This is a genomic window from Microbacterium sp. NPDC090281, assembly GCF_044769635.1.
Lineage (GTDB): Bacteria > Actinomycetota > Actinomycetes > Actinomycetales > Microbacteriaceae > Microbacterium.
Genome location: NZ_JBIVYH010000001.1, coordinates 1 through 54,314, shown reverse-complemented (window position 1 = coordinate 54,314; position 54,314 = coordinate 1). Strand labels below are relative to the sequence as shown.

Annotated in this window: 60 protein-coding genes (1 of these 60 running past the window's edge); 35 read left to right on the top strand and 25 right to left on the bottom strand. The window is 67.3% G+C overall.

Annotated elements, in window-relative coordinates:
* A protein-coding gene (locus ACIQTX_RS00300; RefSeq protein WP_402972927.1) for a zinc-ribbon domain-containing protein crosses the window boundary here: on the bottom strand, nt 1-188 show its 5' end (the start). It extends 628 nt beyond the left edge of the window; 188 of the gene's 816 nt are visible here — the first part of the coding sequence; it begins with the start codon at nt 186-188; its stop codon lies beyond the left edge, outside the window.
* Between the two features lie 118 nt (nt 189-306).
* Between ACIQTX_RS00300 and dinB the strand changes: the two genes are divergently transcribed.
* Nucleotides 307-1,503 (top strand): DNA polymerase IV, encoded by a 1,197-nt coding sequence (gene dinB, locus ACIQTX_RS00295; protein ID WP_402967376.1) that lies wholly within the window; start codon nt 307-309, stop codon nt 1,501-1,503.
* 106 nt (nt 1,504-1,609) lie between these two features.
* On the opposite strand, the gene ACIQTX_RS00290 is transcribed toward dinB, so the two are convergent.
* The gene (locus ACIQTX_RS00290; RefSeq protein WP_402967373.1) at nt 1,610-1,960 is read right to left on the bottom strand and encodes a nuclear transport factor 2 family protein; all 351 of its coding nucleotides are present in this window, start codon (nt 1,958-1,960) and stop codon (nt 1,610-1,612) included.
* Nucleotides 1,953-2,702: an SDR family NAD(P)-dependent oxidoreductase gene (locus ACIQTX_RS00285; RefSeq protein WP_402967370.1), complete on the bottom strand. Its 750-nt coding sequence runs from the start codon at nt 2,700-2,702 to the stop codon at nt 1,953-1,955. The genes ACIQTX_RS00290 and ACIQTX_RS00285 overlap by 8 nt, the downstream gene beginning before the upstream one ends.
* Nucleotides 2,703-2,779: 77 nt before the next feature.
* Between ACIQTX_RS00285 and ACIQTX_RS00280 the strand changes: the two genes are divergently transcribed.
* Together ACIQTX_RS00280 and ACIQTX_RS00275 are read left to right on the top strand one after the other, a co-directional pair.
* Nucleotides 2,780-3,754, top strand: coding sequence for a C-terminal binding protein (locus ACIQTX_RS00280; RefSeq protein WP_402967367.1), 975 nt, complete (start codon nt 2,780-2,782; stop codon nt 3,752-3,754).
* Nucleotides 3,755-3,768: 14 nt separating this feature from the next.
* Nucleotides 3,769-4,623, top strand: a complete 855-nt coding sequence (locus ACIQTX_RS00275) for a fumarylacetoacetate hydrolase family protein (RefSeq protein ID WP_402967364.1) — start codon at nt 3,769-3,771, stop codon at nt 4,621-4,623.
* Between the two features lie 215 nt (nt 4,624-4,838).
* Here the strand turns inward: ACIQTX_RS00275 and ACIQTX_RS00270 are convergent, their stop codons facing one another.
* From ACIQTX_RS00270 to ACIQTX_RS00260, 3 genes are all read right to left on the bottom strand, one after another.
* The gene (locus ACIQTX_RS00270; protein ID WP_402967361.1) at nt 4,839-5,687 is read right to left on the bottom strand and encodes an SMP-30/gluconolactonase/LRE family protein; all 849 of its coding nucleotides are present in this window, start codon (nt 5,685-5,687) and stop codon (nt 4,839-4,841) included.
* A complete protein-coding gene (locus ACIQTX_RS00265) occupies nt 5,684-6,418 on the bottom strand; it encodes a spermidine synthase (protein ID WP_402967358.1) in 735 nt (244 codons plus the stop codon). The genes ACIQTX_RS00270 and ACIQTX_RS00265 overlap by 4 nt, the downstream gene beginning before the upstream one ends.
* A 71-nt stretch (nt 6,419-6,489) precedes the next feature.
* Nucleotides 6,490-7,356, bottom strand: coding sequence for a hypothetical protein (locus ACIQTX_RS00260; protein WP_402967355.1), 867 nt, complete (start codon nt 7,354-7,356; stop codon nt 6,490-6,492).
* Nucleotides 7,357-7,593: 237 nt separating this feature from the next.
* Between ACIQTX_RS00260 and ACIQTX_RS00255 the strand changes: the two genes are divergently transcribed.
* Both ACIQTX_RS00255 and ACIQTX_RS00250 read left to right on the top strand, forming a co-directional pair.
* Nucleotides 7,594-8,469: an alpha/beta fold hydrolase gene (locus ACIQTX_RS00255; protein WP_402967352.1), complete on the top strand. Its 876-nt coding sequence runs from the start codon at nt 7,594-7,596 to the stop codon at nt 8,467-8,469.
* Nucleotides 8,466-9,566, top strand: a complete 1,101-nt coding sequence (locus ACIQTX_RS00250; RefSeq protein ID WP_402967349.1) for a M20 family metallopeptidase — start codon at nt 8,466-8,468, stop codon at nt 9,564-9,566. Before ACIQTX_RS00255 ends, ACIQTX_RS00250 begins: the two co-directional genes overlap by 4 nt.
* A 143-nt stretch (nt 9,567-9,709) precedes the next feature.
* On the opposite strand, the gene ACIQTX_RS00245 is transcribed toward ACIQTX_RS00250, so the two are convergent.
* Nucleotides 9,710-10,429 (bottom strand): TetR/AcrR family transcriptional regulator, encoded by a 720-nt coding sequence (locus ACIQTX_RS00245; RefSeq protein WP_402967346.1) that lies wholly within the window; start codon nt 10,427-10,429, stop codon nt 9,710-9,712.
* Nucleotides 10,430-10,598: 169 nt separating this feature from the next.
* Between ACIQTX_RS00245 and ACIQTX_RS00240 the strand changes: the two genes are divergently transcribed.
* The 7 genes from ACIQTX_RS00240 to ACIQTX_RS00210 all read left to right on the top strand — a co-directional run bounded on the left by ACIQTX_RS00240 (nt 10,599) and on the right by ACIQTX_RS00210 (nt 19,476).
* Nucleotides 10,599-12,458, top strand: a complete 1,860-nt coding sequence (locus ACIQTX_RS00240; RefSeq protein ID WP_402967343.1) for an alpha/beta hydrolase family protein — start codon at nt 10,599-10,601, stop codon at nt 12,456-12,458.
* A gap of 106 nt (nt 12,459-12,564) precedes the next feature.
* Nucleotides 12,565-14,265 (top strand): peptide ABC transporter substrate-binding protein, encoded by a 1,701-nt coding sequence (locus tag ACIQTX_RS00235; RefSeq protein ID WP_402967340.1) that lies wholly within the window; start codon nt 12,565-12,567, stop codon nt 14,263-14,265.
* 43 nt (nt 14,266-14,308) lie between these two features.
* Nucleotides 14,309-15,274 (top strand): ABC transporter permease, encoded by a 966-nt coding sequence (locus ACIQTX_RS00230; RefSeq protein ID WP_402967337.1) that lies wholly within the window; start codon nt 14,309-14,311, stop codon nt 15,272-15,274.
* Nucleotides 15,271-16,173: an ABC transporter permease gene (locus ACIQTX_RS00225; protein WP_105528438.1), complete on the top strand. Its 903-nt coding sequence runs from the start codon at nt 15,271-15,273 to the stop codon at nt 16,171-16,173. Before ACIQTX_RS00230 ends, ACIQTX_RS00225 begins: the two co-directional genes overlap by 4 nt.
* Entirely contained in the window at nt 16,170-17,174 is a 1,005-nt protein-coding gene (locus ACIQTX_RS00220; protein WP_402967333.1) for an ABC transporter ATP-binding protein, read from the top strand. Before ACIQTX_RS00225 ends, ACIQTX_RS00220 begins: the two co-directional genes overlap by 4 nt.
* Nucleotides 17,171-18,199: an ABC transporter ATP-binding protein gene (locus ACIQTX_RS00215; RefSeq protein ID WP_402967330.1), complete on the top strand. Its 1,029-nt coding sequence runs from the start codon at nt 17,171-17,173 to the stop codon at nt 18,197-18,199. The genes ACIQTX_RS00220 and ACIQTX_RS00215 overlap by 4 nt, the downstream gene beginning before the upstream one ends.
* A gap of 191 nt (nt 18,200-18,390) precedes the next feature.
* The gene (locus ACIQTX_RS00210; protein ID WP_402967327.1) at nt 18,391-19,476 is read left to right on the top strand and encodes a tartrate dehydrogenase; all 1,086 of its coding nucleotides are present in this window, start codon (nt 18,391-18,393) and stop codon (nt 19,474-19,476) included.
* A 6-nt stretch (nt 19,477-19,482) separates the two neighbouring features.
* Here ACIQTX_RS00210 and ACIQTX_RS00205 read toward each other — a convergent pair whose 3' ends face one another.
* The gene (locus ACIQTX_RS00205) at nt 19,483-20,106 is read right to left on the bottom strand and encodes a hypothetical protein (RefSeq protein ID WP_402967324.1); all 624 of its coding nucleotides are present in this window, start codon (nt 20,104-20,106) and stop codon (nt 19,483-19,485) included.
* A 150-nt stretch (nt 20,107-20,256) separates the two neighbouring features.
* Between ACIQTX_RS00205 and phnD the strand changes: the two genes are divergently transcribed.
* The 5 genes from phnD to ACIQTX_RS00180 are packed head-to-tail and all read left to right on the top strand — an operon-like array spanning nt 20,257 to nt 24,217.
* The gene (gene phnD, locus ACIQTX_RS00200) at nt 20,257-21,159 is read left to right on the top strand and encodes a phosphate/phosphite/phosphonate ABC transporter substrate-binding protein (protein ID WP_402967321.1); all 903 of its coding nucleotides are present in this window, start codon (nt 20,257-20,259) and stop codon (nt 21,157-21,159) included.
* Between the two features lie 2 nt (nt 21,160-21,161).
* Nucleotides 21,162-21,998: a phosphonate ABC transporter ATP-binding protein gene (gene phnC, locus ACIQTX_RS00195; RefSeq protein WP_402972925.1), complete on the top strand. Its 837-nt coding sequence runs from the start codon at nt 21,162-21,164 to the stop codon at nt 21,996-21,998.
* Nucleotides 21,982-22,824, top strand: coding sequence for a phosphonate ABC transporter, permease protein PhnE (gene phnE, locus ACIQTX_RS00190; RefSeq protein ID WP_028501428.1), 843 nt, complete (start codon nt 21,982-21,984; stop codon nt 22,822-22,824). Before phnC ends, phnE begins: the two co-directional genes overlap by 17 nt.
* Entirely contained in the window at nt 22,821-23,588 is a 768-nt protein-coding gene (locus tag ACIQTX_RS00185; protein WP_402967318.1) for a tyrosine-protein phosphatase, read from the top strand. The genes phnE and ACIQTX_RS00185 overlap by 4 nt, the downstream gene beginning before the upstream one ends.
* Nucleotides 23,585-24,217, top strand: coding sequence for a TetR/AcrR family transcriptional regulator (locus tag ACIQTX_RS00180; protein WP_028501430.1), 633 nt, complete (start codon nt 23,585-23,587; stop codon nt 24,215-24,217). The genes ACIQTX_RS00185 and ACIQTX_RS00180 overlap by 4 nt, the downstream gene beginning before the upstream one ends.
* Here the strand turns inward: ACIQTX_RS00180 and ACIQTX_RS00175 are convergent.
* From ACIQTX_RS00175 to ACIQTX_RS00165, 3 genes are all read right to left on the bottom strand, one after another.
* On the bottom strand, nt 24,204-24,641 hold the full coding sequence (locus tag ACIQTX_RS00175) for a VOC family protein (RefSeq protein WP_402967314.1): 438 nt from the start codon (nt 24,639-24,641) through the stop codon (nt 24,204-24,206). The two genes, ACIQTX_RS00180 and ACIQTX_RS00175, sit on opposite strands and share 14 nt — an antisense overlap.
* 39 nt (nt 24,642-24,680) lie before the next feature.
* Complete coding sequence (locus tag ACIQTX_RS00170) at nt 24,681-25,031, bottom strand: TraR/DksA family transcriptional regulator (RefSeq protein ID WP_402967311.1); 351 nt, start codon at nt 25,029-25,031, stop codon at nt 24,681-24,683.
* A 173-nt stretch (nt 25,032-25,204) separates the two neighbouring features.
* Nucleotides 25,205-27,751 (bottom strand): MMPL family transporter, encoded by a 2,547-nt coding sequence (locus ACIQTX_RS00165; RefSeq protein WP_402967308.1) that lies wholly within the window; start codon nt 27,749-27,751, stop codon nt 25,205-25,207.
* Nucleotides 27,752-27,821: 70 nt separating this feature from the next.
* On the opposite strand from ACIQTX_RS00165, the gene ACIQTX_RS00160 reads away from it, so the two are divergent.
* Nucleotides 27,822-28,394, top strand: a complete 573-nt coding sequence (locus tag ACIQTX_RS00160) for a TetR/AcrR family transcriptional regulator (RefSeq protein ID WP_402967305.1) — start codon at nt 27,822-27,824, stop codon at nt 28,392-28,394.
* 18 nt (nt 28,395-28,412) lie between these two features.
* Here the strand turns inward: ACIQTX_RS00160 and ACIQTX_RS00155 are convergent, their stop codons facing one another.
* The 7 genes from ACIQTX_RS00155 to ACIQTX_RS00125 form a co-directional block, all read right to left on the bottom strand.
* Complete coding sequence (locus tag ACIQTX_RS00155; protein WP_402967302.1) at nt 28,413-28,736, bottom strand: cupin domain-containing protein; 324 nt, start codon at nt 28,734-28,736, stop codon at nt 28,413-28,415.
* A gap of 77 nt (nt 28,737-28,813) precedes the next feature.
* The gene (locus ACIQTX_RS00150) at nt 28,814-28,969 is read right to left on the bottom strand and encodes a hypothetical protein (RefSeq protein ID WP_196802641.1); all 156 of its coding nucleotides are present in this window, start codon (nt 28,967-28,969) and stop codon (nt 28,814-28,816) included.
* Nucleotides 28,966-31,296 carry a phosphoribosylformylglycinamidine synthase subunit PurL gene (gene purL / locus ACIQTX_RS00145; protein ID WP_105528338.1) on the bottom strand — a complete coding sequence of 777 codons (2,331 nt, stop codon included), beginning with the start codon at nt 31,294-31,296 and terminating at the stop codon, nt 28,966-28,968. Before purL ends, ACIQTX_RS00150 begins: the two co-directional genes overlap by 4 nt.
* Before the next feature lie 103 nt (nt 31,297-31,399).
* Entirely contained in the window at nt 31,400-31,780 is a 381-nt protein-coding gene (locus tag ACIQTX_RS00140) for a type II toxin-antitoxin system VapC family toxin (RefSeq protein ID WP_402967298.1), read from the bottom strand.
* The gene (locus ACIQTX_RS00135; RefSeq protein WP_402967295.1) at nt 31,777-32,031 is read right to left on the bottom strand and encodes a type II toxin-antitoxin system Phd/YefM family antitoxin; all 255 of its coding nucleotides are present in this window, start codon (nt 32,029-32,031) and stop codon (nt 31,777-31,779) included. Before ACIQTX_RS00135 ends, ACIQTX_RS00140 begins: the two co-directional genes overlap by 4 nt.
* 41 nt (nt 32,032-32,072) lie before the next feature.
* Nucleotides 32,073-32,219, bottom strand: coding sequence for a hypothetical protein (locus ACIQTX_RS00130; RefSeq protein WP_402967292.1), 147 nt, complete (start codon nt 32,217-32,219; stop codon nt 32,073-32,075).
* Between the two features lie 89 nt (nt 32,220-32,308).
* On the bottom strand, nt 32,309-33,262 hold the full coding sequence (locus ACIQTX_RS00125; protein WP_402967289.1) for a helix-turn-helix transcriptional regulator: 954 nt from the start codon (nt 33,260-33,262) through the stop codon (nt 32,309-32,311).
* A 104-nt stretch (nt 33,263-33,366) separates the two neighbouring features.
* Between ACIQTX_RS00125 and ACIQTX_RS00120 the strand changes: the two genes are divergently transcribed.
* From ACIQTX_RS00120 to ACIQTX_RS00100, 5 genes are all read left to right on the top strand, one after another.
* Nucleotides 33,367-33,822, top strand: a complete 456-nt coding sequence (locus ACIQTX_RS00120; RefSeq protein ID WP_402967286.1) for a VOC family protein — start codon at nt 33,367-33,369, stop codon at nt 33,820-33,822.
* A 367-nt stretch (nt 33,823-34,189) separates the two neighbouring features.
* On the top strand, nt 34,190-35,386 hold the full coding sequence (locus ACIQTX_RS00115) for a MalY/PatB family protein (protein WP_402967283.1): 1,197 nt from the start codon (nt 34,190-34,192) through the stop codon (nt 35,384-35,386).
* Nucleotides 35,387-35,483: 97 nt separating this feature from the next.
* Nucleotides 35,484-35,714 (top strand): hypothetical protein, encoded by a 231-nt coding sequence (locus ACIQTX_RS00110; protein WP_105528349.1) that lies wholly within the window; start codon nt 35,484-35,486, stop codon nt 35,712-35,714.
* Nucleotides 35,715-35,749: 35 nt separating this feature from the next.
* Nucleotides 35,750-36,472, top strand: a complete 723-nt coding sequence (locus ACIQTX_RS00105) for a 3-keto-5-aminohexanoate cleavage protein (RefSeq protein ID WP_402967279.1) — start codon at nt 35,750-35,752, stop codon at nt 36,470-36,472.
* 35 nt (nt 36,473-36,507) lie between these two features.
* Nucleotides 36,508-36,666 (top strand): hypothetical protein, encoded by a 159-nt coding sequence (locus ACIQTX_RS00100; protein WP_181157048.1) that lies wholly within the window; start codon nt 36,508-36,510, stop codon nt 36,664-36,666.
* 100 nt (nt 36,667-36,766) lie between these two features.
* Here ACIQTX_RS00100 and ACIQTX_RS00095 read toward each other — a convergent pair whose 3' ends face one another.
* The gene (locus tag ACIQTX_RS00095; RefSeq protein WP_402967276.1) at nt 36,767-39,160 is read right to left on the bottom strand and encodes a M1 family aminopeptidase; all 2,394 of its coding nucleotides are present in this window, start codon (nt 39,158-39,160) and stop codon (nt 36,767-36,769) included.
* Between the two features lie 313 nt (nt 39,161-39,473).
* Here ACIQTX_RS00095 and ACIQTX_RS00090 point away from each other — a divergent pair, with 313 nt between their 5' ends.
* Together ACIQTX_RS00090 and ACIQTX_RS00085 are read left to right on the top strand one after the other, a co-directional pair.
* Nucleotides 39,474-40,250 carry a hypothetical protein gene (locus ACIQTX_RS00090; protein ID WP_402967273.1) on the top strand — a complete coding sequence of 259 codons (777 nt, stop codon included), beginning with the start codon at nt 39,474-39,476 and terminating at the stop codon, nt 40,248-40,250.
* Nucleotides 40,251-40,289: 39 nt separating this feature from the next.
* Nucleotides 40,290-40,766, top strand: a complete 477-nt coding sequence (locus ACIQTX_RS00085) for a hypothetical protein (protein ID WP_402967270.1) — start codon at nt 40,290-40,292, stop codon at nt 40,764-40,766.
* Between the two features lie 83 nt (nt 40,767-40,849).
* Here the strand turns inward: ACIQTX_RS00085 and ACIQTX_RS00080 are convergent, their stop codons facing one another.
* Complete coding sequence (locus ACIQTX_RS00080; RefSeq protein WP_402967267.1) at nt 40,850-41,851, bottom strand: SDR family NAD(P)-dependent oxidoreductase; 1,002 nt, start codon at nt 41,849-41,851, stop codon at nt 40,850-40,852.
* An 83-nt stretch (nt 41,852-41,934) separates the two neighbouring features.
* Here ACIQTX_RS00080 and ACIQTX_RS00075 point away from each other — a divergent pair, with 83 nt between their 5' ends.
* Nucleotides 41,935-42,504 (top strand): TetR/AcrR family transcriptional regulator, encoded by a 570-nt coding sequence (locus tag ACIQTX_RS00075; protein WP_258131615.1) that lies wholly within the window; start codon nt 41,935-41,937, stop codon nt 42,502-42,504.
* A gap of 156 nt (nt 42,505-42,660) precedes the next feature.
* Here the strand turns inward: ACIQTX_RS00075 and ACIQTX_RS00070 are convergent, their stop codons facing one another.
* Entirely contained in the window at nt 42,661-42,846 is a 186-nt protein-coding gene (locus tag ACIQTX_RS00070; protein ID WP_402967264.1) for a hypothetical protein, read from the bottom strand.
* Between the two features lie 32 nt (nt 42,847-42,878).
* A complete protein-coding gene (locus ACIQTX_RS00065; RefSeq protein ID WP_402967261.1) occupies nt 42,879-43,010 on the bottom strand; it encodes a DUF2599 domain-containing protein in 132 nt (43 codons plus the stop codon).
* Between the two features lie 296 nt (nt 43,011-43,306).
* Here ACIQTX_RS00065 and ACIQTX_RS00060 point away from each other — a divergent pair, with 296 nt between their 5' ends.
* The 3 genes from ACIQTX_RS00060 to ACIQTX_RS00050 all read left to right on the top strand — a co-directional run bounded on the left by ACIQTX_RS00060 (nt 43,307) and on the right by ACIQTX_RS00050 (nt 44,949).
* Nucleotides 43,307-44,206, top strand: coding sequence for a hypothetical protein (locus ACIQTX_RS00060; protein WP_402967258.1), 900 nt, complete (start codon nt 43,307-43,309; stop codon nt 44,204-44,206).
* 19 nt (nt 44,207-44,225) lie between these two features.
* A complete protein-coding gene (locus tag ACIQTX_RS00055; protein ID WP_402967255.1) occupies nt 44,226-44,591 on the top strand; it encodes a hypothetical protein in 366 nt (121 codons plus the stop codon).
* A 91-nt stretch (nt 44,592-44,682) separates the two neighbouring features.
* Nucleotides 44,683-44,949: a hypothetical protein gene (locus ACIQTX_RS00050; protein ID WP_402967252.1), complete on the top strand. Its 267-nt coding sequence runs from the start codon at nt 44,683-44,685 to the stop codon at nt 44,947-44,949.
* A 44-nt stretch (nt 44,950-44,993) separates the two neighbouring features.
* On the opposite strand, the gene ACIQTX_RS00045 is transcribed toward ACIQTX_RS00050, so the two are convergent.
* On the bottom strand, nt 44,994-45,422 hold the full coding sequence (locus tag ACIQTX_RS00045; protein ID WP_402967249.1) for a polynucleotide kinase: 429 nt from the start codon (nt 45,420-45,422) through the stop codon (nt 44,994-44,996).
* A 68-nt stretch (nt 45,423-45,490) separates the two neighbouring features.
* Here ACIQTX_RS00045 and ACIQTX_RS00040 point away from each other — a divergent pair, with 68 nt between their 5' ends.
* Nucleotides 45,491-46,282, top strand: coding sequence for a hypothetical protein (locus ACIQTX_RS00040; protein ID WP_402967246.1), 792 nt, complete (start codon nt 45,491-45,493; stop codon nt 46,280-46,282).
* A gap of 52 nt (nt 46,283-46,334) precedes the next feature.
* Here the strand turns inward: ACIQTX_RS00040 and ACIQTX_RS00035 are convergent, their stop codons facing one another.
* Nucleotides 46,335-46,838 (bottom strand): DUF4188 domain-containing protein, encoded by a 504-nt coding sequence (locus ACIQTX_RS00035; protein ID WP_402967243.1) that lies wholly within the window; start codon nt 46,836-46,838, stop codon nt 46,335-46,337.
* Between the two features lie 70 nt (nt 46,839-46,908).
* Between ACIQTX_RS00035 and ACIQTX_RS00030 the strand changes: the two genes are divergently transcribed.
* From ACIQTX_RS00030 to ACIQTX_RS00015, 4 genes are all read left to right on the top strand, one after another.
* A complete protein-coding gene (locus ACIQTX_RS00030) occupies nt 46,909-47,517 on the top strand; it encodes a MerR family transcriptional regulator (RefSeq protein ID WP_402967240.1) in 609 nt (202 codons plus the stop codon).
* A gap of 111 nt (nt 47,518-47,628) precedes the next feature.
* A complete protein-coding gene (locus ACIQTX_RS00025; RefSeq protein ID WP_402967237.1) occupies nt 47,629-49,296 on the top strand; it encodes a class I SAM-dependent DNA methyltransferase in 1,668 nt (555 codons plus the stop codon).
* Entirely contained in the window at nt 49,286-50,320 is a 1,035-nt protein-coding gene (locus ACIQTX_RS00020) for a hypothetical protein (RefSeq protein ID WP_402967234.1), read from the top strand. The genes ACIQTX_RS00025 and ACIQTX_RS00020 overlap by 11 nt, the downstream gene beginning before the upstream one ends.
* A 242-nt stretch (nt 50,321-50,562) precedes the next feature.
* Entirely contained in the window at nt 50,563-51,648 is a 1,086-nt protein-coding gene (locus ACIQTX_RS00015; protein WP_402967231.1) for a type I restriction endonuclease, read from the top strand.
* 75 nt (nt 51,649-51,723) lie between these two features.
* Here the strand turns inward: ACIQTX_RS00015 and ACIQTX_RS00010 are convergent, their stop codons facing one another.
* Nucleotides 51,724-53,226 (bottom strand): SulP family inorganic anion transporter, encoded by a 1,503-nt coding sequence (locus ACIQTX_RS00010; RefSeq protein WP_402967228.1) that lies wholly within the window; start codon nt 53,224-53,226, stop codon nt 51,724-51,726.
* 177 nt (nt 53,227-53,403) lie between these two features.
* Between ACIQTX_RS00010 and ACIQTX_RS00005 the strand changes: the two genes are divergently transcribed.
* A complete protein-coding gene (locus tag ACIQTX_RS00005; protein ID WP_402967225.1) occupies nt 53,404-53,913 on the top strand; it encodes a hypothetical protein in 510 nt (169 codons plus the stop codon).
* The last annotated feature ends 401 nt before the right edge of the window (nt 53,914-54,314 follow it).

Here is a 54,314-nt window from a genome sequence, read left to right as displayed (position 1 = left end):
ACCGCGCATTCCCAGCAGAGGAGCACGTCGGCGGCGAGCGGGATCTGCGACAGTGCGATGCCGTGGTTCAGCTCCGGGTGGTACTGCCGGATCAGTTCCGGATATGCCGCCCACCCGGCGCGGTAGGTGCCGCGGTCATACGGAACCGCGCGACCGCGGGAGAACTGCCGTCGCGCCCACCACTTCATCACCGGTTCCGGCACGCGCCGACGATATCCCTGAGCACGGACACCGCGTCGCCGCCCCTGCCGCCCCCTGCCGGTGTCCCCGGTCCGTGCGACGATCCGCGTATCGACGGGAGAGCGGATGCGTGGCGAAGCGACGGTGCTGCACGCCGATCTCGACGCGTTCTACGCGTCGGTCGAGCAGCGCGATGCACCGGAACTGCGTGGTCGACCGGTCATCGTGGGCGGTGGGGTCGTGTTGGCGGCGAGCTACGAGGCGAAGGCCCGGGGCGTGCGCACCGCGATGGGTGGCCGACAGGCGCGGGAGCTCTGCCCGGATGCCGTCGTCGTCCCGCCGCGCATGGAGGCGTACTCCGCCGCGAGCAAAGACGTGTTCGCGATCTTCCGTGACACCACCCCACTCGTCGAGGGGCTCTCGATCGACGAGGCGTTCCTCGAGGTCGGGGGTCTGAGACGGATCGCAGGCAGCCCTGAGCAGATCGCGGCACGACTGCGCGAACGCGTGCGTGCAGAGGCAGGACTCGCGATCTCGGTCGGCGTTGCCCGCACGAAGTTCCTCGCCAAGGTCGCCAGCGCCGTGAGCAAACCCGATGGCTTGCTGGTCGTGGAGCCCGACCGGGAGGAGGAGTTCCTGCTCCCTCTTCCGGTGGAGCGCCTGTGGGGTGTGGGCGCGGTGACGGCCGAGAAGCTGCACCGCTACGGCATCCGCACTGTCGGAGAGCTCGCTGAACTGGAGGCCGCCACCGCCGAGCGGATGCTGGGCAAGGCGACGGGCGCCCACGTGCACGCGCTCGCTCGCCTGCGGGATCCGCGCCCGGTCGACACCACTCGTCGCCGCGGATCCATCGGCTCGCAGCGCGCTCTCGGCACCCGTCCCCGTTCGCCCGAGGAACTCGACCTCATCCTCACCCAGATCATCGACCGGCTCGGTCGCCGCCTCCGCGACGGCGATCGTGTGTGTCGCACCGTCGTGCTGCGTCTGCGCTTCGGCGACTTCTCGAAGGCCACCCGCTCCCGGTCGCTCCGCGCGCCGACCGACCGCACCGCAGTGCTGCTCACCCTCGCACGCACGCTGCTCGCCGCGGCGCAGACCGAGATCACCGACCGCGGCATCACCCTGATCGGCATCTCGCTGTCGCAGCTCGACCACGCCGACCGCGTGCAGCCCGAGCTGCCGATCGACTGGGGCGACGAGGCACGCCTCGACACGGTGCTCGACACCCTGCGCGACCGCTACGGCGCGACCTCAGTCTCGCGGGCGGCGCATCTCGGCCGCGACCCGGGGTGGTCGTCGCCCATCCTGCCCGAGCACGAGTGACCCGCACCTCGCCGGGAGGAGCACTCCCTCCCGGGAGGACTTTTCCCCCGGGAGGCTCCTCCCGACAGGGAGATCTCCTCCTGAGAAACCGCGCCCCGCCCGGCCCTCAGCCCTTGAGCATCGACGCCCGAGCGATCAGCCCGTCGACCACGTCGAAGGTCGCGATGGTCTCGGTGGCGACGCCCGCGTTGATGACCTGCTCCTGAGCGACGACCCACCGCGCGCCGAACAACACGCTCGTCTCGATCACGCACGACAGTTCGGGGTTCTGCAGTCGCGGCTCATAGAACGCGCGGATCGCGGCGGCGCCGACCACGGGTTCGGGCGCGACGCCGGTGATCACGGCATCCGCGGCATAGGTTGCGACGAACGCATCCAGGTCGTGCGCGTTGAACGCATCGAGCTGAGCCTGCACGGTATCGAGGGCAGAGCGATCCAGGGCGGTGCGGTCAGTCAATGCGAACTCCTCCGTTGACGTCGTAGGTGGCGCCGGTGATGAAGCGGGCACGCTCCGAGGCGAGCGATGCGATGATCCAGGCGACGTCTTCCGGCTGCCCGAATGCGCCGAGCGGGATTCCGGCTTCGAGCTTCTCGCGTCCCGCGCCCTGCAGCTGGTCGGTGATCGCGCTCGCGACCGGACCGGGAGTGACGGCGTTGACGCGAATGCCCTCGGAAGCGAGGTGCCGAGCGAAGCTGCGGGTGATCGCGAGGATCGCGCCCTTGCTGGCGGCGTAATGGATGCCGGTCTGCAGCGCGCCGACCTGGCCGGCGATCGAGGCGATGTTGATGACCGAGCGGTCGCCCTCCGCAGCCCGGAGCAGCGGGAGGGCACCGCGGGTGAGGAAGAACGTGCCGCGCGCGTTGGTCTCCAGGACCATGTCCCACTCGTCGAAGTCGATGTCGTCGTAGGGCGTGTAGGGGCACACGCCGCCGTTGTTGACGAGCACGTGCAGCGAGCCCCACGTGGCCGTGATCTCGTCGACCAGCGCGTCGATCGATTCGCGCTCACGCAGGTCGAGGCGCGAGACGTGCACATCGGGCGCCCCTGCGGCGCGGCATTCCTCGGCGATGCGGAGGGCTTCAGCTTCTCGCCCGGCATACGTGATCCAGAGGGCGGCACCCTCGCGGGCGAGTTCGAGGGCGGCGGCGGTTCCGATACCGGAACTGGCCCCCGTGATCAGTGCGCGGCGAGCAGTCATGACTTCGATGCTATAGCAAACCATGGAACAAAAGCAGTGCCGTGCATTGACTTGCTAGATGCTATAGCATCGCATCCATGACTGCCCCGTTCATCATCGTCAGCGACTGCGACCTGCCAGGAACCGTCATCGAAGACACCCTCCGCCAGGCGGGGCTGGGTGCCGAGCGCGCCGCATCCGGAAGCATCGACGACATCGCCGCTCGCGGTGCAGACGCCGAAGGTCTGGTGGTCCAGTGGGCGCAGATCACCGGCGAGGTGATGGACCGGATGCCGAACCTCCGCATCATCAGCCGCGTCGGCATCGGGTACGACATGGTCGACGTCGAGGCGGCGACTGCCCGCGGCATCGCCGTCGCGAACACCCCGAGCTACTGCATCGAAGAGGTCGCCGCGCACACCATCGCGATGATCATGACCGAGGCCCGTGGCCTCTCCGCCTACGACCGCGCGGTGCGGGCCGGCACCTGGAAGGCCGTCGACGCCCGTCCGCTCGCCGTGCGGCCCTCGGCCACGACCGTCTCGGTGCTCGGATTCGGGCGCATCGGCTCGATGGTCGCCCGCGGCTGCCGTGCGCTGGGCTTCCGCGTGCTCGTCGCCGACCCCTATGCCTCCGCCGACGCGGTGCGCGAGGCCGGGTGCGAGCCCGTCGAGATTCCGGATGCCGTGGCGCAGGCCGACATCCTCACCCTGCACGTGCCGCTCACCGACGAGACCCGGCACCTGATCGATGCCACCGCTCTCGCGACCATGAAGCAGGGTGCTGTCGTCGTGAACACCTGCCGTGGTCCGCTCATCGACGAGGAGGCGCTTGCGGCCTCGCTGCGCTCCGGACACCTGGGTGCTGCCGCACTCGACGTGTTCGCGGGCGAGCCCCTCGCCGCCGACTCGCCGCTGCGCGACCTCGACCAGGTGCTGCTCACCCCGCACGCCGCCTGGTACTCGCCCGAGGCGCTGGCCGATCTCCCCGTGCACGCGGCCGAGAACATCATCCGGTACCTCGCCGGCGAGCCCGTGCCGATCGTCAACCCGACCTACGCCGCCGCGCATTGACCGAAGGATCATCCATGGAACTCCTGCGACTCGGCCCCGTCGGCGATGAGCGTCCCTTCGTCCGTGAGGCGGGCGTCGTGTACGACCTCGCGCCTCTCACCGCCGAGATCGACGGCGCCTTCCTCGCCGCAGGTGGCATCGCCCGCGTGCGTGATGCGCTGGCCCGCGGCGAACTCGCCGACGCCGACGTCGAAGGACTGCGCATCGGCGCCCCGGTCGCTCGTCCGACCGCGGTGGTCTGCATCGGTCAGAACTACGCGGCCCACGCGGCCGAGTCCGGATCCGAGCCGCCCGAGCATCCGGTGATCTTCTTCAAGCACCCCAACACCGTGGTCGGCCCGAACGACATCGTGCTGCTGCCGCCCGGGGCGGAGAAGGTCGACTGGGAGGTCGAGCTGGCGATCGTGATCGGCAAGACCGCCCGCTACCTGGCGTCTCCGGATGCTGCGCGCGAAGTCATCGCCGGCTACACGATCTCGAACGACGTCTCCGAGCGCGCCTACCAGCTCGACGTGTCGGGCGGACAGTGGTCGAAGGGCAAGTGCTCCGAGACGTTCAACCCGCTCGGCCCCGCGCTCGTGCCCGCGGACGAGGTCGACCCGCAGGCGCTGCGACTGCGGTCGTTCGTGAACGGCGAACCGCGGCAGGACTCCTCCACCGCCGACATGATCTTCCCGGTGCTGCAGATCGTGCACGAGCTGAGCCAGTACCTGGTGCTCGAGCCCGGCGACGTGATCAACACCGGCACCCCGCAGGGCGTGGCGCTGTCGGGCCGCTTCCCGTACCTGCAGGACGGCGACGAGATGACGATCGAGATCGACGGCCTCGGACGCCAGCATCAGCGCACCGAGCGGGTGCACCTGGGCTGACGCCGACTCCCACCCGGCGGCCTGTGTCCGGGGCACGGTTCCTTTTGCTGAGTGCACCGTGCCTCGGGCAGAGGCCGTCGGGTGGTCGTCTTCCGCGGCTCGTGGGTGCGCTGACGTCAGGCGATCCTGCCGGTTCAGGCGACCGCGCCTGAGATCGGCCTGTTCTCGCACATCGGCCTGAATCCGCGAGCGTGACTAGGGCCAGGGGCGGATACTCAGCCGGCGAAGGGCGTGACAGGGATCCCGTGCAGTCCCGGTCGCACGGCGAACAGCGAACCAGCCTCTGTGCCGTGGTCGGCGGGCAACCCCTGCGCCGAAGTCGTGACGTACAGCGTGCCGAGGTCGTCGTCGCCGAACGTGCAGGCGCTCACCTGCGGCACCGGCAGTTCGATCGTCGCGACGAGAGTGCCGGATGCGTCGTAGCCGTGCACCGCGCTGCCACCCCACAGCGCCACCCAGACACTGCCGTCGGCGGCCACCGATAGTCCGTCCGGCGAACCCTGCTCCTCGGGGATCACGACGAACGCGCGGCGTCCGCGAAGTTCGCCCTCGCTCACATCGAACACGTCGATGCGGTGGGACGCGGTGTCGACGTAGTAGGCGCGGCGGCCGTCGGGCGAGAAGCCGATGCCGTTCGAGATCGTCGCGCGGGGCAGCACGGTCGTGACGCTCAGGTCGCCATCGACGCGCAGCACGCTTCCGGCATCCGGGGCCGCGTCGTAGGCCATGGAACCTGCGAGCAGGCGGCCGCGAGGGTCGCAGCATCCGTCGTTCATGCGCACCTGCGGATCGGCGCCCAGCGAGGCCACGGCCCGCGCCTGGCCGTCGACATCGTCGGCCAGATACAGGGTACGAGCGCCGACGGCCACCAGCCCGCCACCGGAGCGGGGCCGGGCGAAGGCCAGGTACTCGTCGTCGATGTGCTGACGGGTCACGCCATCGGCGCGCAGCGTGAGCAGGTCGCCGGCCCCTCCGTCGACCCAGCGCAGCCCGCCCCAGCCCGGCCACCAGATGGGACCTTCGGCGTGATGGGCGACAGGACCGGTGACGTTCTCGGGGGTCATGCGTCCTCTCCCGCGTTCGCGCCACGACTGCGCGCCACGTACACGGTGTTCGACGACATCCCGCCCGTCACGGCATTCTCGAAGTCGACGACGTGGGCGACGGCGTCGTCGAACACGGCGTTCAGCTCGACCATGAACTCGTGGTCGGGCGGGTCGTCCGACCACAGGGCGAAGACGCCGTCGGTGGCCAGGTGAGCGTCGAGCGCACGCAGGCCGGCTGCGTCGTACAGGTCGGCGTGCGTCGGGTCGAGCTGGTGGCGCGGCGAGTGGTCGACATCCAGGAGGATGGCCGAGTACCCGCGGTGTCCTTCTGCGGGCGCCGACCGCATGACGGCGAAGAAGTCGTCTTCGACCAGACTCGTGCGAGCGTCATCGACGAGTTCTGCCGACACGGGCAGCAGCTTGCGCTCGTGCCAGCCGATCACGGCGCCCAGCCGATCGATCACCGTGAGTGAGCTCACCCGCGCGTCGCGGAGTGCCGCGACGGCGGTGTATCCGAGTCCGAGTCCGCCGACCAGAACCGAGAGGCCGTCGCCGTCGCCGTCGACCGCGGCCAGGCCCAGGCTCGCGAGCTCTTCTTCCGCCACGGTGAACAGGCTCGACATGAGGTACTCGTCGCCGAGCTTGACCTCGTAGATCTCCTGTCCCACTGCCGGTTCCGTGCGCCTGCGCAGGGTGAGGTCACCGATCGGGGTGGTCTGCCAGTCGAGTTCTTCGAACCGAGTGATCACTGAAGCATGCCTCCGTCATTGTTCGCCCGTGTGGGCGGGGCGCGGGTGGAACCCGCGGGTGTGCTCGCGTGTCAGGACTGTTCGTCGCGGCGGGGGAGTCTGATCCGCTCGGGCTCAGGGGTGGCGGGCTCAGGGGTGGCGGGCTCAGGGATGGTGGGCTCCGAAGCGGTGGATGGCTGACCGGCGGATGCCGCAGGCGTCGCTGGCGCTTGTGGGGCGGAGATCTCCCTGGCCACCTTGTTCTCGAGCACGGTGACGGCGTCGTCGGAGAGCAGGATGAGTCCGTCGAGCTCTTCGCGCACGCGCTTGTAGGCGACATTGCGCTCAGCCTGTGTCGCCGACTCGTCGACCGCGACCTTCAGCAGCTGCTGTGCGCGATCGAGGCGCTTGCGCTCCGGCTCGGTGAAGGTCGAATCGCGCAGGCGCCTGGCATCCTTCTCGGCGATCTCGAACGCGACCGCATAGTCTCCGACGGCCTGCAGGTATTCGGTGACCTGCTGCTCCGACACCTTGGCGTCGGCGGAGGTCGGGCGCAGAGCATCCGCCGTCCTCTTCGCGCGCAGGAAGGCGGCGGTCAGCGGCTGGCGCCCGTCGCTCATGGCGGGGAAGGCGATGAGCTTCGCGACGTCGAGTTCGTAGTCGAGCCAGCGGCCGGTGATCTCGTCGTGCTCGGTGAAGAGTCGTGCGACCAGATCGTTCGGAGCGACGGATGCCGTGGTGTCGACGACCGACGGCCCGCGGCGCTTGCCCTGCTGGGTCAGCGCACGTGCCTCGATCTCGGCGGTCTTCAGCTGGGCCTTGACCTTCAGCGTCTCGAGGCGTCGCTCGTGGCGGCGCTTGGAGCCCTGCTCCCACGCCTTCGCAGCCCCGCCGGCCATTCCCATGATCGGGAAGAGGAGCCACCAGTAGCTGCCCGCCCACTGCCAGAACTCTTGCATGATGCGTTCAGCCTACTTCTCGGGGGGCCCGCGCGAACTCCTTCTCGGTGTGCCGGTCGCTGTGCTGTCCCGAGGCCCCGGTCCTCATCCTCCGGTCGCACTTCTGTCGCTGTGGAGCGCGGGAGGCGACGGGAACTGCGACCGGAGCGCGGGGGAAGATCGCAGGGGTTCCGAAATCGCTGGTCATTGATATAGTCAACGGTACTGACTTGGATGCCGAGACCGGAGAGTTGGACGATGATGACCACACCCAGCACGTCGATGATCGTGGACTGCGACGGCATCGGGATCGCCGCAGAGGTGCGCGGCTCTGGGCCGGCCGTGCTGCTGCTGCACGGGTATCCGGAGACCAAGGCGATGTGGAACGACGTCGCCGAAGACCTGGCTCGCGAGCACACCGTCGTCGCGTCCGACCTGCGCGGCTACGGCGACTCTGCGAAGCCTCGCGATGCGAGCTATGCCAAGCGCGACATGGCCCATGACCAGGTCGTCCTCATGCGCGAACTCGGTCACGACAGCTTCGCCGTGGTCGGTCATGACCGCGGTGGCCGGGTCGGTCACCGCCTGGCGCTCGATCATCCGGATGCCGTCACGGCGCTGGCCGTGCTCGACATCGTGCCGACGCTGCACATGTTCGAGAACGTCGACCGAGAGATGGCGACGGCGTACTTCCACTGGTTCTTCCTGGCACGCGGCGACGGGATGCCGGAGGCGCTGATCTCCGCCGACCGAGAGACCTGGCTGCGCAGCCGCTTCACCGGCCGCCGCCACGACGGCCACGCGCTTCCCGATGCGTATGACGAGTACCTCCGCTGCTTCGACGTCGACACCGTGCACGCCTCGGGCGCCGACTACCGCGCCGCTGCGGGGATCGACCTCGAGCATGACCGCGCCGACCGCGAAGCCGGCCGCACCCTCGACATCCCCGTGCTCGCACTCTGGGGCGAACACAGCTATGTGGGCCGCAACTTCGACGTGCTCGCGACCTGGGCGCCGTATGCGTCCGGGGTGACCGGGGCCTCGATCGACGCCGACCACTATCTCGCCGAGGAGGCGCCGCAGGCCACGGCCGCCGCCCTCCGCACCTTTCTCACCATGGAGGTGACCGCATGACCGCACGCTCACACGCGATCGAGCGTCTCGACGCGCTCGTCTCGTTGGAGACACCCACCGGGGATGCCGCTGCGCTCGCCGCCGCGCAGGAGCTGGTGCGGTCATGGCTCGACCCCGTGGTGGGGGAGCCCGGCACGATCGAGACCGTGGACGGCGTCGATCACCTGCTCTGGGCGGGAGGTGCCACCCCCTCGGTGCTGCTGCTCGGGCACCTCGACACGGTCTTCCCCAAAGGCACCATCGTCGATCGGCCGTTCCGCGTCGAGGGTGACATCGCGACCGGTCCAGGGGTCTTCGACATGAAGGCGGGCATCGTGATCATGGCCGCAGCCCTCGCCCGCGTGGCACACCCCGGCGAGGTGGCGGTGTTGTTGACGAGCGACGAAGAGGTGGGTTCGCTGACCTCGCGCGCTCTGATCGAGCGGGAGGCCGCGCGTGCCGGCGCGGTGCTGGTGCTGGAGCCGAGCCTCGACGGTGCGTTGAAGATCGCCCGCCGCGGCGGCAGTATCTACCGGGTCGAGCTCACCGGTCGCGCGGCTCACGCCGGACTCGAGCCGTGGAAGGGGCGCAGCGCCCTCATCGAGCTCGCGCACCACGTGTTGGCCCTGCCCGAGCTCGCCGACGATGAGCGCGGCACCACCGTGAGCCCGACCGTCGCTCGCGCGGGCACCGTGACGAACGTGATCCCCGAGCACGCCGAGGTGCGCGTCGACGTGCGCGCCTGGACGCTCGGTGAGCTGGAGCGAGTGGATGCCGAGATGCAGCGCCTCGATCCGCACACCGAGGGCGTGAGCGTGGAGGTCATCGGCGGCATCAACCGTCCGCCGATGGAGGAGAGCGCCTCGGCTGAGCTGCTGGCCTGTGCACGACTCGTCGCCGAACGCCTCGGTCACCCCGAAGTCGAAGCCGTTTCGGCGGGAGGCGCCTCGGACGGCAACTTCACCGCTGCCGTCGGTGCTCGCACGCTCGACGGACTCGGACCCCGTGGGGCCGGTGCCCACGCCGACCACGAGTGGGTGTCGGTGGACTCGATGCTCGAGCGGATCGACCTGCTCACCGGGATGCTCGATGAGCTGGCGGCCGTGCGCGTGCGTTGAGGCGCGCGACACCGATCTCGTCGGGAGGAGTTCTCCCTGTTGGGCGGACTCCTGACCGAGATTCCTCCGCCCGAGGGCGAGTTCTCCGCCCGACGGGGCGCGGGCTCAGGCCCGGGGCACGAGCTCAGGCGCGGGGCGCGCGCTCAGGCGCCGGGGGCGTGGCGGGCGATGCTCTCCAGCAGCAGGTCGAGCGCGGTCTCCCAGGCTCGCGGATCCCGCACGTCGGGGAGCGTCTCCCCGGCCCAGGCGATCTCGGGGAACTCGTCGGCATCGATCTTGCGCAGGTCCATCTGCCAGGTGAGCTCGTCGGCGTCCTGCACGTCGTCGGGGAGGGCGGTGAGGGCTGCCTGGATACTCGATGCCGAGCGGATCAGCTGGCCGAGCGCCCGCGCATAGAGCGTCGCCTGCTCGCGGTCGAAGCCGCCGCGGCGCAGTGCGCCGATCGAGTACTCCATCGACGAGAGGTCGGTGGGTCGGCGCAGCGCCATCTGCAGGGCGAACTCGGGATAGCGCATGTAGTGGCTGTGGATCAGGTGCGCCTGCGTGCGCAGGTCGGCGAGCCAGTCATCGGTGCGCACCATGGCACCGCTGTATGAGCGGGCGCGGAGGGTGTCGATGAGCGCGAGGAGCAGCTCGTCCTTGTCGCGGAAGTGCCGATAGATCGATGTCGGGTGCGCGCCGAGCTCTTCGCCGATCGCCTGGAAAGTGAGGCGGTCGAGACCGTCGCGCTCTACGACCCGGTCTGCTGCCGCGACGATGATGTCGCGGCTGAGCGAGTCGCGCGCTCGCCGGGGACGTGCAGTCGTGGTGCTCTTCGCGCGGGCGGGCGTCTTCGCCGATTCCGCGGACTTCCGAGTCGCCATCGAGTTCCTCCGTTCGCTCTCGTCACCGAGATCGGTCACGCAGACATCACGGTACCCCACGGTCGTCAGGCGGCCAGTCAGTCTCATCGACAATGGGCGAAACACTGTCCAAGCACTCGTAGCCAGTGTTATAGTCAACGCCATTGGCGATGACGAGGAGAGAGCAAGGATGCTGCACACCCCGGAAGAATCCACGACCGAGACGCTCGACGAGCGGTTCGCGGCTCCGTACCTCCTGACCGTGCGGCCGACTGCCGGCGCGGTCGATCTCGCGCTCGTCGTCGAGAACCATCCCGATGGCGCTCGCGGACGCGTCTGGCGCGCCCCTGATGCTCCCGGTGAGCTGCTGCCGTTCGCCGTGAGCACGGGCGCGATAGTCACGACCGACGGGCGCTGGGTCGTCGACCTCGACGACGGCGGCGGCTCCGAGGTGGGCGTCCTCGTCGCCACTTCGGTCGACGGCTCCGAGCGCGTCGAGCTGACGCCAGGACGCGAGCCCTATGTGCTGCGGGGCCTCGCGACGTCACACGACGGCTCTGCCCTCGTGGCCACCGTCGTCGATGAAGAGGGTTTCCACGTGCTGGTCATCCCCGCCGCCCCCTGGGGTGAGCCGAGGGTCATCTACTCGAACCCCGTGGAGGCCTGGTTCGGCCTGCCCGCAGCCGACGCCTCACTCGTCTCGATAGACACGACCGACCACAATCCCGGCATCCGTCGCCCGATGGTCACGGTGGTGGATGGCGCGACGGGCGACACCGTCGCCACCCTCGACGACCTCCCCGCCGGCCCCGTCCGCGCCGTGCGGTTCTCACCGGTCGCGGGAGATGACCGACTGCTGCTCAACACCGAGCGGAGCGGCTTCTCGCGCCCGGCCGTCTGGCATCCGCGCACCGGTGAACGGCACGACTTCGATCTGGCCGAGCTGTCCGGAGAGGTGATCGCCCTCGACTGGAATGCCGAGGGCGGCCGCATCCTCGCTCTGCATGTCGACGGCGGCATCCAGCACCTGCTCGAACTCGACGAGTCCGACGGCTCGGCGCGGGCGGTGCTCGATGGCGGAAGCTTCGCGGAGCCGGATATCGCGAACCTGCACCCGTTCTACTGGACGTCGTACTACGCACCGGACGGCGCTGTCCGCGCCCTACGGTCGAGCTGGGATGTTCCCCTGCAGGTGACCGAGGTCGACGCCGACGGCACGGAGACGGTGCTGATCGAGCCCGCGGACGTGCCGCCGGGGCAGCCGCTCACGTCGGCCCTCGTCACGAGCGCCGACGGCACCAGGGTGCAGCTGTGGTCGGGGCGTCCCGCGGGACGCGAGCTGCTCGGCACGGTGCTCGAGATCCACGGCGGACCGATGCTCGTGGCCGTCGATCACTACAACCCCTCGGCCCAGGCCTGGCTCGATGCAGGCTTCGCGTATGCCTCGCTGAACTACCGAGGTTCCGTGACGTTCGGCCGCGCCTTCCGTGAGGGCTTCTGGAATGCCGGGGGTGACCGCGAGATCGAAGACGTCGCCGCCGCGATCGCCTGGCTGAGGGAGCAGGGGCTCGCTGACCCCGCGACGACCTTCATCACCGGAGCCTCGTACGGCGGGCACATGACGCTGCTGAGCGTCGGGCGACTCCCCGAGCTGTTCGCCGGCGGGCTCGCACACGTCGCGGTCGCGGACTGGTCGGCGACGATCGAGGCCATGAATCCCGCGGTACGCACGGTGTGGAGCTCGTGGGTTCCCCCGGAGCTCGTCGAGCGCTTCTCCGCCATCTCCTATCTCGACGACGTCACGGCATCGGTGTGGATCAACCAGGGCTCGATCGACACCCGCACGCCCGTGGTCGGGGTGCAGGGCTACGTCGACCGCCTGCGCGCCGACGGAGGCGACGTCGTGCTCGACATCTTCGAGGGCGGACACGAGCCGACGGGTCTGAACGGAGCCGTCCACGACCAGCGTCGCATGCACGAACTGGCGCTCCGGACCCTGGCCGGCGAGCGCTGGGACGCCACTGATCTCGTCACTAGTCACGAACATTGACTAAAGTGCTTGCTATCTCTCCCGGTCAGTTCTAGAGTCAGACCACTACCCGCACGACAGCACGTTCGCACTGTCCCTCAGTCGCACGATCACTGGAGATCCGTCCATGTCGAAATCACCCCTTCGCACCGTCGTACCCTCATCCCGTCGCGTCCTCGTCGCAGCTCTCGCCGTCACCGCACTGGTCGGCTCGCTCGCCGCCTGCACGTCGTCGAGCTCGACTCCTGAGCCCAGCGATGTCGCCGTCGTCGACGGCGGGGAGATCGTGATCGGCGCCGAACAGGAGCCCGACTGCGCCGACTGGATCGCCACCTGCGCCGGCTCGATCTGGGGCAGCTACATCATGCAGACCCCGACCCTGCCCGGTGTCTTCCAGACGCGCCAGGTCGACGACGAGTGGGTGCCCGTGCCCTCCGACCTCGTCACCGAAGAGCCGGTCGCCGAGGTCGCCGCCGACGGCACCCAGAGCATCACCTACACGATCAACCCCGACGCGGTGTGGTCAGACGGCGAGCCCATCACCTCGGCCGACTTCGAGTACACCGCGCTGCAGATCCGCGACGGCGACGACATCTTCGACAAGACCGGCTACGACCGCATCACCTCGATCGATGCGAGCGACCCGAAGACGGTCGTCGTCACCCTGAGCTCGGCGTACGCCGGGTGGCGCACGCTGTTCAGCGTCTACGGTCTGATGCCGGCGCACCTGCTCGACGGCAAGGACCGCAGCGCGCTGATGTCGGACGGCTACGACTTCAGCGGCGGCCCGTGGAAGATCGAGAAGTGGACCCGCGGAACCTCGGTCACGCTGGTCCCGAATGAGAAGTACTGGGGCGAGAAGCCGCACCTCGACAAGGTCACCTTCCTGTTCCTGCCCGACACGACGGCGGCCTTCCAGGCGCTCAAGAGCGGACAGGTCAGTGCCCTCTACCCGTCGCCGCAGCTCGACGCGATCAACCAGATCGAGGCGGGGCTCCCCGGCATCAAGTCGCAGGTCGACGCTCGCAGCGGCAACCTCGAGGCGATCTGGCTGAACAACTCCGCAGCCCCCTTCGACTCGGCCGCGGTGCGCCAGGCGCTCGCGTACTCCATCGACCGCGACGCCATCGTGAAGCGGCTGTTCGGGGCCCTCGGCATCGACAAGGCGCAGCAGAGCTTCAACACCCCGATGGTCGCGCCGTTCGCCGCGGATGACTTCTCGGAGTACACGCTCGACCTCGACAAGGTCGACGAGCTGATGGAGGGCGACGGCTGGGCGAAGAACGCAGACGACGTCTGGGCGAAGGATGGCGAGACGGCCACCTTCTCGATCAAGACGCTCGCCGGCAACAAGCGCCGCGACCTCACGGTGCAGGTGCTGCAGTCGCAGCTGAAGGATGCCGGGTTCGAGATGACGATCGACCAGGTGACCCCGGCTGACCTCTTCGGCACGATCGCACCGGAGGGCGACTTCCAGGCCGGCCTCTGGGCGCTCGTGGACACGTTCCCGGACCCCACGCTCAGCTCGACGTTCTCGTCGGTCAACATCCCGAGCGAGGCCAACGGCTTCTCCGGCATCAACTTCTATCGCACGAACATCCCCGGCCTCGATGACCTGCTCGGTCAGGTCGACAGCGAGCTCGACGTGGATGCCCGAGTCTCGGCGTCGCACGATGCGGATGCGCTGATCGCCGAGAACGTGCCTTCGCTGCCGCTGGACACCGTGCCGAACGTGCTGCTGTGGAGCGACAAGGTCGGCGGTCCCCTGCAGATCAACCCCGTCGAGGGTCCGTTCTGGAACCTCGCACAGTGGGGCCTGGTCGGCTGAGCCCGCTCGGGTTCAGCTGTCAGGACAGGAACGAGGCGACGACGTGATCACCTTCATCACACGGCGGGTGCTGTACTCGGTGCCGGTGATCCTCGTCGCCTCGTTCATCCTGTTCTGGGCGGTCAGGGCGACGTTCGATCCGCTCGCGAAGCTCCGCCAGGCGCACGACCCCTCGGTCATCGCCCGGGAGGTCGAGCGGCTCGGATTGGATCGCTCGATCCCCGAGCAGTACTTCCTCTGGCTGCGCGCGATGGTCACCGGCGACTGGGGCGTGAGCACCCGTACCGGCACCCCTGTGCTGCCGCTGATCGGCGAGGCGCTGTGGCCCACCCTGCAGCTCGCGTTCTGGGGGCTGCTGGTCGCGGTGCTGATCGCCGGCGGCATCAGCGTCTACTCCGCCGTGCGGCAGTACTCGCTCGGCGACAACCTGCTCACCGGAGCGTCGTACATCGGCATCGCGATGCCCGCGTTCTGGTTCGGGCTGATCCTGATCCAGACCTTCGCGGTGTGGCCGAAGGAGCAGTTCGGGCTCAGCGAGCCGCCGCTGTTCTTCATCGGATTGAACTCGCCGGGGCAGACCGGGGTGCTCGACTACATCCGCCACCTCGTGCTTCCGGTGGCCGCGCTGATGATCGCGCTCGTCGCCTCGTGGAGCCGGTTCGGGCGGGCGGCCATGCTCGATGCGCTGTCGAGCGACTATGTGCGCACCGCGCGGGCGAAGGGCGTGCCGCGACGGCAGGTCATCTGGAAGCACGCGGTGCGCAACTCGATGGCCCCCTTCGTCACGGTCGTCGCCCTCGACGCCGCGATCCTGATCGGCGGACTCGTCGTGACCGAGCAGATCTTCGCGATCCCCGGCATGGGGCGACTCTTCCTGCAGTCGCTGGTGGCGGGCGACGTGTTCGTGCTGCTGCCGTGGATGCTCGTGGTCGCCGTCGCGGTGGTCCTGTGCAACCTGATCGCCGACATCGCCTATGCGGTGCTCGACCCGAGAGTGAGGCTGTCATGAGCGGTGCAGGCATCGCCGGGAGCGAGGAGCTGCTCGCCGAGCAGGATCCGCAGAAGGCTCCCACCCGCCAGCTGCTGAAGGGCTTCCTCCGGCACCGGCTCGGTGTCGTGAGCCTGATCGTGCTGGTGATCCTGCTGATCGCGTGCTTCGGCGCCGGGCTGATCGCGCCGTATTCGCAGGGGCAGCAGGATCTGCTGCTGGGGCCCACCCCGCCGTCGGCCGACCACTGGCTCGGCACCGACGAGCTGGGGCGCGACTACCTCAGCGAGATCCTGTTCGCCGGGCAGGTGTCGCTCGCGATCGGGCTGTCGGTCGCGCTGCTCGCCACGGTCGTCGGCACCGCGCTCGGGGCGATCGCCGGGTATGTGGGCGGATGGATCGGCGAGCTCATCATGCGCATCACCGACCTGTTCCTCATCGTCCCGGCGATCGCGCTGCTCGCGGTGATCCTGCAGGGACTCGGTCCCTCGCCCACCACGATCGTGTTCGCGCTCACCGCACTGGGATGGACCTACATCGCCCGCGTCGTGCGCGCCCAGGTGCTGTCCCTGCGCGAGAAGGACTTCATCGACGCGGCCAGGGGCATCGGAGCCTCAGGCGCCCGCATCGTGATCTCGCATCTGCTGCCGAACCTCGCCGGCGTCATCGCCGTCGCGATGAGCCTCGCCGTGGCATCCTCGATCATCGCCGAGTCGACCCTCAGCTTCCTCGGGTTCGGGGTCCAACCGCCGCAGACCAGCTGGGGATCGATGCTCAGTCAGGCGGCCGGCTACGTCGGCACGCCGCAGGTGTACCTGCTGTACTTCCCCGGCCTCTTCATCCTCGTGACGGTGCTCTGCGTCAACTTCATCGGCGACGGACTGCGCGATGCGCTCGACCCGCAGGGGAAGAACCTGTGAGCGCCGCGGTGCTCCTCGAAGTCGAGGACGTGTCGATCAGCTTCCCGACCGATGCCGGGCTCGCCAAGGCCGTCGAAGGTGTCTCGTTCGTGCTGCACGAGGGCGAGACCGTCGGCATCGTGGGCGAATCGGGTTCGGGCAAGTCGATGACCGCGATGGCGATCATGGGACTGCTGCCGAAGAGGGCCGTCGTCACCGGATCGATCAGGTTCCGCGGCCAGGAACTGGTCGGTCTCGCAGACGACGAGCTGCGGGAGATCCGCGGCAAGGACATCGCGATCGTGTTCCAAGATGCTCTGACCGCGCTCAACCCCGTCATGCGCGTGGGGGAGCAGCTGGTCGAGGCGGTGCGGGTGCACAGACCGGAATCGACCGCGGCCGAGCGTCGCGCGAGGGCGATCGAGCTGCTCGACCTGGTCGGCATCCCTTCGCCCGAACTGCGCGTAGACCGCTACCCGCACGAGTTCTCCGGCGGCATGCGGCAGCGCGTCATGATCGCCATGAGCATCGCCAACGAGCCCGACCTGCTGATCGCCGACGAGCCCACGACCGCGCTCGACGTGACGGTGCAGGCGCAGGTGCTCGAGGTGCTGCGCGAGGTGCAGCGGCGCACCGGAACCACCGTTCTGCTGATCACGCACGATCTCGGCGTCGTGGCCGGAACCGCCGATCGGGTGCTCGTGATGTATGCGGGCGGGCTGGTCGAGACAGCCGACGTCGATCCGCTGTTCTACGAGACCGCGCACCCGTACACCGCGGGGCTGCTGGCATCGCTGCCGCGCATCGACCGGCGGGCCTCGCGCGATGAACGGCTGTACCAGATCGCAGGACAGCCGCCGGTGGCGACGGCCTGGCCCGTCGGATGCCGCTTCGCACCACGGTGCGCGCACGCGGTGGTCGGCCGATGCGACGTGGCCGTTCCCGAACCGGTCGCTGTCGGCGAGGGGCACACGGCCGCCTGCGTGCGAGTCGACGAGTGGCAGAAGGAGGTGGCGTCATGAGCAGTTCCGTCGTGAGTGGTCCCGTCACGAGCACTGGCCTGACGGTGCAGAACCTCGTCAAGGAGTACCGCGTCGGCGGTGGCCTGTTCGGCCGCACGCGCGACGTGGTGCAGGCGGTGTCGGACGTGAGCCTGTCGATCGAGGGCGGGCAGACGTTCGGGCTCGTGGGCGAATCCGGGTGCGGCAAGTCGTCGCTCGGGCGCAGTGTCGCACGGTTGCAGTCGAGCGACGGCGGCACGATCCTGCTCGGCGACGATGACATCACCGGCCTGGAGGGCACGCGCCTTCGGGCCCTGCGTCGGCGGGTGCAGTTCGTGTTCCAAGACCCGTACGCCTCGCTGAACCCACGCAAGTCGGTACGGGCGACGCTCACCGAGCCCCTCGTGATCCACGGCCTGCACCGCGGAAACCACGACCGCCGTGTCGAGGAGCTGCTGACGCAGGTCGGGCTCAACCCCGCGCACGCCGACCGCTTCCCGCATGAGTTCTCGGGCGGGCAGCGGCAGCGACTCGGCATCGCCAGGGCCCTCGCCGTCGAGCCCGAGGTGATCGTGCTCGACGAGCCGGTCAGTGCGCTCGACGTCAGCGTGCAGGCCGGGGTGTTGAATCTGCTCGACGACCTGCAGCGCGACCTCGGGCTCACCTACCTCTTCATCGCGCACGATCTCTCGGTCGTGCGGCACCTCAGCGACCGCGTCGGGGTCATGTACCTCGGCAAACTCGTCGAGGAAGGACCCGTCGACGAGATGTACGAGCGACCGCTGCACCCGTACACCCAGGCGCTGCTGTCGGCGATCCCGGTGCCGGACCCTCGGGCCGAGCGGGCGCGCGAACGCATCGTGCTCACCGGCGACGTGCCGAGCCCCGTGTCGCCCCCGAGCGGATGCCGCTTCCGCACCCGCTGCTGGAAGGCCACCGAGATCTGCGCCGAGGTCGTTCCCGAGCTCGCCGCCCCCACCGTCGCCGAACCCGGTGACACGCACCGAGTCGCCTGCCACCACCCCGCCGAGCGCGACGTGCTCTGACCGCCCCACACGCCCACCCCTCACGCCCCGCCCCCTCACGCCCCGCCCCCTCACGCCCCGCCCCCTCACGCCCCGCCCTAGGTCCCCCGGCCCAGACTCCCCCTGTGTTCCGGTCGCACTTGCTGCCGCAGGATCGGCCGGCGGGCGGCACCAACTGCGACCGGAACGACCGGCACCCGGAAGGAAATCCCATGACCACCACCCACCGCATCGCCGTGATCGCCGGAGACGGCATCGGCACCGAGGTCATGCCCGAGGGGCTGCGTGTGCTGCGGGCCGCGGCCGCCCGCTTCGACATCGCGCTCGAGTTCGAGGAGTTCGACTTCGCGAGCGCCGCCTACTGGCAACAGCACGGACAGATGCTGCCGGATGACTGGTTCGAGACGCTGCGCGGATTCGACGCGATCTTCTTCGGCGCGGTCGGCTGGCCCGACGTCGTGCCCGACCACGTGAGCCTGTGGGGGAGCCTGATCCAGTTCCGCCGGGCCTTCGACCAGTACGTGAACCTACGGCCGGTGCGGCTCATGCCCGGGGTCGTCTCGCCGCTCGCCGGCCGTGAGCCCGGCGACATCGACTTCTACGTGGTGCGTGAGAACACCGAGGGCGAGTACTCCTCGATCGGTGGGCGCATGTTCGAGGGCACCGACCGCGAGTTCGTGCTGCAGGAGACCGTGATGACCCGCACCGGTGTCGACCGGGTGCTGCGCTACGCCTACGACCTGGCGCAGAAGCGCGACGCGAAGCATCTGACCTCGGCGACGAAGAGCAACGGCATCTCGATCTCGATGCCCTATTGGGACGAACGGGTCGCCGTGGTCGGCGCCGACTATCCGGATGTGACGCGCGACCAGTTCCACATCGACATCCTCACCGCGAACTTCGTGCTGCACCCGGACTGGTTCGACGTGGTCGTGGCGAGTAACCTGTTCGGCGATATCCTCTCCGACCTCGGCCCCGCCTGCACCGGCACGATCGGCATCGCGCCGAGCGCCAACATCAACCCCGAAGGACTCTTCCCGAGCCTGTTCGAGCCCGTGCACGGCTCGGCGCCCGACATCGCGGGCCAGGGCATCGCGAACCCGATCGGCCAGATCTGGTGCGGGGCCATGATGCTCGAACACCTCGGATACGCGGATGCCGGTGCCGCCGTGCTCGCCGCGATCGAAGACGTGCTGGCGCGAGGAGCGGAGGCTGCGCCCGTCACGCCCGACCTCGGCGGCACGGCCACGACGGCCGAGCTGGGTGCGGCGATCGCGGAGGTCGTCGCGGGTTCCTGACGCGGGTCAGCGCAGCTGCGGCACCGCGGTCTGCGGATCGCGCACGATTCCTTCGAGGGCTTCGCGCAGGGCGGTCGCGCGCTCGGGGACGCTCGGGAGGGCGACCTCGGCGCACCGTCGGGCCAGATCCGCGTCACCGATCAGGCCGGCGACCCGCGCCCAGGTGAGAAGGTGCGCGGGGTGCGGGGGAGCGTCCGCCGCCGCACGGGCAGCCTCGTGGAAGTCCTCGGGCCAGTGGGTGAGCGGGCCGAAGAAGGCATTCGACTGCCGGTCCCACTCGGAGACGAGGAACGCGACCGACTCGGAGGCCTCTTCCGGATTGGAGCCGTAGACGAAGTCGGGGTCGTGGTCATTGCGGAAGCCGGGGATGACCGACGACCGCCACGCGCAGTCGGCTTCCCGGATCTTCGCCGGATCGATCGCATGACGCGACACGTCGCCGAGCAGGGTGAGATGCACGCCCAGGTCGACGCGGAACACCCCACGCCGCGGCTGATGCACGACCTCCACGACGTGGGCGACCGGGGAGTCGACGCGACGCAGCACGTCACCGCTGCGCACGAATCCCTGGGTCTTCAGAAGCGGGTAGAACTGCGCGCGCAGGAGGGCTGCCGTCGTCTGCTTGTCCATACAGGAATCGTAGCCAGGCGGGTGTCGACACCGTCCGTTCACGTAGCGTTCCATTCGGAGTACGGCGGTCTCGTAATTGCCCGTCATCTTCGGGAGTTGGAATACCGATGTTCTCGGAATACCGAGACGTCTTCCTCCCGAAAGGTCATCATGCGCCGCTTCACCCTGCCCGTCGTCGGCCTCCTGGGCGTCGCCGCCCTCGCTCTCACCGCCTGCCAGAGCCCGACCGCCGAGGCGGCTCCGGCTGATCCCGACGCCCCCATCACGATCGCCACCATTCCTGTCGGCGAGGACCCCACCGCCGAGAACCCGATCGAGGTGTTCGCCGAGCTGCTGGAAGCGGCGACCGGCCGCGACGTCGAGATCACCGACGTGCCCGACTACCTCAGCGTCGTCGAGGCCATCCGCGCCGACCACGTCGACATCGGCATCATGAGCGGGTTCCCGTCTGCGCTCGCCGTCAACACCGGCGAGGTGGATGCGCTGGTCGCGTTCCAGGGCGACGGCAAGCCTGTCTCGACCTGCGTGGTGCTCGAAGACTCCCCCATCCAGACCGTCGAAGACCTCGCGGGCAAGACGGTCGCGTTCGCCGACCAGGCCTCCAGCTCCGGATACTTCATGCCGGTCTACATGCTGCATGAGGCGGGGCTCGAGCAGGGCACCGACTACGAGGCCATCTTCGCGGGTGGCCACGAGGGCAGCTTCGCGGCGCTGGAGCAGGGACAGGTGGATGCCGCATGCACGGCCGTCATGCTGACGCAGCTCGGCGCCCCGATGTTCCCCTTCGCCGACGGCGAGTGGCGTGCAGTCGGTGAGAGCCCGGCGATGGACATCCAGGGTGCCGTCCTCGGTCGCCAGTCGCTCGACGCTGAGACTCGCAAGGTGATCCAGGACGGCATCGCTGAGGTGTTCTCGCCCGCGAACGCCGAGCGCCTCGGAGCCTACGGTGCCTTCGCAGCCGCCCCGCAGACGGTCGACCCGAAGAGTGCCGACTTCCAGTCCTTCGCCGAGATTGCCGCTGTCGCGGGCGTCGAGCTCAAGGACCTCAAGTGACCATGTCCACCCCGCGCCTCGCGCACCACGCTTCTCCCGCTGAGGTGCGCACCCCCACAGCCGAACTCCGGCAGGCGCTCCCGCTCGTCACCGTCCGCGGCTTGCAGGTCGCGTATGACGAGAACACTGTGCTCGACGGCGTCGACCTCGACCTCTTCCCCGGCGAGATGGTCGCGCTGCTCGGTGCCTCGGGGTCGGGCAAGTCGACGCTGATGCGCAGCCTCACCGGGTTCGCACCGATCGCGGCCGGCTCGGTGCGGGTGGCCGGGCACGACGTCACGAACCTCGGCCGTGGTGAGCTGCGGACCCTCCGCTCCGAGGTCGGGCAGGTGTTCCAGCAGTTCAACCTGATCCCACGGCTCAGCGTCATGACCAACGTGCTCACCGGAGCCCTGCACGGCGCCGGGTCGATCAACCTCGCCGGCGGGTTCTCGACCGCACACCGTCGGCGGGCGCTGGAGCTGCTCGACCGGGTCGGCATCGCCCACAAGGCATCCGCTCCTGCGCGCTCGCTCTCGGGCGGACAGCAGCAGCGGGTCGCGATCGCCCGGGCGCTCATGCAGCAGCCGAAGGTGATCCTGGCCGATGAGCCGGTCGCCTCGCTCGATCCGAAGCTCGCGGGCTCGGTGCTCGACCTGCTGCGGGAGATCGCCGCACAGGACGGCATCCCCGTGCTGGTGAGTCTGCACGTGCTGCCGCTCGCGCTCGCACACAGCGACCGGATCGTCGGGCTGCGGCACGGCGAGATGCTCGTCTCGGGCGTGACCTCGCAGCTGGATGCCGCGGCACTCGAATCGCTGTACGACGACGAGGAGCACGGCGATGACCACGACCACTGAACCGCGAACCGACCGCGCAGCCCGTCCTGCGCTCGACGCCGCGGAGCGCGCCCGCCTCGAGTCGGCGTTCCGGGTGCCGCGCGCCCGCTTCCTGATCGGGCTGCCGATCGCCGTGCTGGTGCTGATCTGGTCGTTCAACGGCGCCCAGTTCAACTTCGTGAAGCTCGGCGAGGGCGCGATCAACATGGGCGAGTTCCTGTCGCGCCTGTTCCCGCCCGACTTCTCGAAGATCGGCACCATCCTCGCGCTGCTGCTGGAGACGTTCCAGATGGCCGTCGTCGGCACGGTGCTCGGGGCGGTGCTGTCGCTGATCGTCGCGTTCGGGGCCACGTCGACCCTCGCGCCGAAGTGGCTGTACTACCCGACGCGCTGGGTGATGAACATCATCCGCTCGGTGCCCGATCTGGTCTTCGCGCTCATGTTCGTCTCGGCGGTCGGGCTCGGTCCGTTCGCCGGCATCCTGGCCATGACGCTCGGCTCCATCGGTTCGATCGGCAAGATCTTCGCCGAGGCGATGGAGCAGGTCGACCGCGGACCGGTCGTCGCGATGGAGGCGGTCGGCGCCTCGAAGCGGCAGGTCATCCAGTACGGAATCCTGCCGCAGGCCGCACCGCTGCTCACCTCGTACACACTGCTGCTGTTCGAGGGGAACGTGCGAGGGGCGACCATCCTCGGTCTCGTCGGCGCCGGCGGCATCGGTCTCGAGCTGACGACGGCCATGCGCATGTACGACTACGGCCACCTCAGCGCCATCATCATCTGCATCATCGTGCTCGTCACGGTGATCGACCAGGGCAGCGCCCTCATCCGAAGGAGAATCACATGACCATCATCGACACCGAACTCGTCCTCAGCGCGCCGGTCAATCTGCGCGACCTCGGCGGCATCGCGATCGACGGCGGCGTCCTTCGCGAAGGTCTCGCCATCCGCACCGATGACCTCGCGTACGTCACCTCGGAGGTGGCAGACGAGCTCGTCGCCCGCGGCCTCACCGCCATCATCGATCTGCGCTCGCCGCTGGAGGTCTCGGTCACGGGACGCGGCCCCCTCGGTGAGCACCCGGTCGCGTACCACCACCTGCCGCTCATCGCGGATGTGGGGGAGTCGATGGGCGAGAAGGCGCCGGCGCTGAGTCACGAGACCATGGGCCTGATGTACCAGCGCATGGTCGCGAGCGCGGCACCGCAGCTGGTCATCGCGCTCAACGTGATCGCGCACACCCCGGGGGCTGCGGCCTTCCACTGCGCCGCCGGTCGCGATCGCACGGGAGTTCTCGCGGCCATGCTGCTGCTCGCCCTGGGCGCGGCAGACGAGGACATCGTCACCGACTACGCGCGCACCGGAGACAACATGGTCGCGATAATGGCGCGTACCGCCCCCGTGATGGGCGCCATGTGGAAGGCGCTGGGTTTCGACGCCGACGCTCTCGACAAGTCGTCCTCCCTGCTCGAAGGCTCGATGGACGTCTCGATGCGCAGCCTGCTCGACACCCTCCGCGCACAGCACGGCGACCCGCTGACGCCGCTGCGCACCGCGGGGCTGTCCGATGCCACGATCGCCCGGCTGCGTGAACGGGCGCTGGGCGCGTGACGCCGACGACGACGGATGCCGGGGCCGCGGTTCGCCGCCGCCCCGGTCGTCCGCGCGATGAGGAGATCGACGGGCAGATCGTCGCGGCGACACTGGAGATCATCGACGCGGGCGAGGAGGTCACGGTGTCGCGGGTGGTGGCTCGCAGCGGGGTGAGTCGCGCGGCCCTGTATCGGCGCTGGCCGTCGCTCACGCTGCTGATCGCGGCCGCGCTCGACGTCGGGCGCGAGGTGCCGCCGGAGTACCCCGCCGATGCCGACCTGCACGAGGTACTGCTCGCCGGTCTCGGGCTCGGGGCCGATGGCGTCGCACCCTCGGCGCCCGGATACTCCGAGGAACGGTTCCGGCAGCGCATCCGCCTGGTCATGGCTGATCGTGCTCTCCAGAAAACGTACTGGGAGTCGCACGTGTCGCGACGACGGGTGCCCCTGCAGAACGCGCTCCGCACGGGGATCGCACGGGGCCAGCTGCGTGCCGACCTCGACATCGAAGCCTGCTTCGACGCCATCGCCGGCGTCGCGTATTACCAGCTCGTGGTGCGAGGAGACCGGATCAGCGATCCCGCGGTCGTGGCCCGATTGCGCGCCGCGATCGAGGTGATCTGGCGCGGGATGGTCAGCTCTTCGTGAGGTCTTGTGCGAGCATCAGGACGATGCCGCTCGGGCCGCGCAGATACGTGAGCTTGTAGACGTCCTGGTAGTTCGCGACGCCGCGGAGCGGGTGGTAGCCGTGGCGGGCGGCGATCGCGAGTGACTCGTCGATGTCGTCGACCGAGAAGGCGATGCGGTGCATACCGATCTCGTTCGGCTGCGTCGGCTCGGTCTCGATCGCGTCGGGGTGGATGTACTCGAACAGCTCGATCTGGCCGTGCCCGTCGGGCGTCTGCAGCACCGCGATCTTGGCGTGGTTGCCGTCGAGCCCGACCGCGGTCGACGCCCACTCTCCGCTGACCTCGTCTCGCCCGAGCACGGTGAGGCCCAGGTCGGTGAAGAAGGAGATGGTGGCTTCCAGGTCGCGGACGGCGATGCCGACGTTCTCGAGTGTGATGGGCATGGGTCGGATGCTACTCGCGATCCTCGCTCGCGTCAGGGGTCAGTGCCCGAGTTCCTCGGCGCAGACGACGCAGTACTCGGCGAACGGTCGAGCCTCCAGTCGCCCGGCCGGGATCGGCTTCCCGCAGTTGGCACAGATCCCGTAGGTGCCGGCATCCACCCTCGCCAGCGCATCGTCGACCTGGCGCAGTTCGGAGGCTGCGGCCTCGGCGAGCCCGGTCAGCCGCGACCACTCCGACGACAGCGTGACACCCTCGGGGTCGTGCTCATCGTCGTCGTTCGAGCCCGCCCGGTCGTGAGTGAGCTCGTCGAGCGTCGCGGCCGTCGCCTGCACCCGCGCCTCGGCCTGAGCGCGCAGTGCGAGCAGGCGGTCACGGGCGTCGGCGGTCATGCGCCCACTCTAGGCAGCGCCACCGACGTCGGGGCCGCGCTGCCCGTCAGGATCGCACTGTGGGGTCGCACTGTGCGTCAAGAGGAGAACTCCGCGTCGGGAGGAAGCTTTCGCCCAATCCCTCCTCCTGACACGGAGACCTCCGCCTCACGCGGTGCGCTGCCGAGCCCCCGCTAGGCGGAGGTCCGGGTCGTCGGCACCGAGTCGGTCGTGGTCGGAACGGCCACGGCCTTCATCCCGGGGTGGTCGCGCTCGAGCGCAGCACCCTCCATGTCGACGTTCGGCAGGATGCGGTCGAGCCAGCGCGGCAGCCACCAGGCCGAGCGTCCGAGCAGGTGCATGAGCGCGGGCATCAGCAGCATCCGCACCACGAACGCGTCGAGCAGCACGCCGAACGCGAGGCCGAATCCGATCGAGCGGATGATCGTCGACTCCGAGAAGATGAACCCGCCGAACACCGACACCATGATGAGGGCTGCGGCGATCACGACCGAGCGTCCGGCGCGGAAGCCCTGGGCGACGGCATCGCGCGCCGAGGCGCCGTGCACATACGCCTCGCGCATGCCGGAGGCGAGGAACAGCTGATAGTCCATCGCGAGCCCGAACAGGATGCCGACGAGGATCACCGGCAGGAAGCTCAGGATCGGCCCGGTGCTGTGCAGTCCGATGATCTCGGCACCCCAGCCGAACTGGAACACCGCCACGATCAGGCCGTACGTCGCGAACAGCGAGAGCACGAACCCACCTGTCGCGATGAGCGGCACGAGCAGCGAGCGGAACACCACGATCATGATGAGGAGCGAGAGTCCGACCACGACCACGAGGTACAGCGGCAGGACTCCGGCCAGTGCCTCGGAGATGTCGATGTTGATCGCCGCCTGACCCGCGACGCCGAGCGTGATGCCGTCGCCCACCTCGGGCATCGAACGGAGGTCCTGCACGAGCTTCTCGGTCGAAGCGCTGTTCGGGCCCTCCTCGGGCACGACCTGGAACGCGAGAAGCGTGTTGTCGTCGGATGCTGCGATCGGCGCGACCGCCACCACGTCGTCCTGATCCGCGATGGCCTGGGCGATCGTGACCTGCGTGGAGAGCAGGTCGTCGTCGCTGACCGCGTCGTCGAGGGTCGCCGTCACGAGGAGCGGTCCGTTCGCACCTTCGCCGAACTGCTCGTCGACGGTCTGGAAGGCGCGGTAGCTGGTGGAGTCGCTGGGCTCGCTCGATCCGTCGGGCAGCCCGAGCCGCATCGACATCGCGGGGATCGCGATGATCAGCAGGGCGACGACGCTCACGAGCGCGGTGACGATCGCGCGGAGGGTCGACATGCGCTTCACGGGCTTGCCCGCAGCGTGCTCCTGGCCGATCGTGGCGCGGGCGCGACGGCTGAGCAGGCGCGCGCCGACGAGCCCGAGAATCGCGGGTGCGAGGGTGATCGCGACGAGCACGGCGACCGCGACGCAGACCGCGCCGACCGTGCCCATGAGGCCAAGGAACGGCACGCCGGTCACGTTGAGCGCGAGCAGTGCGACGATCACGGTCGTGCCGGCGAACACGACGGCCGTGCCGGAGGTTCCCGTGGCGAGGCCGATGGATTCGCGCACCGGGACCCCGGCGAGCAGCTGCTTTCGGTGTCGATTGACGATGAAGAGCGAGTAGTCGATGCCGACCGCGAGGCCGAGCATCACACCCAGGACCGGGGTCACCGACGCCATGTTCACCACGCCGGAGAAGGCGAGGGATGCCGTGACGCCGACCCCCACGCCGACGATGGCCGTGACGATCGGGAGAGCGGCGGCGAGGAGCGAGCCGAGCATCACGATGAGGACGATCGCGGCGAACACGAGCCCGACAGCCTCGCCGACGCCGAAGATCTCGGGGACGCCCTGCGCGATGTCGGTGCCGAAGTCGACCTCGACGCCGTCGATCGGAGCCGACTCGAAGTGGTCGATCGCGCCCTGCTTCACCTCTTCGGAAAGCTCGAGGCGCGGGTCGACGAACGAGATGTTGACGATGGCGGTCGATCCGTCTTCGGAGACCACGCCGATGCCGTCAGCAAGGTCGAGGAGGGTCGAGCCCAGCTCCACCTGGTCGGCGTTGTCGTCGAGCGCGATGCGCGATTCGTCGAGCTGTGCGTTCTGCGCCGAGAGCTGGGCGAGCTGTGCGTTCACGGCCGCGATCTGGGCGTCGAGGGCGGCGAGCTGGGCGGAGCCGGCGCCGGACTGCTCTGCCTGGGCGCGGGCCGCCGTGAGCTGCGTGAGACCGTCGTTGAGCTGGGCTCTGCCGGCGTCGAGCTGCGTCTGGGCGGCATCCAACTGCGTGCGCCCGTCGGTGATCTGAGTCTGGCCGTCGGCGAGCTTCTGCGCCTGGTCGTCCTGCTGCTTCTGCGCGTCGAACGGATCGATCACCCGTGCGACGCCGTCGAGATCTTCGGCGCTCACGGCGAGGTCGGAGATGGCCTCCTTCTGCTCGTCGGTGAAGGGCGATCCGTCTTCGGTCTTGTACACGACCGTGCCCGTGCCGCCGGCGGTGTCGGGCAGCTTGTCGGCGAGCTCATCGATCACCGCACCGGAGGCGGTGCCCGGGATGTCGAAGCTGTTGCTCAGTGTGCCGCCGAGGGTGAGGAAGGCGCCGACGCCGATGCCGAGGATCAGGACCCACGAGACGATCACCGTCCAGGCCTTGCGAGCAGCGAACGAACCCAGACGGTAGAGCAGTGATGCCACAGTGGTCTCCTTCAGACTCGAAAGATCATACGGCACGTCTCGTCTAGGGATCTTTGACTATCCTGAATGCATGGTCAACGAGCATCGGAGCGGGCCCGTGCGCAGCACCGCGGCGCGCGAGGCGATCCTCGATGCGACCTCGCGACTGTTCCATGCGCAGGGGTACGACCGGCTCACGATCGAGGGCATCGCCAAGGAAGCCGGGGTCGGCAAGCAGACCATCTACCGCTGGTGGCCGTCGCGCGGCGCGCTGATCGCCGACTGCCTCGTGGACGGGCGCCTCATCCCCGTGGACTTCGACGTGCCAGACACGGGTGACCTGTTCGCCGACGTCGAGACCTGGTTGCAGTCGGTCTTCGGAATCCTCGCCAGCACGCAGGGCCAGGCGTTGCTGCAGTCGCTGGTCGCGGCCGCCGCCGAAGATGCCGCGGTCGGTGCCCACCTCGGCGGAAGCCTCGGCGTCGAGCAGCACCTGTCCGAGCGGCTGCGGGGCGGGATCCGCGACGGTCAGCTGCCGGAAGATGCACCGATCGCGCAGATCGGCCGGGCGATCCTGGGTGCGATCATCGTGGAATCGCTGGGTCGCGAGAGCCACGGACCCGACGGGATCATCGAGCTGGTCCGGTACCTTTTCACGCGTTGAGCACTCGGTGTTCTCCCGCTACTCGAGCCACTCCGTGACGAAGCGGTCGTTCGCGTGGATGTGCGTGGCCTCGTACGTGCCGCCGTCGAGCACCTCGAAGCGATGCGAGTCGAGCGCGGGGACGACGAGGATCTGCCCTCCCGTGCCGACCATCTGTTCCTCGCCGACGGTGAACAGGGCGCGGCCCTGGTGGATCACGAACGTCTCGACGTAGGGATGCCGGTGCAGGCGGGGTCCTCGGCCCGGTGTCGTGATGAACTCGCGCATGACGCTCACGGGCGAGCCGAGGAGATACCCCTCGATGTCTTCGTCTCGGGCGACGTCAACCGGCTGGATGCTCATGCTGCCTCCGTTCCCGCCCGAGGGTACGCCTTGGGAAGGGAGCGGTCGAGCCCGGGCGGTGCCGGGTCGAGTGAGCCTCAGCCGAGGAGCAGCGTGATCACGGTCGCGCCGCCACCGCCGAGGATGAGCGCGATGATGACGGTCCAGGCGATGATGCGGATGCGCCGGTTACGCTTCTCGCCCAGGTCGCCGTAGTCCTCTTCGTTCGGGTTCTGGCGGCTGACGTCGCTCATGCGCTGGCCTGTTCCGTGACGGTCGGACCGAAGTACGAGGGGAGGGTGGCCTGTGAGCGCTCGCGCAGCTCGGCGGCCGAGATCGTGAAGACGTCCTGCACCTCGAGCTGCGGTTCGGTGTCGGTCACGCCGATGCGTGCCACCGGGTAGTTGCGCCCCTCGCAGAGGCCGCGGAACTTGACGTCGTCTTCGCGCGGAACGGTCACCAGCACGCGGCCGGTCGACTCGGAGAACAGGGCGGATGCAGCATCCACTCCGTCGCGTTCGATGATCTCGTTCAGCCAGACGCGTGCACCGACGCCGAAGCGCATGACGCCCTCGGCGAGAGACTGCGCGAGGCCGCCCTCGGAGAGGTCGTGCGCCGAGGAGATCAACCACTCGTCGCGGGCAGCCGAGAGCAGACCTGCGAGGCGCTTCTCGCCCGCGAGGTCGACCTTCGGAGGCAGACCGCCGAGGTGGTCGTGCACCACGTCGGCCCAGGCCGAACCCGAGAGCTCGGTCGAGGTGGTGCCCAGCAGGTAGATGTTCTGACCCTCGTCCTGCCATCCGGAGGGGATGCGGCGCGAGACGTCGTCGATGATCCCGAGCACGCCCACGAGCGGGGTCGGGTGGATCGGCACATCGCCGGTCTGGTTGTAGAACGAGACGTTGCCGCCGGTGACCGGGGTGCCGAGCTCGTAGCAGCCGTCGGCCAGACCGTCGACCGTCTGGCCGAACTGCCACATGACCTCGGGGTTCTCAGGAGAGCCGAAGTTGAGGCAGTCGGTGATGGCGGTCGGCACTGCGCCGGTGACGGCGACGTTGCGGTACGCCTCGGCCAGAGCCAGCTGCGCGCCGGCGTAGGGGTCGAGCTGGCAGTAGCGGCCGTTGGCGTCGGTCGAGATCGCGAAGCCGAGGCCCGACTCCTCGTCGACGCGGATCATGCCGGCGTCGTCGGGGAAGCTCAGGGCGGTGTTGCCGAGCACGAAGTAGTCGTACTGGTTGGTGATCCAGCTCGTGTCGGCCAGGTTCGGAGAGGCGACGAGGGCGAGGAACTGCTCGCGCAGCGTCTCCGGGTCGTTCGCGCGGGGAAGGTTCTCCGCGGCGTCCGCCTGCAGGGCATCGATCCACGTCGGGTAGGCGACCGGACGGTCGTAGACGGGGCCGTCGACCGCGACCGTCGAGGGGTCGACGTCGACGATGCGCTCGCCCTGCCAGTCGATGATGAGGCGGCCGTCACCGGTGACCTCGCCGAGCACGGAGGTCTCGACCTCCCACTTGTTCACGACCGCGAGGAACGCGTCGAGCTTCTCGGGGGCGACGATCGCCATCATGCGCTCCTGCGACTCCGACATGAGGATCTCCTCGGCCGTGAGCGTGGGGTCGCGCAGCAGCACGTTGTCGAGCGAGACCTTCATGCCGCTGTTGCCGTTGGCCGCGAGCTCGCTGGTCGCGCAGGAGATGCCGGCGGCACCGAGGTCTTGGATTGCCTCGACGAGCTCGCCACGGTACAGCTCGAGGCAGCACTCGATGAGCACCTTCTCGGCGAACGGGTCGCCCACCTGCACTGCTGGACGCTTGGTCGGGCCGGTGGAGTCGAAGGAGTCGGAGGCCAGGATGCTCGCGCCGCCGATGCCGTCGCCACCCGTGCGAGCGCCGAACAGCACGACCTTGTTGCCGACGCCGGTCGCGTTGGCGAGCTTGAGGTCTTCGTGACGCAGCACGCCCACCGCGAGCGCGTTCACGAGGGGGTTGGCCTGGTAGACGGAGTCGAAGACCGTCTCACCGCCGATGTTCGGGAGCCCGAGGCAGTTGCCGTAGAAGCTGATGCCGCTGGTCACGCCGTGCACGACGCGGGCGGTGTCTGGGTGGTCGATCGCACCGAAGCGCAGGGCGTCCATGACCGCGACCGGGCGCGCGCCCATCGAGATGATGTCGCGGACGATGCCGCCGACGCCGGTCGCCGCACCCTGGAAGGGCTCGATGAACGACGGGTGGTTGTGCGACTCGGCCTTGAAGGTGACGGCCCAGCCCTCGCCGACGTCGACGACGCCCGCGTTCTGGCCCATGCCCACCATCAGGCGTTCCTTCATCTCGTCGGAGACCTTCTGGCCGAAGCGGCGCAGGTAGTTCTTCGACGACTTGTAGGAGCAGTGCTCCGACCACATGACGGAGTACATCGCCAGCTCGCCCGAAGTGGGGCGGCGGCCGAGGATCTCCTTGATGCGCTCGTACTCGTCGGGCTTGAGTCCGAGGGCCGCGTACGGCTGCTCCTTCTCGGGCGTCGCGATCGCGTTCTCGACGGAGTCGGGGACGTGCTGGTGGGAAGGTGCAGGGGCGGTGGTCACGCGCACTCCAAAGGAAGGGGCCGGCGGGGCAGCTTCAGTCTACCGGCGTGGGTGAGGCGGCTCTCCCGCGGGGGCTTCCGTTCGCAGGGCGACGGCGCTGCGCTCACGAGAGGTCAGCGAGAGGTAGCCCGTGCGTGCGTGCCGCCGCCGCGAGTTCGTTGTCATAGGTGAGAACTGACGTGACCACGTCGCTCAGTTCGATTGCCGTTGCCAGGTGCAGGGCGTCGAGAGTGCGCAGGCCACTGCGGAGGCGGATGGCACGGGCCATCGTGTCTTCGTCGAGGGAGACGAGCGCGACTCGATCGAGCAGGTCATCAGCGCTCCCGTGATCGAGGGAACGTCGATCTGCCACGGCGTGCAGCTCGACGGCGAGGAGGCGGGAGGCGACGAATTCTGATCCGGCGCCGAAGGCATCGACGAGCGCTGAGGTCTCTGCTTCGTGGACGAGTGCCTTCACGGCCGCCGAGGCGTCGAGGTAGATCACACGCTGTCCGCGCGGAGGTCGTGGAGGACCTCTGCGGTCGGCACCGTGTCGAGAACCGGAGCGTTGGTGAGAGGCCCGCTCTTCGTCGGGAGCGTCACGCGCCCGCTGGCGATCATGCGTGTCCATGCCGTCTCGGCCGGGGGCGTCAGCTCCGCGATCGGACGACCACGATCCGTCACCGTCAGATGCTCGCCCGCGGTGACGCGCGCCAGCACCCGCGCTGTCTGCTGATTGAGTTCCGTCTTCGTCACTGTCCCCATCCTTCGACTTTACGGCGTAACTACTAGAAGTACTAGATATCTGTGGTGCGGATCTGGGTTCGCAGCCGATCGAAATACGCGTGATTCACTTCGGACCCGTCGCCCGAGGTGATTCCGTCCATCACCAGCCGTCGCATCTTCTCGTCGGCTGTTTCATCTCCCGGCAGATCCTTCGTCATCGGGCCATTCAAGCGAACGGGAGGTGCTGTGGCCACCCGATCAAGGAGGTTGTTCCGGGATATGGGGATACGTCCTACCAACGGGTGGATCAGGAGGACGAGTCGCACGCCGCGGCCAAGCGCTCCGCTAGGGCATTCGCCGCCTCCCGCAGCGCTGGGGGACCGACCACGGTGAAAGCCGCGTCGAAGCGTGCGACCGAGGCGAGCACCCCTGTCCACGACCACGACCCGATCGTCACTCGGCACGATCCGTCGGCGAGCTCCTCCAGTTCCCCGTCGCCGACCCAGGGCGCGATGTCGCGGGCAGGGAGCGAGATCACGACCTCCCCCACGCACGGCCACCGATCCTCGGCCGTCGACCCCTTGGCCTGCGCGGCGAGATATGTCTCGGCATCCGCGGCGGGCAGCGGGCGCGGGGTGAACGACGGCCCGGTCGGGATGCGCGGATGCATCCGGTCGAGCCGGAACGTGCGCCAGTCGTCAGCTTCCAGGTCCCACGCCAGCAGGTACCAGCGCCCCTCTCGTGCCACCACGGCGTGCGGCTCGGTGCGGCGGGCCGGGCGGTCCTGCGCGGGGCCGTAGTCGAAGCGCAGCACCTGGCGGTCGCGGACAGCTGCGCTCGCCGCCTCCAGCACCGCCGGGTCAACCCTGGTCGGGTTCTCGGCGCCGGTGAAGCGGATGCCGTCGACACGGTGTCGCAGCCGTGAGGGCATCACCTGGCGCACGGTGGCGAGGGCCCGCGCCGCACCTTCGTCGATGTCGATGCCGCTCGACGGCACGGTCTGCAGCGCCACCGCGATCGCGACCGCCTGGTCGTCGTCGAACAGCAGTGGCGGAAGTTCCGACCCGGCCGCGAGCCGGTAACCGCCGTCCGGCCCCTTGATCGCGCCGATCCGGTAGCCCAGCTCGCGGAGCCGGTCGACGTCGCGGCGCACCGTGCGCGGGCTCACCTCCAGACGCTCGGCGAGGACCTGACCCGGCCAGTCCCGCGGCGTCTGCAGCAGCGAGAGCAGCGCGAGCATGCGTGACGAGCTTCCGGTCATGGATGCAGTCTGCCCGAAGTAGAGGACAGAAACAGACCTATACCCCTGTGATCGTGGTCTCCACACGGTTCCGAACGGCGGAGCGCACACGAAGGAGAAACCTCATGACCATCACGACGACCACGCACCTGAACTTCCGCGGCACGGCACGTCAGGCGCTCGAGTTCTACCAGTCGGTGTTCGGCGGCGAGATCACGGCGGCCACGTATGGGCAGTTCGGTATGCCCGAGGGAGTGCCCGGCTTCGACAAGATCGTGTTCGGGCAGCTCGAGTCCGACGGCGGTATCCGGCTGATGGCGTACGACATCCCCGGGCACGACGACGCGGACCCGGCGACTATCGCGGGTAGCACGCACCGCGAGAACGGCGCGACCATCACCGACCGCACCTTCTTCCAGTCGCTGCGGGCCGACTCCCTCGACGAGATCCGCCGCTACTGGGACGGTCTGACCGAGGGTGCCACCATCGTCGAGCCCCTCGCGGCGTCTGAGTGGTCGGCCGGCTTCGGCATGCTCACCGACCGGTTCGGCGTGACCTGGGTGCTCGACGTCGCCAGCTGAGCGTCGGTCGCGTCTGCGCACCGGACGGATGCAGGGAGCAGGAACGGATGCAGGGAGAATCGCCGCGTTCTGCCCCTGCATCCGTCCTTTCTCCCGACGGGTTGCACCGAGCTCCCGACATGTGGACCGAGCTCGCGACAGGCGCACGGAGCTCCCGACATGCGCACCGAGCTCCCGACACCGCACCGATGCGGACGGCGGCATCGGGGCGAGCTGCTGTCACGGATGGAAACGCGAGATGCGAGGGCGCGGGGCCGTCCGTAGATTGGTCGGGTCCCGCTGTGAATGGAGTTCCCCGTGTCCGAGATCCACATCCCGCACCTGTCCTGTACGGGCGCCGTCGGCTGAGCCGGCGGAGATCACGACCATGACTGCGGACCGTTCCTCGCACCCGTCGCATCCGTTCGATGCGCGCACCCGCCTGTACCTCGATCGGCCGCAGAGCCGCAAATGGAGCCTGCACCCCGGACACATCGGGGCGTGGGTGGCGGAGATGGACTTCGGGGTCGCGCCCGAGATCGCAGAGGCACTGCACCGGGCGATCGACGACGAGAACCTCGGATACCTCTCGCCCCCGCAGGCCGCGGAGCTGGGGGAGGCGACTGCTGACTGGATGCGCGACGAGTACGGCTGGGCCGTTGATCCGGAACGCGTGCATCCGGTGTCCGATGTGATGGCCGCGCTCGGTGTGGCCGTGCAGGAGTACGCGCCGGCCGGGTCGCCCGTGATCGTGCCGACTCCGGCATATATGCCGTTCTTGACATACCTGCCCGCGATCGGGCATCCGGTGATCGAGGTTCCCGGCGTCGAGGTCGACGGGCGCTGGCAGCACGACCTGCAGCGCATCGATGAGGCGTTCGCCGCAGGGGCGCGGACATTCGTGCTCTGCAACCCGCACAACCCGACTGGGACGATCGTCGGACGTGAGGAGCTCGAGGCGATCGCCGAGATCGTCGAGCGGCACGGCGGGCGGGTCTTCGCGGACGAGATCCACGCGCCGCTGCGCTACGACGGTGCGCCGTTCGTCCCGTATGCGTCGGTGTCGGAGGCGACGGCCGCGCACACCGTCACGGGGACGAGCGCGTCGAAGGCGTGGAACATCCCTGGGTTGAAGACTGCGCAGTTGATCACCTCGAACGATGCCGACCAGGAGTTGTACAAGAGGTTCGGCTTCGCGGTGCAGCACGGCGCGTCGACCCTCGGTGTCGTCGCCTCGACGGCCGCGTATCGGTCGGGCAAGCCCTGGCTGACGGATGTGATCGAGTACCTCGACGGGTCGCGGCGTGAGCTCGCATCGCTGGTGGACGAGCATCTGCCCGGGGCCGTGTATCGCGTGCCCGAGGCGACATACATCGGGTGGATCGACACCTCCGCGTTGGAGATTCCGGGACCGCCGGCCGAGTTCTTCCGGGAGCAAGCCGGGGTCGTGCTGACCGAGGGCCGTCTGCTCGGGCGCGGTGCCGAGGGCTTCGTCCGAGTCGTGTTCGCGACTCCTCGCCCGATCCTCGAAGAGGCGTTCGCGGCGATGGGTGATGCGGTGCGTCGGGCTGGTCTCGCGGCCTAATCGACGGCGTGGGCGGATGCCGGTTCGAAGGCTGTCAAGGGGCTTCTTCGATGTCGGTCGTCTGACGTAGAAAGGGATGCGAGAGAAGGGATCCCTCATGGCTGCAGGCGATATCGAGACGTTCCACCGCAATGGCATCTGGTTCAACCGCATCGAGGGTGAATCGCAGACGTTGGGCAGCAGCTTCGTGAGCGAAGACGAGGCGGTGAAGGTCGGTCGCAGTGCGGCGGTCGCGCGTCAGGTCGAGCACACCGTGCGCACCGAAGAAGGGCCGTCGACGGACTCCCACGCCTACGACCTGCACCCGCGCGAGCTGATCGGCCGATGACGTCGGCTGGTCCTGATTCCCACGCCGGGCGAAGGATGCTGTTGCAGGCATGCGTCAACGGCGCCCGCGATGCGGTCGAGCACCCGTGGTTGAGCGCTGATGCGACCGTGGTCGCAGACGACGCCGCGCGGGCGGTGGCTGCCGGGGCGCACGAGGTGCATGTGCACCCGAAGGATGCGACAGGCCGAGACAGTCTCGCCGCCGATGATGTCGCGCGCTGGGTGTGGGCGATCCGGGCGGCAAGCCCTGGTGTGCCGGTCGGGGTGACCACAGGAGCGTGGGCCGAGCCCGACGTCGAGCGTCGTCTTGCCGCGATCGAGGCCTGGACGGAACTGCCCGATCACGCATCCGTCAACTGGCATGAGGCCGGTGCCGACGAGGTGGCCGCACTGCTGCTGCGGCGCGGAGTCGCGGTTGAAGCCGGGCTGTGGGATGCCGCCGGTTTCGAGGTGTGGAAGCGTTCGCCCATGCGAGGAGACTGCTTGCGGGTGCTGATCGAGTTGCCTGATGAGCCAGCGCAGACGGTGCGAGATCATGCCGAGGCGATGATCGCGCACGTCGAGCTCGAAGAACCCGGCCTCCCGATCCTGCTGCATGGAGAGGAAGGTTCGACCTGGCCGGTGTTCGATCTGGCGGTCGAGCTCGGGCTGGCTTCGCGGATCGGGCTGGAAGACACTCTGCTCCTTCCCGACGGGAGCACCGCGCCGGGGAATGCGGCTCTGGTGCGCGCGGCGGTCGGGCGGATGCGGGGAGCCTGACCGCCTCGAACCGCGAACTGCGTCATCCTGGGGCCATGTTCGCCGACTCTCTGCTCCCCCTCTTCCTTCTCAACATCGCGTTCGTCCTGATCGGGATCCTCATCCTGTGGCTGGTGATCTACTCGGCCGTGCGCGCGGCGCTGACTTCACACCGTCAGGCGACGGCGCGGGACAGACAGTCCGGTCCGAGCTGACAGGGAGTAGGGCCGGCTTCGTCGCTTTGAGGACATCGAGCGTTGACGCAGAACGCCCCGCCGAGGTCGGCGGGGCGTTCTGTTGCGTACTGGTGAAGTCCTACGCGGCGTCGATGCGGTGGCGACGACGGTGGGCGACGAATGCTCCGCCCAGCAGGAGCAGCAGCAGGCCGACGACCGCGCCGCCGATGGGCAGTTCCGCGCCTGTCTGACCGAGCTGGCCGGTGCCAGGATCAGCGGCACCGCCGGGAGTCGTGGCTCCACCGCCCGGGGTCGTGGTTCCTCCGCCCGGGGTGGTGGTTCCACCGCCCGGAGTGAGGGCAGGACCCACGGCCGCGGTGGCCGCACTCGTCACCGAGCTGCTGAGGAACCCGTCGAGTGTTCCGGTCACGGTGACGGTGATCCGCTTGCCGAGGGCGCTCGCCGGAATGACGAACTGGGCGCTCGGCGCGGCCGCACGGGCCAGGCTCACGACCGGTTCGCCGTCGATCTCCCAGGAGTAGCTGAGCGACGTGCCGGCCGGCCAGCCCTCCGAGGTCGCGGTCAGCGTCTGGCCGACGGCGGCGGTGCCCGTGATCGTCGGAGGTGTTGTCGGTGCGAGCGCCTCCAGGACCGTCAGATCGGCCACGCAGGTGATGCAGGTGCCGCCGAGGCTCGCGACGCGCGCGGTCGCCGAGAACGCACCGCTCGGTGCATCCTCGTCGACCTCGATCGTGAACTGGGTGTGGGCCGACGACCCCGGTGCGACGACGCCCGCGGGCACGTTCCAGGTCAGGGTGGTGCCGTCGAGGACCGTTCCTGCAGGCGTGGTCGTCAGCGAGGCCCGCGACAGCACATCGCTGAGGTCGACTGTCACCACAGACGAGGCGAGCGGCACCCGACCCGTGTTCGCGGCGCTGAGGGTGTAGGTGGCGGTGTCACCGACGCCGAGAGGTTCCGCGGGGGCCGTCAGAGACACCGACAGCTTGTCGGGCCAGGCGGGCTTGCCGGGCTCGAGGATCCAGTCGTTCCAGAGCGCGGTGATGTCGCGTCCGGAGATCTCTTCGGCGAGCGCCTTGAGGTCGGCGCTGGTGCGGCTCTGGCCTGCGAAGCGCGTCTGCCATTCCTTGATCAGGGCGAAGAAGGCGTCATCGCCGATCGAGATCTTCAGCGCCTCCCAGAACTGTGCGCTGCGGGTGTAGGTCTGGTAGTCGTAGAGCGTATTCGAGGCGGTCTGTGCTCCCGGGGGGATGTTCCAGTCTGCGCTCGACGAGGCCTTGTTGTTCCACGAGTTGAAGTAGTTCTGCTCGGTGCTCGCGCCTCCACCGAAGCCCGCGGCGCTGTTGTAGTGGGTCGGACCCCAGGTGGCCATGCCCTCGCCGATCCAGATGTCGGTCCAGGTCGTCGGTGCGACGTTGTTGCCGTACCACTGGTGGACGAGCTCATGGATGAGGGTGTTGCCGTTGACGGATCCCACGCTCGGGAAGAACGATCGGTCCTGCGTCTCGAGTGCGTAGTTGACGCCGCTGGGAACAGTGTCGACGATCACGCCCGTGCTGTTGCCGGGGTAGGGCCCGTACATGCTCTCGAGGTTGCGGGTGATGGTCTCGAGCTGCGCGACCCGGTTGCGGATGGTGGTCTTGTTGGCATCGCTGAGGCCGGAGTCCATGAAGGACCAGGAGGGGATGGTGCGGCCGTCGGACAGAGTGATTGAGCCCTCGATCACGTCGAAGCGCCCGATCGCGATGACCGCGAGCTCTGAGGCCATCGGCTTGTCCTGACGCCACACCCAGGTGGTGCGGTCGCCCGAGACGGTCTTCGACTTGAGCTCGCCGTTGCTGGCGACGGCCGCGTCACCCTGCACGCCGGACACGTCGGCGAGCACCGATGGGGCATCCACCGAGATCGTGTAGGTCGCCTTATCGCTCGGGGTGTTGTTGTGGGGGAAACCGGCCATCGTGCCGATCGGCTGTCCGAGGAGGATCGCGCCGTCGTTCGTGCCGTTCCAGCCTTCGAAGGCGCCGTCGCTGTCGACGTGGACCACCGGTGTGCCGCTGTAAGTGACGGCGACTGTGAACTCCCCGTCGACCGGGGTCGGCAGCGTGACGGTGAGCTTGTATTTGTCCGTGGCCGGGTTGATGTCGCGCGACCAGCTGGCCGGGACGCCGTTGACGGTCACTCTGGAGACCGTCATGCCTTCGAAGTCGAGGGAGAACTGGTGCAGCGGGGCGAGGGCGCGGGCGGTCATCGTCGTCGTGGCGGTGGTGATTTCACCCGTTACCAGTCCGTCGGCGACACCGGTCGGACTCCAGCTGAGGGAGACGTCGTAGTCGAGGGCGTCGTAGCCGCCGTTGCCGACGTTCGGGAACATCGGGTCGCCAGAGGTGCGAGGCCCGGCGATGGAGTCGGCGGCGGCCGCGGGCAGGGAGGTCGCGAGGAGGGATCCGGCGAGGAGAGCGGTGACCGGAAGAATCGCGATCAATCGTCGACGGCTGGCAGCGGTCAGTCGAGGCATGGGTGCTTTCGGATAGGCAGAACGCGGGCGACCGGTCACGTCGTCGTGGTGCGGGGAGGCTTGTGGCCATGGAGACACGTATGAAACCTATGGAACGTATGTTTCGGAAATATATCGTGCCGCTCACGGTTCGGTCGCGTCGGATCTTTCTGTTCGTGGACCTGGGGATTGTTCGACCCTGTCCAGGAGGCGGGGTGGGGTGGGATGGTTCTGGCGTGCGGGAGTTCTCGGGTGTGACGGCTCCCCGGTATCCGCCATCTCAAAGCGGTAACGACGGCGTTCTCGGCCAGAGGCGGCCGATACGGTGAGCCTGATGAAAACTCCACTCCGCGTCGCGGCGGCTGTCGCTGCTGTTCTGCTTTTGACCTCCTGCAGCTCCCCCGCTCCATCGACGGAGAAGGCGCCGGTGTCATCGACACCGGTTGCCGCCGAGGGTGTCGAGGCCCCGGCCGCGGTGGATTCGCTTCCGTTCAACGCCGGTGGCCTGCTCGGCACGAACGTGGCTCCGAACTTCGAAGACGGCGAGCCCGGAGAAGTGTCCGTCGTCCAGGTCGGCCCGCTGGAGAAGCCCGGTCTGGGCGCGGTCCTCCTCTTCGCTTTCCGCAACAACACGGCAGAAGCTGTCGCCCACGTCGACTGGACAGCCACCGCGCGTAGCGACGGAGCGATCGTCTCGACAGGGTCGAGCCAGGGGACGATTCCGGCATTCGTGCAGCCCGGGGAGGTGGGGCTCTCCTACATCTACTTCGAGAACGGCGAAGTCATCGCCGACGGCGCCGACTACGAGTTCTCGGTCAACACCATCCCGGCGGAAACCTCGCCCTACAACACTGCTCCTCTGACGGTCGAAGAGGCGAACATCTCCGGGAGCGCGATCGTCGGCGCTGCCGCCAACAAGACGGGTGTCGACACGACGGGACCCTATGGCGTGAACATCTTCTGTTTCGAGGGTGACGCCATCGTCTCGCAGCACCAGGGGTTCACCGAACAACAGGAGCTCGCCGATGGGGCCACGGGTACTTTCACCGTCGACCTCTATGGCGAAACGTGCGACAGCTACGCCGTCGGCGTCGGTGGCTACTTCTCCTGAACGATCGCTTCCGCATACATCACGACTCGAAGGAATCCAGTGAACACCAACACCAGCAAGGCAGCCGCCGCGATCGCCCTCCTCGCACTGATCGGTTTCGGCACGGTCGCTTGCTCAGCTCCGGCCGAGCCCGCGGACACGAAGACTGACTCTTCGTCGGCCGCTCCGGAAGAAGTGGATGAGGCGCCCGAGCCGGTCGATCTCACCGGTGAGTGGAAGCAGACGAACTCCAATGACGCAGAGAGCTTCCAGTCCGCCACGATCACTGCCGACACGATCGAGGTGTTCTGGAATGCGCCCGACACCAAGTCTCTGTACTGGGCGGGCACGATCGAGGTGCCGGCCGACGGATCGACATCTTTCGCATGGGACTCCGTGAACGACAAGACGAAGACGGATACCGCGATGCTGGCTTCTGGTGACGACACCAAGGCATTCACCTTCGAGAATGGTGAACTGTCGTACGAGGTCACCGCGCTCGGAACGACGATGACGGTCAGGCTCGCGCAGGAGTGACCTGATCGTCGCCTGTGCGACTCCCCGGACACGCGAAACGCCCCGCCGTTCGGGTCGGCGGGGCGTTGGTCTCGCGGTGCGGCTTACTGCACCGACCATCCGCCGTCCGAGGCGAGGATGGCGCCGTTGATGTTCACGGCGTCGTCCGACAGCAGGAATGTGATGGATGCCGCCAGGTGCTCCGCCATCGCCACGGTCGGGATGGACTGCTGGAACGGGGCAAGGCGGCCGGAGCCGTACTCGGACATGTTCGGGGGCATCGGGATGCCGGTGGCGACGCCGCCCGGGGCGACGGAGTTCACGCGGATGCCCTTCGGCCCGTACATGAAGGCCGCCGACTTGGTGACGCCGATGATGCCGTGCTTGCTGGCCGTGTAGGCGTTGCCCGAGGCGTTGCCGCGCAGGCCCGCCTCGCTCGAGACATTGAGGATCGAGCCGCGCCCGGCTGTCTCCATGACGGGGATGACCGCGCGCATGAGCTTGAACGGAGCGGTCAGGTTGATCGCGATCACGCGGTCCCAGACGGCGTCGGGAGTCTCGCCCGCGGGGGAGAAGTCGTCGTTGATGCCGGCGACGTTCGCGAGGCCGTCGATGCGGTCGCCCGCAGCGGTGAGCACCGCGTCGATCGCGTCCTGCTTGGTGAGGTCGCCCGCGACCGTGACGATGTCGGCATCCGGAAGCTCTGCTTTGAGGGCGTCGAGCTTCTCGGCGGCGATGTCGCTGGCGATCACGCGTCCGCCTTCGCGGGCGATGCGCGAGGCGGTGGCCTTGCCGATGCCGGATGCGGCGCCCGTGACGATCACGGTCTTGCCGGCGAAGCGGCCGGAGGTGACCTTCTCGGTCCAGCCCTCGGAAGCGTCGTCTTCGGGGATCTCGCCGCCGTTGGCCGCACGCACGAGGTCGTCGACGACCGACTGGGGCATGGCGCCCTGGCTCATCGCGACGAGCTGCTGCAGGGGAAGGCCCAGCACGGGGGTGAGCAGCTCGGGGTCGGCGCCCGTCTGCTGGAAGAGTCCGCGGATGAGGGGCCCGCCGGTCGGGTCGTTCATCCAGTCGCCGATGGTGGAGTGTGCGGTGAGGGCCATGCTCTTTCTCCTTGTTCGGGTCTTCTAGTTTCGCAACGGTGCGTCTACTTATGTTCCAGTGTACGCCTGAGTACGCTCGGAAGGTGCCCCGTCCTCGCAGTGAGAAAGCCCGTCAGTCCGTGCTGGAGGCGATGCGTCGTGCGCTCGCCGCAGACGGTTATGAGGCAGTGACGATCGAGGGTCTCGCGGAGTCTGCAGAGGTGTCGAAGCAAACGATCTACCGGTGGTGGCCGTCGAAGGCCGCGATCCTCGGAGAGGCGCTGCTCGAGGGTGCCCTGCCGGGAGCCGAGGTGTCGGTGCCGATGACGGCCGACCTCGGGGCAGATTTGCGGGCGTGGTTCTCTGCGATGTCTGACGGGTTGGCTCGGCCCGAGGGTGTTGCGCTGGCTCGGGCGCTGATCGAGGTCACTGCTGCCGATCCCGAGCTGGGGCTCGTTTTGAACGAGCGGCTGGCGGCGCCTATTCGCGAGTGGGTGGCCGAGCGTGTGTCGCGCGGGCGTGCGGACGGGGATGTGCGGGCGGATGTGGATGCTGCGGCGATCGCGGATCAGTTCATCGCGATGGCGTCGTACTCCGCGTTGATCGGGCAGCCGTTGAGTGCGGAGCGGGTGGAGGAGACCGTGGTGCGGTTGCTGCGGGGGATTGCGGCGTAACCAGTCTGTGGCCGGGGTGAGCCGGAGCGCGTTCGTCTCTCACTTGCCGAAACCCGACGGACTCGTACAGCGTCGCGAGCGCGGTGCTCGAGCATGAGACGACCCCGCCACCCTGATGGGTAGCGGGGCCGAATGAGGAGAGCTATAGGACCTTGGTCACTCTCTTCGGAAGAGAATGCTCCCGAACCCGACGAGCATGAGACATGCGCCAAGCAGACCAGTCAGAGCAGCAGGTGTGAGGTTTCCAGTCGTGTGCTCCGCGTCGGAGATGTAGCCCTCAGCAATCGCCATGACAATGGCGAGGACGATGACGGCGGCACCGACGAATCCTATGCTGACCATTGCTCGTCTCGTTTGCTGCTTCACAATCGCTCCTAGGGGTTGCATCCTGCGGCCAAGAGGTTGCTGTAGCTTACGTCGGGCCGCCAAGCGTCGAGGTTCCACGGCGACTTGAACGGGGCGATGTCGACGCGGCATCGAAGCTGGGCGTGAGACGCTCGCGGCAACGTGGTGGTGACTCGGAGCGCTCTTGCCAGACCCAGAATATCACTAGCGTCCTCATATGTATGCTTTCATTGCCCATGTGACCAAGGCTGGGTATTGAGGCTTCGCTCTCTCGCACTCGGACTTCGCGAGCTGATCAACGCTGAACCTCTGATCTGGCATCGGGCGGACCTCGAAGGGTACCGGCTGTCACGAGCTTTGCGGCCGCGGCCGTGGAGAGAGAACGATCACCGGCGGGCCGCTACGAGTGAATGGAATCACAGCGATGTTGCAAAGAACACGGGAGTCCATCGTTGCGATGGCCGCCACCCTGGCCCTCACAGCAATGCTGGCTTCACCAGCGCATGCATCTGACAGCGACGTTGATGAGGCGGAGTCTGTCGCGGCCACCATCGAAGCTGCGACCCCGACAACGACTTTGTCCGAACCGGGGGTGGTCGAGGGCGGTCAATTGATCACGACGGTCGGTGACATCGCATCAGTAGTACCGCTTTCGGCTGACGAGAACATCGTTGTGAGTGCGCCGATTGATGGAGGGGCCCGGGCGGAGAGTCGGGGCATCGAGCTGCCCAGCGAAATCCCCATTAGCGAGGGAGTGGTGACGGACGATGGCACTGTCGTTTTCGAAGCCGATGACCGTTCAGGTGACGCAGTTGCTGTCCAGACGCTCGTCGACGGATCGACGCGCATTCAAACCGTGATCGGCGGTGCCGCGAGCCCGCACGAATTCGGCTACCGCATGGATGGTTACCAGCCGTACCAGAGCGATACGGGTGAAGTGATCTTCTTGAACGAGGCCGGAGACTACGTGCCTGTCGCGGCGCCGTGGGCGGTCGACGCGAACGGCAAGAGTGTGCCGACGTTTTATGAAGTGCGCGGCGATGAACTCTTCCAGGTGGTCGCCCCTGGAGCGGAAACTGCCTACCCCGTGGTGGCGGACCCCAGCTGGATTTGGAACGGACCCATCTGGGGCATGAAGCTCAATCGTGCCGAGACCTCGCGTGTGCGGGACTACGCGGCAGCACTCGCAATGTGCGGGTCCTTCTTGAAGAAGCTCCCGAGGGTGGGATGGGCATGTGCCGCTTTCGGAGGCTACATGGTGGCTCAGGCCAACATCGCGCAGGGTGACAACCCGAAGACCTGCTTGTTCCTGACAGCCGCTCCGGTTCCGGGCGTCATCATGAGGATCACGTGCTGAAGGTTCGCGGAGGACGATCGTGACGATAGGTATCGAAGGTGAGATCCTGACGTACGTGTTGACGGCGGCTCTGGCCGTAAGTGCGGGTCTCGTGCTCGGCGGAGTCTCCGCGACAGCCCACCGGCGGTCGGCCATCAGCGCGGGGCTTTTAATCGTGGGAGTCGTCACCGCCGCAGGGTTCGCCCTCGGATCGAGCGCGCCGTGGGTCGGCCCCATCTTTGCGATCGTGTCCATGCTGGCGGGCACTCTATTTGCCGCTGCCGCAAAAAGGGATGAGCCAGCGTTCGAAGACGAGTCGTTCGGAAGCCGTTTGGTCGCCGTGCTGAACGTGCGGCGCGGAGTGCCCGTCGAAGAGGCCAGTCTCAGGCCGGATGGTGATGGGTGATGTCGCACAGGTGACTTCCGCCGCGCAGACTGCGCGGGAGTGTCGAGCAAGTGGCGGCGGCAGTGGGCGAGGAACAGGAAGGACGGACACTATGGTCTACGTCGCCGTCGGGGTAGTGCTTCTCCTCTGGGGAGCGTTGGTTGGTCGACTGGGCAGGAAGCTGGGCACGCTCCTCGCTGTCGTGCCCGTTCTGCTGTGGTTCGGGCTCCTCGCGTGGTTTACCTGGTCGGGCGCCCTCGACGGCCCTACCGGAGACGCGCTACCCGTCTACCTCTTGATCGGGCTCCTCGCGTTTCTCATCGGGGCGAACCTCACCAGTCGGGGCGAGCCCTCACGCCGAACACGACCGCGGCCGTGATCTGGCAGTCGTGACTCAGGGCTCTGGCGGGTGGTTTCGGAAGGTCAGAAGTTGCCCTCGGCGACCTGGAAGCAGGTCAGTCCGCGCGAGCGCCACATCTCCACCACGCTGCGGCGGTCGTCGACGACGCCGATGACGCTGAAGTGCGGTTCGATGTGGGCGTCGTAGATCTCGGCCTTCACGATGTTGTCGGCGCGCTGGTCTCCCGTGCGGCGGAGCAGGAGGCGGTCGAACGGGATCTCGTTGAACGTCAGCCAGGCCTCGGTGGCGCGACGGGCGGTCTCGTCGCGGCCCGAGACGACGATGAGGGCATCGACGTCGGGGTGGGCCGCGAACGCCTGAGCTGCAACGACGACCGGGTGGTTCGGGGTGTCGATCGCGACATTGCGCATGTCGTACGGAGAGCGGTCGCCGATGAGGGCGAGAGTGCCGTCGACGTCGAAGATCCAGGCGCGAGGGCGATCGGTGGGCATGGTGCGAGGGTACTTGTCTTCCGGGGTGGATTGTCCAAGGGAATCGCTGATCTGGGATCATGGCGACCATGGATTCCGTCGACTTTCCAGTGCTCTTCGCTGATCTGATCGAAGCGCTTGAATCTCCGAACGTGGCGGATTGGATCACCGCGGGCGCGACCATCCTCACGTTGGTGGTCGCAGTGTTCGCTTTGACGTACGCTCGCGGTCAAGTGGCCGAGGCCCAATCCGCGCGCCGGCAGGCAAGGGAACTGGAAAAGGAGCGCTCGCAACCGTACGTCGTCGCCTACACGGAGCCATCCGGTGCCACTCCGGCCATCATTGATCTCGTCGTCAAGAACTATGGGCAGACGGCCGCGCAAAATGTCAGACTCGAGCTCGACCCGTGGCCCGTGCGTTCAGACGGAACCGCAGGTGGTGAACGCGTCGCCGTTCCAGATCCGATTCCCGTGCTCGCACCCGGCCAGGAGTGGCGAACAATGTGGGACAGCGCGAGTGAGCGCGGTTCTTCTGAACATCCCGATCGACATGCCGGGCTCGTTCGATACGAGGGCATCGATCGCGAAAGCCGCGAATCCGAAGTCGTGCTCGACTGGGCCGTTTACAAGACGCGCAGGTGGGTTCAGGTGTACGGCGAGCATGACTCAGCAAAAGCGCTCCGTGACATGCGCGGGATCATGAAGAAGTGGAGCGAGAGTATCCACGGATCTCTGTCGGTTTACGTGCGCGATGGTCACGCCAAAGATGAGTCCCGCCAAGCGCAGTTTGAGGCGTTCCAGGCGGGCGGGGAAGTCTCGAAGCCTCGTCCGAAGCGAGCGCCCCTTCCCCGTCCCCGAGTGCAGCGGCGCCGACGCGCGTAATCACACGGTGCCTCGCCGGGAGACCCCGGGCCACGGATGCCCTCCAGGGGCGTCAGCTGGCAGATGAGCGGCTTGCGTCGGTCCGCCCTTCCGCGAACCGCGCCTGCGCCCGGTCCTGACGCCGTCCGACCTCGACGAGTTCCGTGGCCTTCGGCAGGCCCATCGGCTTCGTCGATACGTAGACGCTCTCGGCGGTGTCGACGCGGAAGGTCTCGTGCCAGATTCCCACCGCTCCTGGAGCCTTGCGGGCTGCGCGGTTGAAGGCGGTCCACGCGGGGCGGTGTTCCTGGTTCGGGCTGGACGCGTAGGCGTAGAGCTTGTCGACGGATGACCAGTACTGCACGACGTAGGGTCCGCCGGAGCCGAAGAGCAGGTGGTAACCGAGCATGCCCGAGTCGGGGTCGGTGCTGAGTTCGCGCAGCATCCCCGGCATGGCGAAGAAGGCCGGCATCCACAGGTCAGGGCGCCACCAGCGGTTGATCTGCATCCCGATGTGGAACACGACGAGCTCGCCCTCGTGGCGGTGGGTCATGCGGCCCGTGATGACTTTCGACATGATGACTCCTTGGTTGGATAGCGACACTATCCATAATGGATAGCGCTACTATCGAAGTCAAGAGGTGGCCATGAGAATTTCCGAACTGTCAGCCCAGACCGGCGTGACCGTGCCGACGATCAAGTACTACCTGCGCGAGGGGCTGCTGCCCGAGGGCGAGCGCAGTGCGCCGACCCAGGCCGCGTACGGCGAGAAGCACGTGGAGCGGCTGCGGGTGATCCGGGCGCTGCTCGACGCCGGGGTGAGCATCGCCGAGACACGGCGGGTGCTGGCGGCGCTGGATGATCCGCCGGCGAGTGCTCACGACCTGCTCGGGACGGCGCACGCGGCGATCACTCCGCCGGTGGACGGTTCTTTGGATCTGACGGACGCTGAGGCTCTTGTGGCAGGGCTCGGGTGGAAGCCAGGGATGTGTGACGACGCGGTGCTGCACGCGGTCGCGCGGGCGCTGCAGGGGCTGGAGCACGTCGGGTTCACCGTTCCGGATGCGGCGATGGCGGAGTACCTCTCGAGTACGCGGCGGATTGCGGAGGCGGAGATCGCCGGGGTGCCGGGGGAGTCTGCGGAGGCTGCGGTTCGGTACGTGGTGCTGGGGTCGGTGTTGGTGGAGCCGTTGTTGCTGGCGTTGCGGAGGGTGGCGCAGCAGGTGAGCTCGGGGGAAAGATTCGGGCGGGACTGATCCGTCGATCACGGTCCTAGTGGCCATGGCGAATCATCGCATCTGTCTATCGCTTCAACTTGCTGGGCGCTGCTTCCTGGGGATGTCTGAAGCGTGCGACAGAATGGACGCATGTCCGATTCTCCCGTGCCTGCAACCCTCGACACGGCGGAGCTTCGGAAGGCTCGGGGCGCGTTTTTCACCCCGAGGGCCATCACCCGCTTCATCTCGGAGTGGGCGATTCGCACCCCGAACGATACGGTGCTGGAGCCATCGGCAGGAGACGCGGCCTTCCTCGTTCAGGCAGTCCATCGCCTTCAGCAGCTTGGCGCTGGTGACGCCCCGAATATTCGCGTGGATGGCGTGGAGATCCACGCGGATAGTGCTCGCATCGCCCGAACTCGGATCAAGGAGGCTGGGGGGGATCCTCGGCTCATCGTCAGCGACTTCTTCTTGGTTGACCCTGAACCCCGCTACTCCGTAGTGATTGGGAATCCTCCTTACATTCGTTACCAGGACTTCACTGGTGAAGCTCGCACGCGCTCCCGTGCCGCCGCGCTGAGAGCCGGCGTCGCGCTGACAGCACTAGCTTCAAGCTGGGCTGCTTTTACGGTCCACTCGGCCCTCTTCCTAAAGCCCGGCGGCAGGATGGGGCTCGTGCTGCCGGCGGAATTGCTAAGCGTGAACTACGCCGCAGCGGTCAGGCAGTTCCTCTTTGACCGCTTCCGGAGCGTCGAACTCGTACTGTTTGACGAACAGGTATTTCCCGAGGCCGAGGCTGACGTCGTCCTCCTCCTCGCCGATGGATTCGACGAGGGACCAACGGACCACGCGACCATCTACCAGGCGCGAGACGCGGAAGCACTTGCTTCGCTCAGTGGTCCACTGAAATGGACGCCCCTCGATCCCGCTGCGAAATGGACTGGAGTTCTAGTAAACCCAGACGCGATCGAGCCCCTACGCACCTTGAGAGCGAGCGGTCTCTTCGCCAATCTCGAAGCTTGGGGCGACACCACCCTTGGCATGGTCACGGGCAACAACAGGTTCTTCGCGCTCTCGCCTGATCGGGTGAGGGAACTAGGTCTTGCGCGCCGTGATCTGGTTCGGCTCTCACCTCCAGGAAGCTCGCACCTTCGTGGTCTGGAGCTAACAAATGACGCGATGACGCGGCTTGGGCGGCGGGGCAAGGCGACCTGGCTGTTTCGCCCGGCCGAAAGTCCATCTCATGCGGCCCGCGCCTATATTGAGGCTGGCCACCTCGCAGGCGTTGACGAAGCATACAAGTGCCGAGTGCGTAAGCCCTGGTATCGGGTTCCGCTCTTACCGCCAGCAGACCTGTTGCTGACATGCATGAATGCCGATACACCACGCCTCACGACAAACAGTGCTGGCGCAGGCCACTTGAACTCAGTTCACGGTGTCTACCTCAAGGACAGTACGCGTGCGCTAGGGCGCGAGCTCCTTCCGCTCGCGAGCTTGAACTCTGTCACTCTCCTCAACGCGGAGATGGTGGGTCGCTCCTACGGCGGGGGCGTCCTCAAGTTGGAACCACGAGAAGCAGACGTCTGGGCTATGCCATCCGTTCAACACATCGAGGCCCACGCCGATGACCTTCGCGGCATTAGACCGAAGGTGGCCCGGCTCTTGCGACAGGGGAAGTTGGGCCACGCGGTAGAACTCGTGGATGAAGTTCTCCTCGTAGGGTCTGGCATCGTCACAGACGCAGATCTCAGTCGCGTGCGACAAGCCCACGCTGACATGACCGGACGACGTACGGCTAGGGGACGTAGTGGCCACTGAATCAAGCGCTAAAGAAAAGGCGTGGTTTGTATTCGACCGAATCGTTGCGGACGCAGCTCCGAACGGCGTTTATACGAACCCCTGGGTGAGGCAGGTCGACGGTCAGCTGCGCTATGAGCCCGACCATGAGACCTTGATGCGCCTGCTTGGCGTCCCGCTCTACCTCGGAGTGGATACTCGAACGGGTGTGCCGGCCCTCTCCCTCGACGTGTGGCTGAGCTACGAACTCCGTCGCGCCGGATTCGATCCTGATGCGACGTGGCCGCGAGGCACCCATCCGCGCATTCTGCCGATGCCTGTAGCTAATCTGCTAAAGGCTGTCCCCGCGAAAGAACGCGCCCTGCTCACTGCGCGCCTAACTAGGAGTGCGGCTGTAGCTGGAGTCACCTCTGCCAGTGCCAGCATTCTGGGGAAGAACTACCTCAAGCAAGTGGATGTAATCATGACCGATTGGGCGACCGGACCGGAACTCCTGATCTCGACCAAGAGGATGGACTCTTCCTATGGGAAGAATGCCGCAAATCGTGTTGAAGAGTCCTACGGCGACGCAAAGAATCTGCGCCTGAGGCACCCGCTCGCCGCGCTCGGGTTCGTGTTTGGGTTGCGTTCCGACATCCTGCAGAAGGAGCCGGATACTGCTGAATGGCTGATTGACCTGCTCGGCAAGCTCGGGCGCGAGGACGATGCATACCATTCGACATGCCTGGTGATGATCGAGTACGCCGATACAGTAACCCCGCCGGTGGACAGCGGAGAGGATGCTGAGGATCCCCTCATCTCGGCCGGGCTCGCACCCGATAAAGACGCCGACATTGCGATCTCGTATGTGCCACAGTCTGAAGTTGAACGCGCGCTAGCGAACCTTCCGCCCGTGGGTATTCGCCATGACGCTGTACCCGCTCACCTCAGCCCGTCGACGTTCCTCGCCAAGATGATTGAGCGCGTTCTTGACACAACGCCCGTGAACATGCATAAGGCGGCTCGCAAGCTTCGCACGGATGCCAGATCGGCTGCGACCCCTTGAGGAGCGAACCGACAAGAGAGGTCGGGAGACTGCCACTCTAAGTTCAACCAAGATCGATGTCGTTCTCGGCACGGCCTACGGAGCATCGTTCAGCCGTCGGTACTGAAGGACACCGCCGCTCGATTGAGGCTGCTTCTGCCGTCATCGAACGACAGCTTGAGCAGCTGCCGTGATGGTGCTCATGCGGCGCGGTTCCGCTATCGTCTGGATCAAAGCGTGTTCAACGAAGAGATGGAGCAACGGTGGAGTTTTCAGAGCGTCTCGATTCCCTCGCAACGAAGGTGAAGAACCAGGCGACGGCGATCGGGACCGAGGAGGCGACGAAGAATGCATTCGTCATGCCGTTCATCTCAACGATTCTTGGCTACGACGTTTTTGACCCGCTGGAGGTCGTCCCGGAGTTCACGGCGGACGTGGGCACCAAGAAAGGCGAGAAGGTCGACTACGCGATCATGCGCGAAGGGGAGGTTCAGATCCTCATAGAGTGCAAGCCATCGATGGGTTCACTCAAGATCGAGCACGCCTCTCAGCTCTTCCGATACTTCTCCGTCACGAACGCGCGCATCGCTGTCCTGACCAACGGCGTTCTCTGGCACTTCTACACAGACCTCGATGCCCCGAACCGCATGGATGGCAAGCCGTTCCTCGTGCTCGACCTGCTCGACATCGATGAGACCCTCATCCCTGAGATCCAGAAGCTCAGCAAGGAGAGCTTTGATCTCGAATCGATCATCAGCGCTGCGGAAGAGCTGAAGTACATTGGCGCGCTAAAGAGAGAGATTGCGAGCCAGTTCCGCGAACCGACCGACGAGTGGATCAAGTTCTTTGCAACGCGCGTCTATGACGGCTCATACACGCAGAAGGTTCGACAGCAGTTCACCGGTCTCGTTGGGAAGGCAGCTCATCAGTTCCTCAACGAGCGGGTGAATGACCGCTTGAAGGCCGCGCTCGGGGTGAGCGGCATCGCGCACCCTGCAGACCCGTCGCCGGCGACGAGTGCCGAGGTTGTGGAGGCCGATCTCGATCGCGACACCGAGATCGAGACCACTCTCGAAGAACTCGAGGGCTACCAGATCGTCAAGGCGATCGCTTGCGGCGAGGTAAAGCCGCAGCGGGTAACCCATCGCGATGCCAAGAGTTATTTCGCCGTGCTGCTCGATGACAACAACCGAAAGCCCGTTGCTCGCCTTCACTTCAACGGGAAGCAGAAGTACCTGGGGCTTTTGGACGAGGACAAGGTTGAAACGCGCCACGCGATCGAGGAGCTCGACGAGATCTACTCTCACGCGGACGGAATTCGTGAAGCGGTTCGTCGGTACAAGGACTGACGCGAAACCGAGCAGCGATGTTTGCCGGCGTGGAGCACGAGGACTTCTTCTCGTGCTCCACGCGGTCGTTAAGGCCTACTCGAACCCACCCGTCAACCGCCCCCGCATCCGCTGACTGCTCTCATTCATCCCGACGATCTCCACCGTCTTCCCCAGCGCCTGATACTTCGTCTCGATCGCATCCAACGCGGCGACGGTCGACGCATCCCACACATGCGACCCCGACAGATCAACAATCACGCGAGCGGGATCCGATGAGTACGAGAACAACGTTGTCAGGTCATTGCTCGACGCGAAGAACAGTTCCCCCTCCACGACGTACGTCACAACGTCCCCCGCCGCAGACAGCACGCGCGTAACCGTTACGAAGTGCGCCACCCGCCGCACGAACAGCACCGACGCGACCAGCACCCCGCCGACGACCCCGACCGCCAGGTTGTGCGTGATCAGTACAAGCACCACTGTCGCCACCATCACGAAGGTCTCACTCTTCGGCATCCGCTTCAACGTCGACGGACGCACGCTGTGCCAGTCGAACGCTCCGATCGCGACCATGATCATCACGGCCACCAGCGCTGCCATCGGGATCGTCCCGACGAAGTCGCCGAACACGACCACCAGTAAGAACAAGAAGAGACCCGCGCAGAACGTCGAGATGCGGGTGCGCGCCCCGGACGCCTTCACGTTGATCATGGTCTGACCGATCACGGCGCAGCCGCCCATGCCGCCGAAGATCCCCGACAGCACGTTCGCCACTCCCTGCGCCCACGCCTCGCGGCTCTTGCGTGAGTGGGTGTCGGTGATCTCGTCGACGAGCTTCGCGGTGAGCAGCGACTCCAGCAGCCCCACCACCGCGACTCCGAGCGCGAACGGAGCGATGATCGTGAACGTCTCCCATGTGAACGGCACATCCGGCAAGAAGAGAGAGGGCAGACTCCGCGGCAGCTCGCCCTGGTCGCCGACCGTCGGCACCGTGATGCCGAACGCGAGCACGACACCCGTCACGATGACCACCGACACCAGCGGCGCCGGCACGACCTTGGTGATCTTCGGCATCACCAGCATCACGACGATCCCGAGCGCGACCAGCGGATACACCAGCCACGGCACGTCGATCAGCTGCGGGAACTGCGAGCTGAACACGAAGATCGCCAGCGCGTTCACGAACCCGACCATGACGCTGCGGGGGATGAACCGCATGAGCTTCGCGACACCGACCACGCCGAGGATCACCTGGAAGATGCCGGCGAGGATCACGGTCGCGATGAAGTAGTCCAGTCCGTACATCGGCGCGACTGGGGCGATCACGAGCGCGACGGCTCCGGTCGCCGCGGTCACCATCGCCGGGCGTCCGCCGAGGAACGCGATCGACACCGCCATGATGAACGACGAGAACAGCCCCACCTTGGGATCCACGCCCGCGATCACAGAGAACGCGATGGCCTCGGGGATGAGGGCGAGTCCGACGACGAGCCCGGCCAGCACCTCGCGGGTCAGCATCCGCGGATTCTTCAGCGCCGTCAGGACAGAGGGGTTCGCCCGATAGCGGGCACGATCATCGACCGTCGTTGCAGACATGGAGCTCCAGGGGAAGGCGCCTCGAGAATGAGGCAGACGCTCCAGCGTAGGGCGGGGTCGCCGCAGCCGAGTGTCGGACGGTGGGGAACCGTCATGCGGGCTCGGCCCGCTCTCATCCCTTCCGCTCATCTGTGCCCTGCGCCATCATGAAGACGACCGCCTGTGAAGGAGACCACTGTGTCGCTTGCACCTATATCGCTGAACACCGCCGTTGTCACCGGACTCCCGGGCGCTGCGGTCATCGCGCAGATCCGACGCGTCTTGACCATCGCCGTGATCGCCGCGCTGGTGTACCCCACCCTCATGGTCGCGAGTCGGGGCTACTGCCCCGGTGGCGTCGATGGGAGCAGCGGATTCATTGATGCGTCGGGGCGGCCGGTGGACGAAGCGCCCGTGTGCATCCAGCTGACGCTCGGTCCCAGCCCGCTGGTCTACGTCGGTATCGCGGTGATCGTGCTGCTTGCGCTCGGCCGGGTGATGAAGGCAAGTGACGAAGCCGCCGCGTTCAAGACGCTGAACCGCGCGTCCATCGCAGTGGGGGCACTTGTCGGCATCGCGATCGTCGTCTCGCACGTCTGGTTCTTCATGATCCCGATGGAGGGGTTCTCCTCCGGCTCATGGACGGTCTTCAGCCCGTTCCCCTTCGGCAACATCGCCGTCACGACTACACCTCTGATCGTCGAGTGATGCGCGGCGCGGACAGGAGAGTGGCGCGGATCTGCCGATGCGGCCATGCGACACGCCCGGCGGTCAGCCCTGATTTGCCCGATCCCCGGGATCCGCGTAACTTATTACTTGTTCGCCCCAAACGGTTGAGCGGAGGTCCTCGGACCGGCTCCCGTCAAGCAGCAAACAACTCCCGAATCCCAGACACTCACTGAGTGAACAGGATGAAGGAGCTGATCCGTTCCCACGGTCAGGCCGAAGAAATTCGGACTTGACAACGGAAACGAGATCGGTAAGATAGAGAAGTTGCCCTGCGGGCCTGGCTGCGATGGCTGGGTCGTGGGAGCATCCGATCCTTGAGAACTCAACAGCGTGCACTTGTCAAATGCCAAATTATCCTCGTCTAGCTTCGGCTAGTTGAG

What these genes read in the sequence shown, in the direction of transcription:
- dinB (WP_402967376.1), top strand. Translation starts at nt 307, where the DNA reads ATGCGTGGCGAAGCGACGGTGCTGCACGCCGATCTCGACGCGTTCTAC.
- ACIQTX_RS00285 (WP_402967370.1), bottom strand. Translation starts at nt 2,702, where the DNA reads ATGACTGCTCGCCGCGCACTGATCACGGGGGCCAGTTCCGGTATCGGA.
- ACIQTX_RS00280 (WP_402967367.1), top strand. Translation starts at nt 2,780, where the DNA reads ATGACTGCCCCGTTCATCATCGTCAGCGACTGCGACCTGCCAGGAACC.
- ACIQTX_RS00275 (WP_402967364.1), top strand. Translation starts at nt 3,769, where the DNA reads ATGGAACTCCTGCGACTCGGCCCCGTCGGCGATGAGCGTCCCTTCGTC.
- ACIQTX_RS00270 (WP_402967361.1), bottom strand. Translation starts at nt 5,687, where the DNA reads ATGACCCCCGAGAACGTCACCGGTCCTGTCGCCCATCACGCCGAAGGT.
- ACIQTX_RS00260 (WP_402967355.1), bottom strand. Translation starts at nt 7,356, where the DNA reads ATGCAAGAGTTCTGGCAGTGGGCGGGCAGCTACTGGTGGCTCCTCTTC.
- ACIQTX_RS00255 (WP_402967352.1), top strand. Translation starts at nt 7,594, where the DNA reads ATGATGACCACACCCAGCACGTCGATGATCGTGGACTGCGACGGCATC.
- ACIQTX_RS00250 (WP_402967349.1), top strand. Translation starts at nt 8,466, where the DNA reads ATGACCGCACGCTCACACGCGATCGAGCGTCTCGACGCGCTCGTCTCG.
- ACIQTX_RS00245 (WP_402967346.1), bottom strand. Translation starts at nt 10,429, where the DNA reads ATGGCGACTCGGAAGTCCGCGGAATCGGCGAAGACGCCCGCCCGCGCG.
- ACIQTX_RS00240 (WP_402967343.1), top strand. Translation starts at nt 10,599, where the DNA reads ATGCTGCACACCCCGGAAGAATCCACGACCGAGACGCTCGACGAGCGG.
- ACIQTX_RS00235 (WP_402967340.1), top strand. Translation starts at nt 12,565, where the DNA reads ATGTCGAAATCACCCCTTCGCACCGTCGTACCCTCATCCCGTCGCGTC.
- ACIQTX_RS00225 (WP_105528438.1), top strand. Translation starts at nt 15,271, where the DNA reads ATGAGCGGTGCAGGCATCGCCGGGAGCGAGGAGCTGCTCGCCGAGCAG.
- ACIQTX_RS00215 (WP_402967330.1), top strand. Translation starts at nt 17,171, where the DNA reads ATGAGCAGTTCCGTCGTGAGTGGTCCCGTCACGAGCACTGGCCTGACG.
- ACIQTX_RS00210 (WP_402967327.1), top strand. Translation starts at nt 18,391, where the DNA reads ATGACCACCACCCACCGCATCGCCGTGATCGCCGGAGACGGCATCGGC.
- ACIQTX_RS00205 (WP_402967324.1), bottom strand. Translation starts at nt 20,106, where the DNA reads ATGGACAAGCAGACGACGGCAGCCCTCCTGCGCGCGCAGTTCTACCCG.
- phnD (WP_402967321.1), top strand. Translation starts at nt 20,257, where the DNA reads ATGCGCCGCTTCACCCTGCCCGTCGTCGGCCTCCTGGGCGTCGCCGCC.
- phnC (WP_402972925.1), top strand. Translation starts at nt 21,162, where the DNA reads ATGTCCACCCCGCGCCTCGCGCACCACGCTTCTCCCGCTGAGGTGCGC.
- phnE (WP_028501428.1), top strand. Translation starts at nt 21,982, where the DNA reads ATGACCACGACCACTGAACCGCGAACCGACCGCGCAGCCCGTCCTGCG.
- ACIQTX_RS00185 (WP_402967318.1), top strand. Translation starts at nt 22,821, where the DNA reads ATGACCATCATCGACACCGAACTCGTCCTCAGCGCGCCGGTCAATCTG.
- ACIQTX_RS00175 (WP_402967314.1), bottom strand. Translation starts at nt 24,641, where the DNA reads ATGCCCATCACACTCGAGAACGTCGGCATCGCCGTCCGCGACCTGGAA.
- ACIQTX_RS00170 (WP_402967311.1), bottom strand. Translation starts at nt 25,031, where the DNA reads ATGACCGCCGACGCCCGTGACCGCCTGCTCGCACTGCGCGCTCAGGCC.
- ACIQTX_RS00160 (WP_402967305.1), top strand. Translation starts at nt 27,822, where the DNA reads ATGGTCAACGAGCATCGGAGCGGGCCCGTGCGCAGCACCGCGGCGCGC.
- ACIQTX_RS00155 (WP_402967302.1), bottom strand. Translation starts at nt 28,736, where the DNA reads ATGAGCATCCAGCCGGTTGACGTCGCCCGAGACGAAGACATCGAGGGG.
- ACIQTX_RS00150 (WP_196802641.1), bottom strand. Translation starts at nt 28,969, where the DNA reads ATGAGCGACGTCAGCCGCCAGAACCCGAACGAAGAGGACTACGGCGAC.
- ACIQTX_RS00130 (WP_402967292.1), bottom strand. Translation starts at nt 32,219, where the DNA reads ATGACGAAGGATCTGCCGGGAGATGAAACAGCCGACGAGAAGATGCGA.
- ACIQTX_RS00125 (WP_402967289.1), bottom strand. Translation starts at nt 33,262, where the DNA reads ATGACCGGAAGCTCGTCACGCATGCTCGCGCTGCTCTCGCTGCTGCAG.
- ACIQTX_RS00120 (WP_402967286.1), top strand. Translation starts at nt 33,367, where the DNA reads ATGACCATCACGACGACCACGCACCTGAACTTCCGCGGCACGGCACGT.
- ACIQTX_RS00115 (WP_402967283.1), top strand. Translation starts at nt 34,190, where the DNA reads ATGACTGCGGACCGTTCCTCGCACCCGTCGCATCCGTTCGATGCGCGC.
- ACIQTX_RS00110 (WP_105528349.1), top strand. Translation starts at nt 35,484, where the DNA reads ATGGCTGCAGGCGATATCGAGACGTTCCACCGCAATGGCATCTGGTTC.
- ACIQTX_RS00105 (WP_402967279.1), top strand. Translation starts at nt 35,750, where the DNA reads ATGCTGTTGCAGGCATGCGTCAACGGCGCCCGCGATGCGGTCGAGCAC.
- ACIQTX_RS00100 (WP_181157048.1), top strand. Translation starts at nt 36,508, where the DNA reads ATGTTCGCCGACTCTCTGCTCCCCCTCTTCCTTCTCAACATCGCGTTC.
- ACIQTX_RS00095 (WP_402967276.1), bottom strand. Translation starts at nt 39,160, where the DNA reads ATGCCTCGACTGACCGCTGCCAGCCGTCGACGATTGATCGCGATTCTT.
- ACIQTX_RS00090 (WP_402967273.1), top strand. Translation starts at nt 39,474, where the DNA reads ATGAAAACTCCACTCCGCGTCGCGGCGGCTGTCGCTGCTGTTCTGCTT.
- ACIQTX_RS00080 (WP_402967267.1), bottom strand. Translation starts at nt 41,851, where the DNA reads ATGGCCCTCACCGCACACTCCACCATCGGCGACTGGATGAACGACCCG.
- ACIQTX_RS00070 (WP_402967264.1), bottom strand. Translation starts at nt 42,846, where the DNA reads ATGGTCAGCATAGGATTCGTCGGTGCCGCCGTCATCGTCCTCGCCATT.
- ACIQTX_RS00060 (WP_402967258.1), top strand. Translation starts at nt 43,307, where the DNA reads ATGGCCGCCACCCTGGCCCTCACAGCAATGCTGGCTTCACCAGCGCAT.
- ACIQTX_RS00050 (WP_402967252.1), top strand. Translation starts at nt 44,683, where the DNA reads ATGGTCTACGTCGCCGTCGGGGTAGTGCTTCTCCTCTGGGGAGCGTTG.
- ACIQTX_RS00045 (WP_402967249.1), bottom strand. Translation starts at nt 45,422, where the DNA reads ATGCCCACCGATCGCCCTCGCGCCTGGATCTTCGACGTCGACGGCACT.
- ACIQTX_RS00040 (WP_402967246.1), top strand. Translation starts at nt 45,491, where the DNA reads ATGGATTCCGTCGACTTTCCAGTGCTCTTCGCTGATCTGATCGAAGCG.
- ACIQTX_RS00035 (WP_402967243.1), bottom strand. Translation starts at nt 46,838, where the DNA reads ATGTCGAAAGTCATCACGGGCCGCATGACCCACCGCCACGAGGGCGAG.
- ACIQTX_RS00030 (WP_402967240.1), top strand. Translation starts at nt 46,909, where the DNA reads ATGAGAATTTCCGAACTGTCAGCCCAGACCGGCGTGACCGTGCCGACG.
- ACIQTX_RS00025 (WP_402967237.1), top strand. Translation starts at nt 47,629, where the DNA reads ATGTCCGATTCTCCCGTGCCTGCAACCCTCGACACGGCGGAGCTTCGG.
- ACIQTX_RS00010 (WP_402967228.1), bottom strand. Translation starts at nt 53,226, where the DNA reads ATGTCTGCAACGACGGTCGATGATCGTGCCCGCTATCGGGCGAACCCC.